The 57,671-nt window shown below is 61.7% G+C and carries 48 protein-coding genes and 1 pseudogene (1 of these 49 running past the window's edge); 25 read left to right on the top strand and 24 right to left on the bottom strand.

Annotated features, from left to right (window positions below; genetic code table 11):
- Positions 1-290: 290 nt before the first annotated feature.
- The 7 genes and pseudogenes from JYP46_RS18295 to JYP46_RS18325 all read right to left on the bottom strand — a co-directional run.
- Positions 291-1,109 (bottom strand): ABC transporter permease, encoded by an 819-nt coding sequence (locus JYP46_RS18295; RefSeq protein ID WP_206548994.1) that lies wholly within the window; start codon positions 1,107-1,109, stop codon positions 291-293.
- A gap of 92 nt (positions 1,110-1,201) precedes the next feature.
- The gene (locus JYP46_RS18300; RefSeq protein WP_206548917.1) at positions 1,202-2,137 is read right to left on the bottom strand and encodes an ABC transporter permease; all 936 of its coding nucleotides are present in this window, start codon (positions 2,135-2,137) and stop codon (positions 1,202-1,204) included.
- Positions 2,134-2,874, bottom strand: coding sequence for a glycerophosphodiester phosphodiesterase (locus JYP46_RS18305; protein WP_206548918.1), 741 nt, complete (start codon positions 2,872-2,874; stop codon positions 2,134-2,136). The genes JYP46_RS18300 and JYP46_RS18305 overlap by 4 nt, the downstream gene beginning before the upstream one ends.
- Before the next feature lie 2 nt (positions 2,875-2,876).
- A complete protein-coding gene (locus tag JYP46_RS18310) occupies positions 2,877-3,776 on the bottom strand; it encodes an ATP-binding cassette domain-containing protein (protein ID WP_206548919.1) in 900 nt (299 codons plus the stop codon).
- Positions 3,773-4,810, bottom strand: coding sequence for an ABC transporter ATP-binding protein (locus JYP46_RS18315; RefSeq protein ID WP_222474289.1), 1,038 nt, complete (start codon positions 4,808-4,810; stop codon positions 3,773-3,775). Before JYP46_RS18315 ends, JYP46_RS18310 begins: the two co-directional genes overlap by 4 nt.
- 5 nt (positions 4,811-4,815) lie before the next feature.
- A complete protein-coding gene (locus JYP46_RS18320; RefSeq protein WP_222474290.1) occupies positions 4,816-6,372 on the bottom strand; it encodes an ABC transporter substrate-binding protein in 1,557 nt (518 codons plus the stop codon).
- 432 nt (positions 6,373-6,804) lie between these two features.
- Positions 6,805-7,428, bottom strand: a pseudogene (locus tag JYP46_RS18325) (IS6 family transposase); the annotation flags it as partial.
- A 190-nt stretch (positions 7,429-7,618) separates the two neighbouring features.
- On the opposite strand from JYP46_RS18325, the gene JYP46_RS18330 reads away from it, so the two are divergent.
- Both JYP46_RS18330 and JYP46_RS18335 read left to right on the top strand, forming a co-directional pair.
- Complete coding sequence (locus tag JYP46_RS18330; protein ID WP_206548921.1) at positions 7,619-8,797, top strand: tyrosine-type recombinase/integrase; 1,179 nt, start codon at positions 7,619-7,621, stop codon at positions 8,795-8,797.
- Between the two features lie 182 nt (positions 8,798-8,979).
- Positions 8,980-9,228 carry a WGR domain-containing protein gene (locus tag JYP46_RS18335; RefSeq protein WP_113156419.1) on the top strand — a complete coding sequence of 83 codons (249 nt, stop codon included), beginning with the start codon at positions 8,980-8,982 and terminating at the stop codon, positions 9,226-9,228.
- Between the two features lie 46 nt (positions 9,229-9,274).
- Here JYP46_RS18335 and JYP46_RS18340 read toward each other — a convergent pair whose 3' ends face one another.
- From JYP46_RS18340 to JYP46_RS18365, 6 genes are all read right to left on the bottom strand, one after another.
- Positions 9,275-9,787, bottom strand: coding sequence for an RES family NAD+ phosphorylase (locus tag JYP46_RS18340; RefSeq protein WP_206548922.1), 513 nt, complete (start codon positions 9,785-9,787; stop codon positions 9,275-9,277).
- Positions 9,780-10,151 (bottom strand): antitoxin Xre/MbcA/ParS toxin-binding domain-containing protein, encoded by a 372-nt coding sequence (locus JYP46_RS18345; RefSeq protein WP_113156417.1) that lies wholly within the window; start codon positions 10,149-10,151, stop codon positions 9,780-9,782. Before JYP46_RS18345 ends, JYP46_RS18340 begins: the two co-directional genes overlap by 8 nt.
- A gap of 81 nt (positions 10,152-10,232) precedes the next feature.
- Positions 10,233-11,621 carry a plasmid replication protein RepC gene (repC, locus tag JYP46_RS18350; RefSeq protein ID WP_206548923.1) on the bottom strand — a complete coding sequence of 463 codons (1,389 nt, stop codon included), beginning with the start codon at positions 11,619-11,621 and terminating at the stop codon, positions 10,233-10,235.
- 229 nt (positions 11,622-11,850) lie between these two features.
- Positions 11,851-12,993, bottom strand: a complete 1,143-nt coding sequence (gene repB, locus JYP46_RS18355; RefSeq protein WP_206548924.1) for a plasmid partitioning protein RepB — start codon at positions 12,991-12,993, stop codon at positions 11,851-11,853.
- A complete protein-coding gene (repA, locus tag JYP46_RS18360; protein WP_206546510.1) occupies positions 12,990-14,240 on the bottom strand; it encodes a plasmid partitioning protein RepA in 1,251 nt (416 codons plus the stop codon). The genes repB and repA overlap by 4 nt, the downstream gene beginning before the upstream one ends.
- Before the next feature lie 652 nt (positions 14,241-14,892).
- A complete protein-coding gene (locus JYP46_RS18365; RefSeq protein WP_113157089.1) occupies positions 14,893-15,702 on the bottom strand; it encodes an IclR family transcriptional regulator in 810 nt (269 codons plus the stop codon).
- Between the two features lie 211 nt (positions 15,703-15,913).
- Between JYP46_RS18365 and JYP46_RS18370 the strand changes: the two genes are divergently transcribed.
- The 7 genes from JYP46_RS18370 (at position 15,914) to JYP46_RS18400 (ending at position 25,254) form a co-directional block, all read left to right on the top strand.
- Positions 15,914-17,446, top strand: a complete 1,533-nt coding sequence (locus JYP46_RS18370; RefSeq protein WP_206548925.1) for a M81 family metallopeptidase — start codon at positions 15,914-15,916, stop codon at positions 17,444-17,446.
- 83 nt (positions 17,447-17,529) lie between these two features.
- Positions 17,530-19,155, top strand: a complete 1,626-nt coding sequence (locus tag JYP46_RS18375) for an ABC transporter substrate-binding protein (RefSeq protein WP_206548926.1) — start codon at positions 17,530-17,532, stop codon at positions 19,153-19,155.
- A gap of 167 nt (positions 19,156-19,322) precedes the next feature.
- The gene (locus JYP46_RS18380) at positions 19,323-20,264 is read left to right on the top strand and encodes an ABC transporter permease (RefSeq protein ID WP_206546493.1); all 942 of its coding nucleotides are present in this window, start codon (positions 19,323-19,325) and stop codon (positions 20,262-20,264) included.
- Positions 20,264-21,148: an ABC transporter permease gene (locus tag JYP46_RS18385; RefSeq protein ID WP_113156411.1), complete on the top strand. Its 885-nt coding sequence runs from the start codon at positions 20,264-20,266 to the stop codon at positions 21,146-21,148. Before JYP46_RS18380 ends, JYP46_RS18385 begins: the two co-directional genes overlap by 1 nt.
- A 2-nt stretch (positions 21,149-21,150) precedes the next feature.
- Positions 21,151-22,812 (top strand): ABC transporter ATP-binding protein, encoded by a 1,662-nt coding sequence (locus JYP46_RS18390; protein WP_206548927.1) that lies wholly within the window; start codon positions 21,151-21,153, stop codon positions 22,810-22,812.
- Between the two features lie 27 nt (positions 22,813-22,839).
- The gene (locus JYP46_RS18395; protein WP_206548928.1) at positions 22,840-24,003 is read left to right on the top strand and encodes a M20 aminoacylase family protein; all 1,164 of its coding nucleotides are present in this window, start codon (positions 22,840-22,842) and stop codon (positions 24,001-24,003) included.
- A 120-nt stretch (positions 24,004-24,123) separates the two neighbouring features.
- The gene (locus JYP46_RS18400) at positions 24,124-25,254 is read left to right on the top strand and encodes a M20/M25/M40 family metallo-hydrolase (protein ID WP_206548929.1); all 1,131 of its coding nucleotides are present in this window, start codon (positions 24,124-24,126) and stop codon (positions 25,252-25,254) included.
- A gap of 17 nt (positions 25,255-25,271) precedes the next feature.
- Here JYP46_RS18400 and JYP46_RS18405 read toward each other — a convergent pair whose 3' ends face one another.
- Positions 25,272-25,751, bottom strand: coding sequence for an Lrp/AsnC family transcriptional regulator (locus tag JYP46_RS18405; protein WP_206546489.1), 480 nt, complete (start codon positions 25,749-25,751; stop codon positions 25,272-25,274).
- A 145-nt stretch (positions 25,752-25,896) separates the two neighbouring features.
- On the opposite strand from JYP46_RS18405, the gene JYP46_RS18410 reads away from it, so the two are divergent.
- Entirely contained in the window at positions 25,897-26,910 is a 1,014-nt protein-coding gene (locus JYP46_RS18410; protein WP_206548930.1) for a 1-aminocyclopropane-1-carboxylate deaminase, read from the top strand.
- A gap of 5 nt (positions 26,911-26,915) precedes the next feature.
- On the opposite strand, the gene JYP46_RS18415 is transcribed toward JYP46_RS18410, so the two are convergent.
- The 4 genes from JYP46_RS18415 to JYP46_RS18430 form a co-directional block, all read right to left on the bottom strand.
- Entirely contained in the window at positions 26,916-28,031 is a 1,116-nt protein-coding gene (locus JYP46_RS18415; RefSeq protein WP_206546487.1) for an ABC transporter ATP-binding protein, read from the bottom strand.
- Between the two features lie 3 nt (positions 28,032-28,034).
- A complete protein-coding gene (locus JYP46_RS18420) occupies positions 28,035-28,913 on the bottom strand; it encodes a carbohydrate ABC transporter permease (protein ID WP_206548931.1) in 879 nt (292 codons plus the stop codon).
- Positions 28,910-29,788 carry a carbohydrate ABC transporter permease gene (locus JYP46_RS18425; RefSeq protein ID WP_113156403.1) on the bottom strand — a complete coding sequence of 293 codons (879 nt, stop codon included), beginning with the start codon at positions 29,786-29,788 and terminating at the stop codon, positions 28,910-28,912. Before JYP46_RS18425 ends, JYP46_RS18420 begins: the two co-directional genes overlap by 4 nt.
- A gap of 91 nt (positions 29,789-29,879) precedes the next feature.
- Positions 29,880-31,127 carry an ABC transporter substrate-binding protein gene (locus JYP46_RS18430; protein ID WP_371685998.1) on the bottom strand — a complete coding sequence of 416 codons (1,248 nt, stop codon included), beginning with the start codon at positions 31,125-31,127 and terminating at the stop codon, positions 29,880-29,882.
- 256 nt (positions 31,128-31,383) lie between these two features.
- Here JYP46_RS18430 and JYP46_RS18435 point away from each other — a divergent pair, with 256 nt between their 5' ends.
- Entirely contained in the window at positions 31,384-32,436 is a 1,053-nt protein-coding gene (locus JYP46_RS18435) for a LacI family transcriptional regulator (protein ID WP_113156401.1), read from the top strand.
- 16 nt (positions 32,437-32,452) lie between these two features.
- Here the strand turns inward: JYP46_RS18435 and JYP46_RS18440 are convergent, their stop codons facing one another.
- Positions 32,453-33,013, bottom strand: coding sequence for a TetR/AcrR family transcriptional regulator (locus JYP46_RS18440; RefSeq protein ID WP_113156400.1), 561 nt, complete (start codon positions 33,011-33,013; stop codon positions 32,453-32,455).
- Positions 33,014-33,187: 174 nt separating this feature from the next.
- On the opposite strand from JYP46_RS18440, the gene JYP46_RS18445 reads away from it, so the two are divergent.
- The 3 genes from JYP46_RS18445 to JYP46_RS18455 all read left to right on the top strand — a co-directional run bounded on the left by JYP46_RS18445 (position 33,188) and on the right by JYP46_RS18455 (position 38,091).
- Positions 33,188-34,372 (top strand): efflux RND transporter periplasmic adaptor subunit, encoded by a 1,185-nt coding sequence (locus JYP46_RS18445; protein WP_206548932.1) that lies wholly within the window; start codon positions 33,188-33,190, stop codon positions 34,370-34,372.
- On the top strand, positions 34,369-37,455 hold the full coding sequence (locus tag JYP46_RS18450) for an efflux RND transporter permease subunit (protein WP_113157088.1): 3,087 nt from the start codon (positions 34,369-34,371) through the stop codon (positions 37,453-37,455). The genes JYP46_RS18445 and JYP46_RS18450 overlap by 4 nt, the downstream gene beginning before the upstream one ends.
- A 225-nt stretch (positions 37,456-37,680) precedes the next feature.
- Positions 37,681-38,091 (top strand): DUF4168 domain-containing protein, encoded by a 411-nt coding sequence (locus JYP46_RS18455; RefSeq protein WP_113157087.1) that lies wholly within the window; start codon positions 37,681-37,683, stop codon positions 38,089-38,091.
- Positions 38,092-38,119: 28 nt separating this feature from the next.
- Here JYP46_RS18455 and JYP46_RS18460 read toward each other — a convergent pair whose 3' ends face one another.
- Entirely contained in the window at positions 38,120-38,800 is a 681-nt protein-coding gene (locus tag JYP46_RS18460; RefSeq protein ID WP_113157086.1) for a GntR family transcriptional regulator, read from the bottom strand.
- A gap of 225 nt (positions 38,801-39,025) precedes the next feature.
- Between JYP46_RS18460 and JYP46_RS18465 the strand changes: the two genes are divergently transcribed.
- From JYP46_RS18465 to JYP46_RS18500, 8 genes are all read left to right on the top strand, one after another.
- Positions 39,026-39,805, top strand: a complete 780-nt coding sequence (locus tag JYP46_RS18465; protein WP_113157085.1) for a class II aldolase/adducin family protein — start codon at positions 39,026-39,028, stop codon at positions 39,803-39,805.
- 71 nt (positions 39,806-39,876) lie between these two features.
- A complete protein-coding gene (locus tag JYP46_RS18470; RefSeq protein ID WP_113157084.1) occupies positions 39,877-41,424 on the top strand; it encodes an ABC transporter substrate-binding protein in 1,548 nt (515 codons plus the stop codon).
- A gap of 76 nt (positions 41,425-41,500) precedes the next feature.
- A complete protein-coding gene (locus JYP46_RS18475) occupies positions 41,501-42,469 on the top strand; it encodes an ABC transporter permease (protein WP_113157083.1) in 969 nt (322 codons plus the stop codon).
- Positions 42,469-43,308 (top strand): ABC transporter permease, encoded by an 840-nt coding sequence (locus tag JYP46_RS18480; RefSeq protein WP_113157164.1) that lies wholly within the window; start codon positions 42,469-42,471, stop codon positions 43,306-43,308. Before JYP46_RS18475 ends, JYP46_RS18480 begins: the two co-directional genes overlap by 1 nt.
- Positions 43,309-43,317: 9 nt before the next feature.
- Positions 43,318-44,940, top strand: coding sequence for an ABC transporter ATP-binding protein (locus JYP46_RS18485; RefSeq protein WP_113157082.1), 1,623 nt, complete (start codon positions 43,318-43,320; stop codon positions 44,938-44,940).
- A gap of 353 nt (positions 44,941-45,293) precedes the next feature.
- A complete protein-coding gene (locus JYP46_RS18490; protein ID WP_206546484.1) occupies positions 45,294-46,595 on the top strand; it encodes an ArgE/DapE family deacylase in 1,302 nt (433 codons plus the stop codon).
- Positions 46,588-47,553, top strand: a complete 966-nt coding sequence (locus JYP46_RS18495) for an NAD(P)-dependent oxidoreductase (protein WP_206548933.1) — start codon at positions 46,588-46,590, stop codon at positions 47,551-47,553. The genes JYP46_RS18490 and JYP46_RS18495 overlap by 8 nt, the downstream gene beginning before the upstream one ends.
- A 9-nt stretch (positions 47,554-47,562) precedes the next feature.
- A complete protein-coding gene (locus JYP46_RS18500) occupies positions 47,563-48,600 on the top strand; it encodes a histone deacetylase family protein (protein WP_206548934.1) in 1,038 nt (345 codons plus the stop codon).
- Positions 48,601-48,698: 98 nt separating this feature from the next.
- Here JYP46_RS18500 and JYP46_RS18505 read toward each other — a convergent pair whose 3' ends face one another.
- The 4 genes from JYP46_RS18505 to JYP46_RS18520 are packed head-to-tail and all read right to left on the bottom strand — an operon-like array spanning position 48,699 to position 51,305.
- Entirely contained in the window at positions 48,699-49,337 is a 639-nt protein-coding gene (locus JYP46_RS18505) for a CDP-alcohol phosphatidyltransferase family protein (RefSeq protein WP_206548935.1), read from the bottom strand.
- The gene (locus JYP46_RS18510; protein WP_206546481.1) at positions 49,334-49,720 is read right to left on the bottom strand and encodes a hypothetical protein; all 387 of its coding nucleotides are present in this window, start codon (positions 49,718-49,720) and stop codon (positions 49,334-49,336) included. The genes JYP46_RS18505 and JYP46_RS18510 overlap by 4 nt, the downstream gene beginning before the upstream one ends.
- A complete protein-coding gene (locus JYP46_RS18515) occupies positions 49,717-50,667 on the bottom strand; it encodes a phosphatidate cytidylyltransferase (RefSeq protein WP_113157076.1) in 951 nt (316 codons plus the stop codon). Before JYP46_RS18515 ends, JYP46_RS18510 begins: the two co-directional genes overlap by 4 nt.
- Positions 50,667-51,305 (bottom strand): lysophospholipid acyltransferase family protein, encoded by a 639-nt coding sequence (locus tag JYP46_RS18520; protein WP_113157075.1) that lies wholly within the window; start codon positions 51,303-51,305, stop codon positions 50,667-50,669. Before JYP46_RS18520 ends, JYP46_RS18515 begins: the two co-directional genes overlap by 1 nt.
- A gap of 746 nt (positions 51,306-52,051) precedes the next feature.
- Here JYP46_RS18520 and JYP46_RS18525 point away from each other — a divergent pair.
- The 3 genes in view from JYP46_RS18525 to JYP46_RS18535 are tightly spaced (at most 2 nt apart) and all read left to right on the top strand, a layout consistent with a single transcriptional unit that may run on beyond the window.
- Positions 52,052-53,971 (top strand): two-partner secretion domain-containing protein, encoded by a 1,920-nt coding sequence (locus JYP46_RS18525; protein ID WP_206548936.1) that lies wholly within the window; start codon positions 52,052-52,054, stop codon positions 53,969-53,971.
- Positions 53,934-57,608: an MBG domain-containing protein gene (locus JYP46_RS22280; protein ID WP_206548937.1), complete on the top strand. Its 3,675-nt coding sequence runs from the start codon at positions 53,934-53,936 to the stop codon at positions 57,606-57,608. The genes JYP46_RS18525 and JYP46_RS22280 overlap by 38 nt, the downstream gene beginning before the upstream one ends.
- Positions 57,609-57,610: 2 nt before the next feature.
- On the top strand, positions 57,611-57,671 hold the start of the coding sequence (locus JYP46_RS18535; protein WP_244974884.1) for a ShlB/FhaC/HecB family hemolysin secretion/activation protein. It continues 1,730 nt past the right edge of the window; the window shows 61 of its 1,791 coding nt (coding positions 1-61); its start codon is at positions 57,611-57,613; its stop codon lies off the right edge, out of view.

Consider the following 57,671-nt stretch of genomic DNA (forward strand, 5'->3'; position numbering starts at 1 on the left):
GCATAACGGCCCCGTGGCGCAGGCCGCGATCAGAGGCCTGACACACGACCGATAGAAGCAACACGCTGCAAAAGAAGTCGGAAGAAAAACCTTGCAATGTAGGGGGCATCCACACACGCTCCGGGTTTGCCGGAGGCTGATTTCGGTTGGTTACGCGTCAGTTTTGATTAGATGGAGTGGTTGCCGACGGTTCTGGCGGCGGCCTTTCCTGCCAAATCACCCGCAGCAGTGAAACAGACAAGGCCGTCCGCGTGAAACCTTAAATCGACTCTGCGTTCATCGAAGATGCTCTAGTTGTGAGCGTTATTGAGTGTCGGATCCAGTCGATCCCGCAGCCAGTCGCCTGCAAGGCTGATCGACAGCGTTGTCAGGAAAATCACCACGCCCGCAGGCACACCTACCCACCAGGCCGAAGCCAGGTAGGTGCGTCCGTCCCCTAGCGCCAGCCCGAGGCTCGTCTGCGGCGGCTGGATCCCAAGCCCCAGGAAACTCAGCGATGTCTCCAGAAGGATCAAATCGGGAAAATTGAGGGTCACCTGAACGATCAGGATGGACAGGATGTTCGGCAGGATATGGCGTAAATAAATCTGCACCGGCGGGATTCCGAGGGTGCGGATGGCGAACGCATAACTTTGGCTGTTTGCCTGCAGAACCAGCCCGCGGGTGACACGCGCATATGTTTCCCAGCCATGCAGCCCCACAATGAGGATGAACAGTTCGATCGAGTTTCCGAAGAAAGCCAGAATGGCCAGGACGATTATCAGGAAAGGCATGGCCGCCTGCAGGTCGACCAGGGTCATGATCGCTTCTTCAACCCAGCCACGGAAATGTGCAGCGACAATGCCAATTACCGTGCCAACCGTTGCGCCGATCAGGGAGCCCGCGAGCGCGATGATCACGCTCATCCGTGTGCCGTAAAGCAGTCGGCTGAGGACATCGCGGCCGAGGTTGTCGGTACCCAGTAGATGAGCGGCATCGCCACCTGCGAAGACGGGGGGCTTGAGGCGGGAAAGCAGGCTCTGCTCGGTGTAGGAATACGGCGCGAGGAGGTCAGCAAAAATGGCTACGAACACCACCAGCGCCAGCCAGATGAAAGAGAGCTGAACCATGGGACCGGGAGCAGTTGCGGAACGTTTCGCACGGGCCCTTCGCCGCCAGAAGACGTCGGGACGTTCTGGCGTGAGGGAGAGATCTGGAGTGCTCATCCTGCGTCCTTTCCTGCGGTCGCGATGCGTGGATCGAGCCACCGATAGGCCAGATCCACCAGATAGTTGGCCGTGACCATCGTGAAGGCGATCAGGATGACGATGGTCTGGACCACAGCCAGATCGCGCTGCCCGACCGCAGTCACAAGCAGTTGCCCGATGCCCGGCCATGCAAAGACGGTCTCGACAACCACCGTGCCGGAGATGAGCCCCCCCATACGCAGGCCCAGAACTGTGATGACTGGGATCGCTGCATTCGGCACCGCATCGCGCAGAACCCGTGTCCGCACCGGTACGCCCTTGGCGCGGGCGGTTCTAATGTAAGGCTGGCTGAGCACTTCCAGCATGGATGATCGCGTGAAGCGCGCGATCGCTCCTGCCCCTCCAACGGCCAGCGTCAACGCCGGCATGACCAGGTGGGCCGGCGTTCCCATGCCGGCGCTGGGCAGGATCCGCCAAGTCATGGCGAATAGCAGGATCATCAGGATGCCCAGAAAGAAGCTCGGCATTGAATGGCCGAAGATGGAAAAGCTGATGACGGCATGATCCACTGTACTGCCGCGTTTGAGCGCAGCAATAACGCCGGCCACCATGCCGAAGATGGTGGACAGGGCGAAGCTGACCAGCCCCAGCAGCAGTGTTGCAGGAACACGGCTCATGACTGTGTCCAGTGCTGGCTGCTGATCCCGGAATGAGTAGCCGAATTCACCCTGTGTCAGTCCCTGCAGATAGCGCAGATATTGCACTGGCAGTGGCAGGTCCAGCCCGTAGACGTGCCGGTAGTGTTCCAGCACATCCGGCGGTGTGTCATCGGGCAGCATTAGGCGCATCGGGTCGCCCGCGAACCGCAGGATTAGGAAGACGAAGGTGACGGCCAGAAAAAGCGTCAAAATCCCGCGCAGTAATTTCAGAGTGACGAAGCCGAAGGTCATTCGCTGGCGCCCTTCGTTTGATTTAGCAAATTGCGGCACGCAGCCGGGTCGTTGACGAGGAAGCCGGATGCACCCATTTCGGCCAGCCCGAGAAGGTTTGATGCATCGTGATCTCCGACCTGGCGTCCGTCAGTTCTACCTGTGGTGATCCAGACTGCGTGCTCCGCCTGTACATGTTGGCGCAGTCTTTCGGGAGCTGACAGGGCGTAGTCTTCCCACATTCTGAGGACGGTTCCGCTTTCGGCGAAAAAAGCTTCCTGTTCCTCCATGTCCACCAGCAGACCGAGCACGTCTCCGCGCCAGCCGAGTGCTCGGAGACGAACCAGGCTGTCCACATGGTGCACACCAAATATCAGCGCTTTGCGGCCACTGGCGAGTGACGCCTCGACCAGCAGCGCCAGTGCCTCGGGGCGTTCATCCTTTATGTCGTAGAGCAACGCCTGATCGGTCGGTACAGTGGCAAAGAGCTCGGCAAGTGCGGGTGCTGCCGGTTCACCCTCGGCAAGCAGTTCCTGAAGCTCGGAGAAAGTTGTCTGTGCGACAATCGCAGGCTGTCCGGCCACACGGGTCAGATCTGCATCATGGCTGATGACGATGCGATGATCTTTGGTAATGCGGGTATCGGCTTCGATAATGTCGGCGCCCGCGGTCACGGCTCCACGCCATGAAGAAGGAGAGTTTTCACGGTAATGGCTCGAGGCCCCACGGTGAGCAATCAGAAGGGGTCGGTCGATCATTGTTACAGTCTTTCCATGGCGCGGGGTTTTGCGACCGGGGTCTGTTCATTGCCTTGAGCGCGGGCAATGTGGCGGGGTGCACGCTGAGTTTCATCACGTGCGCGCCTTGCGGCAGGGGTCGCAGCTGGCACGGCCGCCAGCAAGGCCCGGGTGTAGTCGTGTTGAGGTGTGGTGAAGACTTGATTGGCTGAGCCGCTTTCAACGACCTTGCCCCTGCGCATGACCGCGATTCGGTCGGAGATGTGCCGCACCACGCCGAGATCGTGAGAAATGAACAGGTAGCTTATTCCGAACCGCTGTCGCAGATCTCCAAGTAAATTGATGATCTGTGCCTGCACCGAGACGTCGAGTGCGCTGACCGCTTCATCGCAGACCACCAGCCTTGGTTCGAGAGACAATGCGCGCGCGATTACGGCGCGCTGCTGCTGACCGCCGGAGAGCTGGTGCACGAACCGCTCTCCCAGCCCGTCGAGTCCTGTCAGATGCAGATACTCCTCCACCCTGTCGCGCCGCAGTCTCCGATTGCCTGACACGGGCAGCCCATGAGCTGCCATGGCTTCGTCGATCTGCGCTGCGATTGACATGCGCGGGTCCAGCGCGCGCGAGGGATTTTGCCAGATCATCTGGATACACGCCCGCTCCCGGCGCCATGCAGCTGTGCCAATGCGCGGCCCCCGGGCTCCATCGATCAGGACCTCTCCGCTGGTGGGTGGTTCAATACGGGCGGCGATCCGGCCGAGGGTCGATTTGCCGGACCCACTTTCGCCAACGATGCCCAGTACTTCACCGGGTGCGAGGTTCAGGCTGACATCATCAACCGCGCGCACTGCAGGACGGCGGCTGAGGAAGCCCCCGCCGTAGACACGGCTAATCCCTGTCAGCGTCAGGATATCTCCGCTCATCGGTCATCCCCGGGGTAGTGGCATGCGACACTGTGGCCCTCTTCTCGGGCCGTCAGAGCGGGCATCTCAACACAGGTCGTTGTGACCTGTGGACAACGCGGCCCGAAGGCGCAGCCTTGTGGACGCGCGGTCGGGTTGGGCACAACGCCTTCGATGGCGGCCAGACGTCCGGTGTTGTGGGTGCCCGCGTGCAGGCGACAGGCCATCAAGCCTCGGGTGTAGGGATGCGAGGGAGCGTCGAAGAGGGTGTCAGCGGTCGCCAGTTCGACGATCCGACCAGAATACATGACCGCGACACGGTCGGCGATTTCTGCCACCACCCCCAGATCATGCGTGACGAAGATCATGGCAGCACCGGTTTCCGCCTGCAGCCTGCGCAGCAGTTTCAGGATCTGCGCCTGGGTTGTTACGTCGAGCGCCGTAGTGGCTTCGTCGGCGATTATCAGCTGGGGTTTGCAGGCCAGCGCCATGGCAATCATGATCCGCTGGTTCATACCGCCGGACAGCTCATGCGGGTATGCACGCAGACGCGCGCGTGGGTCTGGAATGCCGACCATCTCGAAAAGCTCTGTCGTTCGGTCGCGAGCCGCGCGGGACGTAAGCCCTTCGTGAAGGGACAACACCTCGGCAACCTGATCGCCGACCCTGCGAACCGGGTTCAAGGCAGCGGTGGCATCCTGAAAGATCATCGAAACCTCGCGCCCCCTGAGGCGCAGAAGAGCTGTTTCAGACAGACCGGAAAGCTCCTCACCAGCAAACATCACTCGTCCGGCCTTGCGCTTCACCGGCGCGGACAGCAAACCCATTGTCGCCAGGCAGGTAAGGGACTTTCCGCAGCCGCTTTCGCCGACAAGGCAAAGGGTTTCTCCCGGAGCCAGGTCGAAGGAGACATCCAGCACCAGATCAGAGTGTTCCGTGCCGACGCAAAGCCCATCGACCCGGAGCAACGGCTCAGATCGCGAAGCCATTGCTCCGGCAGGAGCGCAGGCCATCGATACGCGCCGGCTATTTCCGGCGCGCATCATGTTTGCCATCAGGGTCACTGAGTAGCGGCCTGATCTTCGAAATTGTAATTTCGCAGGTCAAGATAGAAGTGCGAATAGGGGCGCCACTCGAGCGATGAACGCACGCCATACGTTTCCAGCGGCTGGTAAAGGATAGTCCCCGGAGCTTCGTCTTCCCAGATGTCGAGCATTTTCTGGAAAACCACTTTGCGTTCCGCCAGATCAGATGTCACGTCCAGCTCTGCACCGAGCACATTGAAGTTCTCTGGCGTCCACTCATTCTTCCGCTGAACACCCTGATGGGGGCCCCAGAGGTTCCACAGGCCACCGGCGGGATCGGGGAAGCGGGTGGTATTGGACCAGGTCCGTACCATGCGCTCGTTCTCAGGCACGCCCATGACGTCCTCGACGAGGTTCAGCTTGCCGTTGATGCCGACGGCCTTCCACATCTCCATGATCGCTTCTGCGGCGGGCACGGTATTGACGTAGTAGTTGGGGTTGGTGCTGTAGTAGATGGTCTCGCCGTTATAACCGGCTTCGGCCAGCAGTTCCTTCGCGCGTTCGGGATCATAGGTGAGACCTTCGCGGTTCGGCTCGAACAGTGCGCCATACTCCTTGTACTGGTGCGACAGCGGCACGACGGTCTTGCCTGCCCAAAGGGCCTGCACCAGAAGGTCACGGTCAATGGCCAGATTCATTGCCTGGCGGATACGCTTGTCGGCGATCACCGGGTTCTTGGTGTTGTAGACGAGGACGTGGGAGTTCGACAGCACCACCGAGCGCGCTTCGACATTGTCGTAGCTGTCGATCTGGGCGATCTGATCCGGGCCGATGGTCGTGACGATGTCGAAGTCACCGGCGACGAGACCGGCGATGCGCGCAGCTTCTTCGGGCACCTTCACGAAAGTAAGAGACGCCGCCTTGGGCTTGCCACCGAAATAATCGTCGAAGGCCACGAGGCGGATCGACTGGTCTGGCTTGTATTCGTCCAGCATGAAAGGACCGGTGCCGACAGGAAACTGAGGATAGCTGTCGCCGGCATTTTTCAGCCAGTCGCTCTTGTTGACGACCCATGCAGTCCAGGAGGCCAGGCGCTGTTCAAAGATCGCGTCAGGCACTTTCAGGGTGAAGGTCACTTCGAGCGGGCCGGTTGCCTCGACGCTCTCGATGTTGCCGAAATAGCCGCGGCCATTGGCCATTATCGCCTCCGGGCCGGACAGGCGTTCGGCGGAGAAGGTGAAGGCGACGTCTTCGGCGGTCATTGTCTCGCCGTTGTGGAACTTGACGCCTTCGCGCAGCTTCAAGGCGAGCGTGCGGTCATCGGTCCATTCCCAGCTTTCAGCGAGCGCGGGAACCAGTTGCGAGCCCGAGCCATCTTCTGCTGACAGGAAATCACGGCGGATCACGGTGTCGAAGATGTCATAGGTTATGCGGGTGCCGATATTGGAGAGTTCCTTGGCGGGCTCAAGGGTCGGCGGGAGATCCGGAACAGCGACGACGATGTCGGGGCGATCGCTGGCGGTTGCAGCGGACGCGCCGAGCACTGCAGTCAGGCCGAAGGCGACGCCTGCAATGGCGGACAGAATTTTCAATGGATTTCTCCGGGTGAGATGTTCACATGGCTTGCGCTGGGCAAGCAGAACCTCCCCCTAGAAACGTGACATGACACCTGCGTGACGACTGCCTTACAACCCCGTGACAATTTTGTCGGCTTCGTATTCCCAAAAGCGTTTCATGTTGAATGAATGCAATCTCATACAATCGATGCATTGCAGCTTGGTCGGGTGTGCAACGGCGATGTCACGTTAACGAGATCGGGACGCGATTGGATGTGTGGCGCTGTTTTCAGCGGCCGATGGTTACAGCGTTCCATTCTGCCATGGCGCGCAGGCGATGACTGCGAATGCCGAGAGCTGTGAGCGGGGCGGGGGATTGTCAAGTTGTTGCCTGGGGTCGAAGAAAGCTGGGCCTCCGCCTGTCACGCGGCCATGCCGTCCGTGCAATCGTTCCAGCGCTTGAATGCGGCGGCGAGGACGGAACAGGTCGGCGGTTTCATCATGGACGGAGAGGAACCTTTGCGCCTGCCTTGCCGATTTGAACCGGCCCTGGATCTTCTCGCGTTTCCGGGTGGGCCGGTGCGATTCCTCAATACCTTTGTTCAGTTCCTTGTGTGCCCGGTGGTCCACGTTCAGCCCAAGCTTCCGCAGGGCCGCGCCGTTGCTGCGCAGTTTGTCCGTCACGATGACACGGGGCTCGCCCCAGTGGGTGATCAGCCGTGAAATAAAGCGCTTCGCGGCCCGTGCATTGCGCCGCGACTGCACGAAGATGTCGAGAACTTCACCGTTGCTGTCCACGGCGCGCCACAGCCAGTGCCGCACGCCATTGATCATGATCACCTTTTCGTCCAGGTGCCATTTGTCGGTGGGCCGCCAGCGCGCAGCCCGGACCCGTTTCGCAATCTGCGGTGCGAATTTTCCCACCCACGCCCGGATCGTCTCATAGCTCAACACGATGCCCCGCTAGGCCAGCAGGTCCTCGACGTCACGCAAGCTGAGCGAGAAGCGGTGATACGCCCAGACCGTGTACGAAATGATGGAGCGCGGAAAGCGGTGACCTTTCAGGCGCGGTGCGGACACCTGACTGATCATCGCCCGGAGCTACCCGGCTGCCCTCCAAAGGTCAACAACTTGACGATCCCCTGTTCAGGGAATGGCAGGAACGGCGCATCGACGTCCGGCGCTTTTGACGGCCAATCAAACATTAAAGCGCCGCCCCTGTCGCTTCTTCACGACGTCCGATAATCTTGCATTATCGGACGTCCGCGTGCTAGATGGCGAAATGGCCTCTGAGATCGAGCAGAATACCAAAAACCGGCACTTAGCCCCGTCTGCGACGCGAGAGAGCACGTCGCAAAACGACGAATCTAGCACTCAGAATGCCATAACAACGTTAAAATGCGACCAACCGGCGCCAGAAAATCCTGACCTGCCGGACATTGTCGACATCGTTCTGGCCATGGATGAGCGGCAGGCCCCCTCCCCTCTCCTGCCCGCCGAAACGGGTCCACTCGTCGAAACGGCGCGCAATTACTACGCGCGCGCGGCCCGCTCGGAAGCCACACAGCGCGCCTACGCTGCCGATTGGCGTCATTTCGCCTCCTGGTGCCGGCGCGCGGGCTTCTCGCCCTTACCGGCCAATCCAGAGACCGTGGGGCTATACCTGTCCGCCTGCGCTTCATCTTCACCGCGGCCAACCGTTTCGACGTTGGAGCGGCGGCTTTCCGGGCTCTCTCAGGCGTTCTCGCAACGTGGGGACCGTCTCGACCGCAAGAATCCGCACATTGCAGAAGTCTTTGCCGGCATTCGCCGCAAACACGGCCGCCCGCCGGTTCAGAAGGAAGCGCTTTTGGCCGACGACATTCTGGCCATGCTCGAAACCCTGCCCCACGATCTGCGAGGACTGCGCGACAGAGCGGTGCTTCTGGTCGGCTTTGCCGGCGGATTGCGCCGCTCCGAGATCGTTGGCCTCGATGCAGGTGTCGACCAGACGGAAGATGGCTGTGGTTGGGTCGAGATGTTCGAAAACGGCGCGATTCTCACGCTGCGCGGCAAAACCGGATGGCGTGAAGTGGAGATCGGGCGCGGCTCGGCAGACCGTTCCTGCCCCGTGGAAGCGCTGAAAATCTGGATGCGGCTCGGGCGCGTGGCCCATGGCCCGCTGTTTCGCAGAATTCGCGGTGAGAAATCGGTTCAGGAAAGCCGTCTCAGCGACAAACATGTCGCCAGACTGGTCAAAAAGACCGCGCTCGACGCCGGTTTGCGTCCGGAATTGTCTGAAAAGGAGCGTGAAAAGCTGTTTTCGGGCCATTCCCTGCGCGCCGGGCTTGCCTCTTCAGCCGAGGTGGACGAACGCTTCGTTCAAAAGCAGCTGGGCCATGCAAGCGCTGAAATGACCCGCCACTATCAGCGTCGCCGCGATCGTTTCCGGGTCAATCTCACCAAGGCGAGTGGTCTCTAGAGCGGCTCCAGCATCGGTTTTGCGTCCCACACTCCATAGAAACAAAGGGATTGAGCGCTCTCGATACCGCGCATTCGCCCTCGATCTTCAGTCAATGAACGATAAGCGACGTGAATCGGTCACCGCTGATCGATTCAGCAAATGCGTTGGACGCAGCCGGCTTTTCCGGGCCTGCTATAGGCATGTCTACCAACCCACATCTCTGCTGTCTGAAACGCATCGATCCCGCACGCAACATGGCGCGCTATTACACGCTTTCCGTTGAGCCCACCCTGTTTGGCGACGCTGCTCTTGTGCGCCAGTGGGGCCGGATCGGCACGCGCGGGCAGTTCAAGATCAATCTCTTCGACACGACGGGGGCTGCGGAGACAGCCCTCCAGCGGCTGCGCAAAATCAAGGAAAAGCGCGGATATCATCCCGAAATGAGCTGAAACGAGCCATTTTCAGGTGAAAATACCGAGAAATCCCAAAAAAGATCTAAAGCCAGGAAGCCGCGTCATTTGGCAGTCTGTGCTCGGGATCCGTCACGGAAAGACCGGGCCCTTTCTCTCCATTCCAGCTCCACAGCGCGACGCAGCTTCCGCCGGGCGACATGAAGGATGGATAGATCACGCCGTGATAGCCTTGCAGAAGCAGTTTTTCGCGCAGGAGATGGGTTTCGGGCAGCTTTCCGGCATCCATATCCGCCCGCCACTCGCACTGATGCAAAGCTGGCGATTGCCCGACTGCCTCAAGCCCCTCTTCGCTCGTCAGATCCGCAAGGCGCGCTTTTGAAAGCGTCAGCTGGGCGATCAGTGCGGGGTGCTGCACAAATCCCTGATTATATTCAGCCCAGGCCGTGGAAAGCTCCCGCGCCGCGTAGATCGTGGCTGCTCCAACCGGGTTCCAGCGACCGCCAAAGCGTGCGGCCCCCTCCCCTGAAAGCGGCGCATGCGCCCAGCGCGGCACATAAGCCCGCCAGAGGGTCTCATTGCGCAATTCCTCAGGCATAGACGCCGGCACGCACCGCTTCGAGATAGGTCAAAACCTTGTCGGCCTTCCCCTCCCCTACCAGATCATAGGCGGTTTTTCCCGCCCAGCCGGGAATCGGCTGATGCTTGAACCAGATCACGGCCCGGTGCTCATCCCCGGCCATTTCCGTCGCCATTGCCAGAATGCGCACAACCGGGCTCAGCGCCTGATCAACCTTTCTCTGGCCGGATTTGGCCGTCAGCGTGTTGCGGGCAACGCCAATCAGCCGTGCGAGCTCCACCATTGTCACGCCCAGAAGTTCAGAAACCCGCCGGGCGGATAGAAACGGTGCGCGCTCGTCAGCGAAATGGGCCGCTGCGAAATCGAGTTCTGCCGCAGTCATGCTCTTTGACCTCCTGAATCAACGCGAAATGAGCACATAATGATCACTACCCGATTAAACTATGCCCAGAATATGTTCATTTCAAGCTTGCGCTCTCCTTGAGCCTATAAGGGCTCGCTGGCGGGCCGAAACGAGCGCATTGAGCATCGGCTTGACGGAGAACGAGCCGCCATGGGCCCTTTCGGTCAACCGCCGGAGATATGCGCCGGGCGACCGGATGGCCTCGGCCCGCTCCAGCATGGCTGCAATGGTGATTGCCGCGTTGATTTCGCCCATCTCTGTCCGCGCTTTCGCCCAGGCGTCCGGTGGAATTCCCAGCATGGAACGCACCGTTTCGGCGGCTTTCATGAGATCTCGCCAGTTTGTGAGGCCACCGGGCGCATAATCGCGCATTTGCGGACAGGCTGAGGTCACAATTTCCAGCCGCATCGTTGCGGTCCGGCAAGCATTTTCACTTGCAGAAGCCTGTTTTGTCGGTTGTGGGGCTCTTTCCAGCCTTCCGGATGGGTTTTTCCGGTGTGCTTTGGCAAGGGCTACGCTTTCATGAGCCTTTCGCGGCGTTTCCGCTTCGATGTCGTCTACCTCTATTTCAAAATTAGAGTCTGAGTCTGAATTATGAATATGGCGCTCATTTTGGGACTCATTGGCGCTCACTTTTGTGATTTCATTAACCATGCGCTCTGGATTTTGAGCCTCCAGCTCTTCGTCGCGAAGGTTATCGAGATATGCGTTTTCGATTGCGTCGCGCAGTTCCACGAGCGCGTCTCTGCGTGCTTTGAGCGTTTTCCAATCGGTGTTGCGGCCCAATCTTCCAGAAAGCGCCTCGAGACGCTCTGCAAAGGCTGCAAAACGCTCTCCCCTGCCCTCCTGGGCGGTTGCGTGAACAATGGCCGCAATATCCCTCAGATGGATCGTTACTTCGCTCCTGAGGGCTCTCAGGGCCTTAGCAAGCCGCCGTGTTTCTGCTGCGTAAGCCTCGATTTCGCCCGCACGCATGACCAGAGGCGCTAGATCGAAGCCGAAAGCTTCCTCGATCTGGCCTTCTTCACCACGGCGCGCAAAACGTTTTCCATTGGCGCTGTCGCGGCGCAGAATGAGCCCGGCCTTCACCAGCGCCGCCAGATGCCGACGCAGTGTTGCCGGCGCCATGCCACGGGCGCGAATGGAGAGTTCGGCATTGGACGGGAACACGACAAGTTCCCCGCCGGGATCCAGCATGCGTTCACTGTTGAAGCTCACAAGCGCCTCCAGAACCACAATCGTCCTGTCGGAGAGGCCAAGCGCCGGTCGTGCTTCGGTTACGGCCCGCAGCAAATGCCATTTATCCACGGTATTTTCAGAACAGGCACGTGCATCGCCCGAGCGCGTGTTCAGGGCCTTGCGGGCACGCCGAACCTGCTCACTGACTATGATTTGGGCACGCGCCATCCCTTTCCCGCCGAATGGCGAGATTGCAAATCTATCCGTCATTGTCTCACCTAGCATTAGGCAAGAAAAAGACGCTCACCGAGTGACCCGGTGCTTGACTTTGAACGCTGGAAGTGATTCTTTCAGATTGCTACATCGAAAGGGGCTTCCGGAATTTAAACGTTCTGGGGGCCTTTTTCTTGCGCGATTTTCCTCTCGCTCTACCTCTTCACTCTTCGTCTGACCGGCGTTTCCGCCGGATTTGTTTCACCGCATCTCGCGGCTGATGAACCTAGTTGCCGTCCGCCCGCTCTTTTTCAAAACGTTCGGACAGTTCGGGCAGAAGCCCGGCCACATAGTCTGCAAAGCCCGGCCGCGTCTTCTCGTCGAAATCGAGCCTGGGTTTGCTTCCCGGCGTCACCTTTGCAAGCAGACGGCCTTTCCTGTCTTCCACAGAGCGCGTTTTCTCAGCCTTCTTGGCTTTTGCCGACGCCCTCTTGGCGAGGCGTTCGTAGAGCCTGCGGAACCGCTCGTCTGAATCGGCGGCACGGAACGCGACGGACTGAATCTCGTCCTGTGCGAGGGCCACAGCTGCTTCACGCTTCAGATACTCTGCCAGCGCCATCCAGCGCGGGCGTCCGGCTTTCGGGGCAGGGCCAATCGCTGCTGCAATGTCTGCCGGAACGGCTTCAGCCACCTGCAGAAGCCGCGTCATCTCCGCCTTGTGCAGCGACAGTGCGCGCTGAACGACACTGCGGTCGAAACCATGGCGCATCAACGCATCGGCAAAGAAGGCGCGCTCGATGAAGGAGAGATTGCGACGCTCGGTGTTTTCCTTGCCCTGGGCAAGCACAAGATCGTCATCGCTCAGGGTCCGGACAATCGCCTGAACCGGCCTCTTGAGGCGGTTCGCGGCACGCACACGGCGATGACCATAGGCCACCTGAAAGCGGCCATTCTCCGTCGGATGGGGGCGCAGAAGAACAGGCACCTGCTGGCCATTCTCGCGTACGCTGTCCACCAGCGCAGAGAAATCTTCGTCGCCGTCATCTTCGAGGCTCAGGCGGTCGCGCACGATCGATGGGTCGATCAGGTGCGGCTCCACTTCGATCACGCGTTCGCCTTTGGCGAGGCTCTCGCGAATGGCCCGCGCATCTTCCACTTCACGTGTCATGGATGAGAGCGAGAGCCCCATCGCCTTGACCGCGCCGGAGGAACTGCGTGCAGGCGCATCTGTGCCAGACGGAGCAAGCTTTGCTGCAAGTCTGGCTTCCGGCGCGGACTGTGTGGGATTTGACTGCGCGGAATTCGACTGGGCGGAATTCGACTGGGCCGGTTTTGCCTGAGCAGGCTGCGGCTTATGGGAAGGCGAGGGGGCTTCGCCCTCACCTGCACCACCGAACAGCGCCTTCAGATGGTCCTTGCGCTTGCTCATGCCCCGTCTCCTGTCGCGTTACGACCCCAGGCGTTTTCGACCAGCGCTTCGACCTCGGCGTTGACAGATGTCAACGCTTCCATCGCGCGGTCGTAGGTCGAGCGTGTGAAGTTGTCCCGGCCCACTTCATAGAGTGTCTGCTTGGTCAGGCCCGCATCGGAAATCGCGGTCGACTTGACCATGGGCGCCGTCAGAACGCGTTCGCCAAACTGCGACCGCAGGAAGCCGACAATCTGCGTCTGGGGACCATCATTCGGCTCGTAGCGCGTTACGAGGTAGCGCAGGAAATCGAAGTTCAGCGAACCGCCTGCCTCGCGCACAACCGACAGAAGATCGGCCGTCATGTAGAGGAACTGGCTCATCGAGGCGACGTCCAGCATCTGCGGGTGCACGGTCACGATGACCGAGGTGGATGCGCACAGTGCGGAGAGCGTCAGGAAGCCGAGCTGTGGCGGACAGTCGATGATGACCACGTCGTAATCATCGGCAACCGTGGCAAGTGCGGCCTGAATGCGCGCGAAGAAGAATTCGTCCGCACCGTCACCCGCCTGGCGCTCGGCCAGCATGCGCGGTGTCGTGTGCTCGAACTCGTGCAGCTCGAGATTGCCCGGCACCAGATCGAGCCCGTCGAAATAGGTCTTGCGGATGATCTGCGAAAGCGGCCTGCGCTCTTCGTCATATCGGATCGCGCCATAGAGCGTGTCATTGCCCGAAAGATCGATTTCGGGCTGATAGCCGAAGAGGGCGGAGAGAGACGCCTGCGGATCGAGATCCACCGCCAGCACACGATAGCCCGACAGGGCCAGATGCTGCGCCATGTGCGCGCTGGTCGTCGTCTTGCCGGAACCACCCTTGAAGTTGGTCACCGAGATGACCTGCAGGTGCTCGTGCTCTGGGTCGCGCCACTTCACATAGGAACGGGCCTTGGCGAGGTTGCCCTTGGCCTTTGCCTGCGCCGCAAGATGCTGCCGGAGCGCGTTGATGTCTGAAAGGGAATAGTAACGGCGTCCGCCGGACCCGGTCTCCGGCTGCGGACCTTCGCCGGCAATGGAGAGCTGACGCAGATATCCATCTGAGACGCCGATCAGACGCGCCGCTTCACCGCTCGAGAATGTGCGGAGCGTCTTCTGGGCTGCCGGGGGATAAAGACGGTCGCGCATGACGCGCAGCTGTTCGGAAAGCCGTGCAGCGTCCGCCGCGATGGCCTGGTCAGCCGCCAGAACCGGCTGCGCGTCCGCGCCTTCCATCGCTACTTCAGCAACCTTGTCCAACTCCCGCTCTCCTTCATGGTCAATGGCCATGTCCATGCCGTGCCGCTCCTCGTCATCCAATCAAGTCGGCGCTGGTTGACAGGTGTCAACGCAACGCATCCCCTAGGCGGGCGCAGCGCGAATTGCCTTAACGTCACCACCCTCAAAAGGGCGCATGACGGAATAATATTGCGCAACGTAACCCGATTCGGAGCCATTCGGCGAGTGGCCTACGCTTGAGGGTATAGATACGCTTAAAATGCAAACGCGCTGAGGCAGGTTTGAAATCGGAAGTAACCGCTACTAACAGGTACGCATCGCGGTTACGCCAATCTCTCACATTCGCCGCCAGTTCCGTAACTAATGCCACGAGGCAGGCGGCCATCGTCAAGAAGTTTTTGGTTAACAAGACGTTAACGGAACATGTTCTGTGATGGAAGTGAGCCGAATAATCCAGCCGTTACCGTGACTTAAGTCACTCGGCGGATCAGATCGCATCGAAAACAAATCGACAGGGCCGGCTGGAAGTAGACCAAAACGCCGCCCGGGCCGCTGAAAAGGCACACATTTTCTTAACCGCGGCTCGCGCGCGGACAGAATCGGAGCGCTGCGCGCGCCGCTAAAAGATCTGGCAGGGGAGGGGAGGGCGTCAAAACCTGTTAATGACGCCTGCGGCCTCTCCGGCAAGCGGTGCGAAACGCCGACAGAAGCTCTCCGCATCCCATTCGCTGAGCGAGCCGGCAATGTGGATGGCCCCCAGCGGTCGTCCCTCCGGAGAGAGCAGCGCCGTGGCGATCGCGATCTCGCCCTGGAGCACTTCTTCGAGCGCCAGCGCATATCCATTCTCGCGCGCTTCCTGAACCTTGGCCCGGATGGCCTGAGGGTCGGTGATCGTCTTTGGCGTGATCTCGCGGCGCTCGGAGCGCTCGATGATTTCGTCCACTTCGTCGTCGCTCATATGCGCCATCATGGCGCGCCCGCCAGAGGTGCAGTAGATCGGCACGCTTTGCCCGACCAGCGTTGCGAAGAACGTTTCGCGCTTGCTTTGAAGGCGTGCAGCATAGATGAGCCGCAATCCGTCGCGCAGGCTGAGATCCACGCGCTCGCGCACACTGCGCCGCAGCTCCATCAGAACCGGGGAGGCCCGCGCCACCAGAGGGTTCAGCCGCAGATAGTCGCGTGTATGATCGAGAATGCGAATGCCCGGCACATAGCCGCGGTCGTCTGCGTCGCGCTGCACATAGCCAAGCTGGCGCAGCGTGTGCACCACGCGCTGCGCGGCGCTCTTGCCCATGCCGCCGGCAGCCGCAATCTCGTTCAGCGTCAGCGGTTTGCTCGCATCGTGAAAGGTCGAAAGCACCTGCATGGCGCGCGCAATCGCCTGCACGAAAAGGGGATCGTTCTCATCGATGCTTGTGCTCGGCGGGACACCGTATTCGCCCTTCTGAATGTAACGCACGCAGACTTCCAATCCCGCCAGAATTCGTTTGACACCCAATCCGCTGTATATCTATCGTTATATCGATACGAAAGTATCGTACAGCGATACTTGGTCCTTCACCCTATCACGCATTTTACGGGCGTCGACCCGAAAATGCGGTCTTGCAAAAGCGGGGCTTGTGAATGCGGCGTTGCATATTGATCGGCAGTCTCTTGCGGGGAGGCGTCTTATGAAAAGGCGCGTTGCACTCGCCGGTTTCCTTCACGAAACAAACACTTTCGCACCATCTCCCGCGACCTATGCGCATTTCGAGCAGGGTGGCGGCTATCTGCCCCTGTCGCGCGGAAACGAGATCATCGAGCGCTCGCCGGGCGTCAATCTGGGCATATCCGGCGCGGTTGCGCATGCGCAGAAAGCCGGCTGGGAAATCGTTCCGGTTCTGTGGACCGGCGCCATCCCGTCGGCTCATGTCATGCGGGACGCCTATGAGCGCATCGCCGGTGAAATCGTGGACGGGATCGCTGCCGCCGGTCCGCTGGACGGCGTCTGCCTCGACCTGCATGGCGCGATGGTCGCCGAACATCTCGATGACGGGGAAGGCGAACTGATCGCCCGTGTGCGCGCGGTCGTCGGTCCCGGCGTGCCGATTGCCGTGAGCCTTGATCTGCATGGCAACACGACGCAGCTCATGGTCGATGAAGCCGATCTGCTTCTCGCCTTCCGCACCTATCCGCATGTGGACATGGCCGAGACCGGCCGGCGCGCCGCCGAGGGCCTCGACAGGCTGATGGCGCGGGGTCGCTCCTTCGCCCATGCCTTCCGGCGGCTTCCCTATCTCACCTCCATTCCCTGGCAGTGCACTTTCATCGAACCGGCGAAAAGCCTCTATGAAGAGGTCGCCGCGCTGGAGGCCGGGCCGGTTGCAAGCGTGTCCTATTGGATGGGCTTTCCCGCAGCCGATATCGAGGCGTGCGGCCAGACCGTTCTCGCTTATGCAGAAACCCAGGACGCGGCCGACCGCGCGGCGGACCAGCTCTATGCGCGCATCATGGAAGCGGAGGAGGCTTTCGCCGGCCGCGCCTGGGGCCCTGATGAAGGCGTGCGCGAAGCCATGCGCATTGCCGAAGGGGCGAGCCGCCCGGTGGTCATTGCCGACACGCAGGACAATCCCGGCGCCGGCGGCGATTCCAACACGACCGGCATGCTCCGCGCGCTTTTGAGAAACGGCGCGCGCCGCGCCGCCATCGGCATGATCATCGATCCGCTTGCGGCCCTTGCCGCCCACGCGGCAGGGGAGGGGGCCGAAATCACCATTCCGCTGGGCGGCCAGTCCGGCGTTCCGGGTGACGCGCCCTTCACCGGCACGTTCCGCGTGGAAAAGCTCTCCAATGGCGATCTTCATGCGACCGGCCCCTATTACGGCGGCACGCATATGAATGTCGGCCCGTCCGCCTGCCTGTCGATCGACGGTGTGAAGATCGTCGTCGCCACGCACAAGGCGCAGATGGCCGATCTCGCCATGTATCGTTTCGTCGGCATCGAGCCGACGGAGATGGCCATTCTGGTCAACAAGAGTTCGGTGCATTTCCGCGCCGACTTCGATCCCGTCGCCGAGACCGTTCTGGTCTGCACGGCACCGGGGCCCATGCCGCTCGACCCGGCGGACCTGCCGTGGACGAAACTGGCGGATGGAATGCGCCTGTCGCCCCGGGGGCCGGTTTTCCGCCGCTCACAGAGCGAACCGCTCATGATGGAGGGCTGACAGGAGAAAAGCGCGGCAGGAGAACCGCGTTCGAGACGTCACGACGAACACAATTTCACTTTCCAAAGAAAAAGAGGGAACTCATGTCGCGTCTTCAGGATAGAATTCACCACTTAAAGAGCCATGTGCGCGGTGCGTCGCTTGGCCTTGCCGCCGGCGCAGCGCTGATCGCCGGCATCGGGGCGGCCACGCCGGCCCTTGCGCAGGACAACACGATCACGGCCGTCATGCATTCGGGCCTGCGCGTGCTCGACCCGATCATCACCACCGCCCACATCACCCGAAACCATGGCTACATGGTTTATGACGTGCTGGTGGCCGTTGACGAGAATTTCGCCCCGCAGCCGCAGATGGCCGACTGGACGATCTCCGACGACAATCTCACCTACACGTTCACGCTACGCGACGGTCTGAAGTTCCATGACGGCGCGCCGGTCACCGCAGCCGATGCCGTTGCCTCGCTCCAGCGCTGGGGCAAGCGCGATTCCGGCGGCCAGCTCATCTTCGATGTGACTGAAAGCCTTGAAGCCACAGACGACAAAACCATCGTCTGGAAACTGAAGAGCGCGTTCCCGGCGCTGCTCGACACGGTCGGCAAGCAGTCCGCCGTGCCGCCATTCATCATGCCCGAACGGGTTGCCAGCGGCTCCGCCGACGAGGCCATCACCGACTACACCGGCTCCGGGCCGTTTGTCTTCGTTGCCGACGAGTATCAGCCCGGCGTTTCCGTCACCTATCGCAAGTTCGAGGATTATGTCCCGCGCGATGGCGCAGCGAGCTGGATGGCCGGCGGCAAGAACGTGAAGGTCGATGAGGTGAAGTGGGTCACCATGCCCGATGCCCAGACCGCCATCAATGCGCTCATGTCGGGTGAAATCGACTATATCGAGCAGGTGCAGATCGACCTTCTGCCGCTGCTTGAGGCGAGCGAGGATATCACGGTCGAGACCCGCGACGATCTGGGTTACCAGACCATCGGCCGCATGAACTTCAAGCATCCGCCCTTCGACAATGTGAAGATCCGACAGGCCGCGCAGATGGCGCTCAGCCAGGAAGCGGTTCTCGCAACGCTGATCGGCAATCCAGACTACTACAAGGTCTGCGGCGCGATCTTCGGCTGCGGCACGCCGCTGGGTGATGAATCCGGCTCCGACACGCTCACCTCCGGCGGCGACATCGAAGGCGCGAAGAAACTCCTCGAAGAGGCCGGCTATGACGGCACGCCCATCGTGCTGATGCAGCCGACCGACGTGGTCAGCCTCACCGCCCAGCCGGTGGTGGCCGCACAGGCCATGCGCGAGGCCGGCTTCAATGTCGACATGCAGGCGATGGACTGGCAGACGCTCGTTACCCGCCGCGCCAGCCAGGCCAAGCCCGCCGAAGGCGGCTGGAATATCTTCTTCACCAACTGGATGGTGCCGGAGATCAACTCGCCGCTCATCAGCCCCATGCTGAACGGCCGCGGAGACGCCGCCTGGTTCGGCTGGCCCGAGGATGAGAAGATCGAGGAGCTGCGCGCAGCCTTCATCGCCGCCGATACGCCTGAAAAGCAGAAGGAAGTCGCCGTCGACATCCAGAAGCACACGCTGGACAATGTTCTGTATGTCCCGCTTGGCCAATATGTCATGCCGCAGGCGCGCACCAACAAGCTGACCGGCATGATCCCGTCTCCCGTTCCGGTGTTCTGGAACATCGAGAAAGCGGACTGACCGCGTGAACTCCTGCCCCGCCGGTTGTCTGGCGGGGTCATTCACGGGGCATTCGGGCCATGCGCCCGGCGCGATTCCCTTTCGCTCCCTGATCGGGATCGCGCGCCCCGCTTTTTTGCAAGGCGGCAGCCTTTCGCACGTCACAGGTCAAAGGACGTCACGTTCCGATGCTAGGCTATATTCTCCGGCGCGTTCTGGCCGTCATTCCGGTCATGGTCATCGTCGCCATATTCGTTTTTCTGCTGCTCCGGCTGACGCCGGGCGATCCGGCCGCCATCATCGCCGGCGACATGGCGACGCCCGAACAGCTTGAGCGCATCCGCACCTCGCTTGGCCTGTCCGATCCGCTGCACGAACAGTTCATCACCTGGGTCGGCCTTCTCATGCAGGGCGAGCTCGGCACATCGCTGATTTCCAGCACACCGGTCACCCAGATGATCGGCCAGCGCATCTGGCCAACGGTGAACATCGCCGTCCTGACCATTCTGCTTTCCGTTCTGATCGCCGTTCCCATGGGCGTGCTCGCCGCCTGGCGTCATCGCACCTGGGTCGACTACGCGGTCATGACCTTTTCGGTTCTGGGCTTTTCGATCCCGGTTTTCGTCATCGGCTACATCTTCATCAAGATCTTCTCGATCGAGCTGCGCTGGTTCCCCGTTCAGGGCTATGTCGCGCCAACGGAGGATTTCGGAAAGTTCCTGTCCCGCGCCATTCTGCCCTGTCTCACGCTCGCCACCATCTATGTGGCGCTTATCGCGCGCATGACCCGCGCCTCCATGCTTGAGGTTCTGGGTGAAGACTATATCCGCACCGCGCGCGCCAAGGGCGTGAAGGAAACCGTAGTCCTGTTCCGCCACGCGCTGTCCAATGCCGCCGTGCCGATCATGACGATCATCGGCACCGGCTTTGCGCTTCTGATTGGCGGCGTGGTGGTCACCGAAAGCGTGTTCAACATTCCCGGCATCGGGCGCCTCACGGTCGACGCCATTCTGGCGCGCGACTATCCGGTCATTCAGGGCATGATCCTACTGACGAGCGGTCTCTACGTTCTGATCAACCTGCTCATCGATCTCTCCTACACCTTCTTCGATCCGAGGATCCGCTACTGATGGTCGCTTCCCCGCAACCCGCATCCCGCATGCAATGGCTGTTCGGCGCGATGGCGCTGCCGCGCGGCTGGCGTCTCGGCGCCGGGCCGGTCATCGCCGCCATCGTGCTCTTCATCATCGTCATGCTGGCGCTTTTGGCCCCGCTCATCGTGCCGCACGATCCCATGGCCATCGATGCGCTCCAGCGGCTCAAAGGGCCGAGCGAGACCTATCCGCTTGGTACCGATGCCTATGGGCGCGACGTGCTTTCGCGCGTCATCACCGGAGGCCGCGTGTCGCTCTTCATCGGCATATCGGCTGCGGTCGTCAGTGTGCTCATCGGTCTTTTGATCGGTCTTGTCTCGGGCTTCTTCCGCACGGCGGACGCCATCATCATGCGCATCATGGACAGCCTGATGGCCATTCCCTCCATTCTGCTCGCCATTGCGCTGGTCGCGCTCAACGGGCCAAGCATCTGGTCGGTGATGGGAGCCATCACCATTCCCGAGATACCGCGTGTCGTGCGGCTGGTGCGCTCGGTGGTTCTGTCGGCGCGCGAAGAACCCTATGTGGAAGCCGCCATCGCACTCGGCTCCTCCATGCCGAAAATCCTCTGGCAGCATCTCATGCCCAACACGCTCGCGCCGCTCATCGTGCAGGGCACCTATATCTGCGCATCGGCGATCCTCACCGAAGCGATCCTGTCCTTCCTGGGTGCCGGTGTTTCGACCGAAATTCCCACCTGGGGCAACATCATGGCCGAGGGCCGTGTCTACTTCCAGCTCAAGCCGTCGCTCATCTTCTGGCCGGGCCTGATGCTCTCGCTGTGCATTCTGTCGATCAACCTTCTGGGCGACACCGCACGCGACATGCTGGATCCGCGTCTCAAGAAGCGGGAGGGGTGACCATGAAATTCAAGACCCGCAATTTCGATGACGCGCCGAATGTTCTGGAGATCGAGGAACTGACGGTCCGCCTTGCCGGAAACGAAACGGCGGCGCCCGTTCTCGACCATGTGTCGCTGAAAATCCGGCAGGGCGAGACGGTCTGTCTTGTCGGGGAGTCCGGTTCGGGAAAATCGGTCACATCGCTCTCCGTCATGGGGCTTTTGCCCAAGGGCGCGCTTGTAGCCACCGGCGGGCGGATCGGGCTTGAAGGCAAGAACCTGCTCGATCTTGGCCCGCAGGCGATGCGCGACATGCGCGCGCAGAAGATCTCGATGATCTTTCAGGAGCCCATGACTGCGCTTAACCCGGTTATCCGGGTTGGCGACCAGATCGAGGAAGTGCTCAACACGCACACCAGGCTCTCCGCGAAGGAGAAGAAGGCGCGTGTGCTCGACATCATGAACCAGGTGCATCTGCCCGATGTCGAACGCATCTACCGGTCCTATCCGCACCAGCTTTCCGGCGGCCAGCGCCAGCGCATCATGATCGCCATGGCGCTGATCCTCGAGCCGCAGCTTCTGATCGCCGACGAGCCGACCACCGCGCTCGACGTGACGACGCAGCAGCAGATCCTGACCCTCATCGCCGAGCTCCAGGAAAAGCACGGCACCGCCGTTCTCTTCATCACGCATGATATGGGCGTGGTGGCCGAGATTGCCGACACCGTTCACGTGATGAAGCTTGGCAAGATCGTCGAACAGGCCCCGGTCGAGCAATTGCTGCGCCACCCGCAGGAGGAATACACGCGCGAGCTTCTTCAGGCCGTGCCGAGCCTCACCCCGCGCGCCGCGCGCGATGCGCCCGGCGGGGAAGCGGTTCTCTCAGTAAGCGGGCTGCAGAAGGTTTATGGCGCGCATGGCGTGTTCAAACGCAGCGAACCCACAAAGGCGGCCACCGATGTGAACTTCGCCATTCCGCGCGGGCGCACGCTCGGTATTGTCGGCGAAAGCGGCTCGGGAAAATCCACCGTCGCGCGCTGCATCATGCGGCTGATCGATCCGACGGAGGGCGAGATCCGCGTTGCCGACCATGAGATCGCCACGCTTTCACGCCGTGCGCTTCAGCCGCTGCGCCGTCACATCCAGATCGTCTTTCAGGATCCCTTCCGCTCGCTGAACCCGCGATGGACCATCGGGCGCAGCCTCGTCGAGGGACCGCTCAATATGGGAACGGAGCGCAAGGCAGCACTTTCGCGGGCGCGTGAACTCCTGAAACTCGTTGGTCTGCCCGATGACGCCATCGACCGCTATCCGCACCAGTTTTCCGGCGGGCAGCGCCAGCGCGTCGCCATCGCGCGCGCCATTGCCATGGAGCCGGATGTGCTGGTGGCCGATGAGGCGGTTTCCGCGCTCGATGTTTCCGTTCAGGCGCAGGTGCTCGACCTTCTGGACGAGCTTCAGCAGAAACTCGGCATCGCCATTCTTTTCATCACCCACGATCTGCGCGTTGCCGCCCAGATCTGCGACGAGGTGGTTGTGATGCAGCATGGGCGCGTGGTCGAACATGACAGCGCCGCCAATGTGCTTTCCGCCCCCAGACACGCCTACACCCGCGCGCTGATCGAGGCAGCACCCGGGCGTCAGTGGGATTTCGCCAATTTCAGAGAATTGCAGACCGTTTGACGTGAAAAGCGTCAGTTTGGAGAAAAAATGCCCGTTTTGCCGAAAATCGCTGATTACTCAGATGAGCTGACGGAGATCCGCCGCGACTTCCACCAGCACCCCGAAATCGGCTTCGAGGAAGTCCGCACATCGGGCATCGTGGCGGAGCTTTTGAAGAAGTGGGGCGTGGACGAAGTTCACACCGGGCTCGGCAAGACCGGGGTTATCGGCGTCATCAAGGGCAAGAAGGAAGGCGACCGCACCATTGGCCTGCGTGCCGACATGGATGCGCTTCCCATGGATGAGCTGACCAATCTTCCCTACGCCTCGAAAAACCCCGGCGCGTTTCATGGCTGCGGGCATGACAGCCACACCACCATGCTTTTGGGCGCGGCGCGCTATCTGGCTGAAACGCGCGACTTTGCCGGCCGTGCGATCATGATCTTCCAGCCGGCGGAGGAGGGGCTTGGCGGCGCGCGCGCCATGTTGGCCGACGGGCTGTTCGACAAGTTTCCCTGCGACGAAGTCTATGGCATGCACAACAACCCGCTCGCGGAGCCGAACAAATTCGGCGTCAAGCCGGGACCGGCGATGGCCGGCGCGACCTTCTTCGACATCACCATCAACGGCGTCGGCAGCCATGGCGCGATGCCCCATCATGCACGCGATCCCATCGTCATTGCCACGGCGCTGGTGCAGAGCCTGCAATCCATCGTCAGCCGCAATGTGCAGCCGACGCAGCCCGCCGTGCTCTCGGTCACGCAGATCCATTCCGGCTCGGCCTATAATGTGGTGCCGGACAAGGCGGTGATCTCGGGCACCATCCGCTATTTCTCCGACGAGGTGCGCGACCTGATCCATGAGCGGGTGGAAAAGCTCTGCGCCGGTTTTGCCACGAGCTACGACGTGGAAATCGTTCCGGACCTGCGCCCCGTCTTCGATGTACTGATGAACGACGCCGACCTTTCCGAAGCCTATCGGGAAGCGGCGGCCGAGATTGTCGGCCAGGACAACGCGACCATCACCAGGGAGCTGGTCACGGGCAGCGAGGATTTCGCCGACATGCTGAAAGCGGTTCCCGGGGCCTATTGCACGCTTGGCCACAAGGGCTCGATCCCCGTTCACAATCCGGGTTTCATTCTCGATGACGGGATTCTGCCCGTGGGTGCGAGCATCATGGCCCGCATCGTCGAAAAGCGCCTTCCGCTCTGAGCCAGCCATATGAGCGTTTTCGCTGAAATGCGAAAACGCTCCAACCCATTGTTTTTGCGCAATTCCGAACGAAACCCGTTTCCACTTTTCCCGTAATTGCTCCAGTTCAGGATACAGACCATGAATTTCAAGAACCTGCCATTCGACACGGACACCATGCTGGCCGGGCTCAAACCCTGGATTCTCTGCGAGAGCCCGACATTCGACGCGGCTGCGGTGGACCGCATGATGGACCTCGCCGCCTATGAGCTTGCCGCTGTGGGCGCGGAGATCGAGCGCATTCCCGGCCGCATGGGTTTTGGCGGTTCGGTGCGCGCGCGCTTTCCGCACCGGGACTTCGGCAAGCCTGGCATTCTGATCTCCGGCCATCTCGACACGGTTCATCCCATCGGCACGCTGGAGAAGAACCCCTGGCGCATCGAGGATGGCCGCTGCTACGGCCCCGGCATTCAGGACATGAAGGGCGGCAACTATGTGAGCATCGAGGCGATCCGACAGCTCATTCTCGCCGGCATCGAAACCCCGTTGCCGATCACGGTGCTGTTCACGCCCGACGAAGAGGTGGGCACGCCTTCGACACGCGAGCTGATCGAGATGGAGGCGCGCAAGAACAGGATCGTTCTGGTGCCCGAACCCGCGCGCGAGGATGGCGGGGCCGTGACCGGCCGCTACGCCATCGCCCGCTACAATGTGAAAACGTCGGGCCGCCCGAGCCATGCCGGCTGGGCGCTCAAGGATGGCCGTTCGGCCATAACCGCCATGGCGCGCAAGATACTCGAAATCGAGAGCATGACCGGCGACGACTGCACCTTCTCGGTGGGCGTGGTTCATGCGGGCCAGTGGGTCAACTGCGTCTCGTCCTTCTGCGATGCGGAAGTGCTTTCCATGGCCAAGCGTCAGGCCGATCTCGACCGCGGCATCGAGCGGATGCTCGCGCTTTCGGGCGAGGAGAACGATGTGGTGATCGAGGTGACGCGCGGCGTGACCCGCCCCGTCTGGGAGCCGGACGCCGGAACCATGGCCGTCTACGACGTCGCGCGCGGCGTTGCCGATGAGATCGGCTTCGACCTGACCCATGCCAGCGCCGGCGGCGGCTCCGATGGCAATTTCACCGGCGCGCTCGGCATACCGACGCTCGATTCCATCGGCGTGCGCGGCGCGGGCCTGCACACGCTTGGCGAACACATCCAGATCGACAGCCTTGTCGAACGCGCACAGCTGATGGCGGGACTTCTGACGCGGCTGAAATGACGGGGACGGCGCGGCGCTCAGAAATCGAGCGCTGCGCCGTCCACCACCTCTTTCATCACGAAGAAGGTGCGGGTCTGGCGGACGCCGGGCAGCGCGATCAGCTGGCTGCCGTGCAGCCTGTTGAAATCAGCCATGTCGCGCACTCTTATCTTGAGGAAGTAGTCAAAATCCCCGGCGACCAGATGGCAGTCGAGGATGAAGGGCAGTTCGCGGATGGCGGCTTCAAACGCGGAGAAGCTCTCCGGCGTTGAACGGTCGAGCACCACACCGACCATGACCAGCGCGCCGCGCCCGACATGCTCAGGCGCGATTGAGGCGTGGACGCCGCGAACATAGCCATCCCTGAACAGCCGCTCGGTGCGGCGATGGCAGGTGGCCGCGCTGACGCCAACGCGCTTTGCCAGATCAGCATTGCTCAACCGCCCGTCTCGCTGAAGATGGCGCAGAATGCGCATGTCGGTGCGGTCCAACTCTGTGCCCATGGAAGGTTCTTGCATATCTCCTCCGCAACTTTTGCGGCTTGAAGCATAAGGCGGAACTTCTGCCGCTTTCCTGCTTCAAACCTCGTGAAACTATGGAAGCACCTTTCTTCCGTTTTTGGCTAGCCTTTCCGCCACGATCCAACTTCTGGAAAGGTCTGCCATGCTGGAAAAATTCGAGCGCTACCCGCTCACCTTCGGTCCCACCCATATCGAAAAGCTGGAGCGCCTGTCGGCGCATCTGGGCGGCGGGGTTGCGCTTTATGCAAAACGGGAGGACTGCAATTCGGGCCTCGCCTTCGGCGGCAACAAGCTGCGCAAGCTGGAGTACATCGTGCCCGACGCCATCGCCTCTGGCGCGGACACGCTGGTTTCCATCGGCGGTGTGCAGTCGAACCACACGCGCATGGTTGCCGCCACGGCTGCACGGATCGGCTTCAAGTGCCGGCTGGTGCAGGAAAGCTGGGTGCCGCACGAAGACGCCGTCTACGACCGCGTGGGCAACATTCTCTTAAGCCGCGTGATGGGCGCGGATGTGCAGATGGTGGATGAGGGGTTCGACATCGGCATCCGGCAAAGCTGGGAAGACGCCCTGAAGGACGTGGAGGCAAAGGGCGGCAGGCCCTATCCGATCCCCGCCGGCGCATCGGTGCACAAATATGGCGGGCTTGGCTATGTGAGCTTTGCCGAAGAGGTGCGCGCGCAGGAGGCCGAACTCGGCTTCACCTTCGACTATATTGTCGTGTGCACGGTGACGGGCTCCACCCATGCCGGCATGCTGGTCGGGTTTGCCGCCGATGGCCGCGCCCGCAATGTGATCGGCATCGACGCCTCGGGCACACCGGACCAGACGCGCGCCCAGGTGCTGGAGATTGCGCGCAACACGGCGAAGCTGGTGGAACTCGGCCGTGAGATCGAAGATGACGATCTGGTTCTGGTGGAGGACTATGCGTATCCCGCCTATGGCGTGCCTTCGGAAGAAACGAAGGAGGCGATCCGCCTCTGCGCGCGGCTGGAGGGCATGATCACCGATCCGGTCTATGAGGGCAAATCCATGCAGGGCATGATCGACCTCGTGAAGAAGGGCTACTTTCCCGAAGGCTCGAAAGTGCTTTACGCGCATCTGGGCGGCGTGCCGGCCATCAATGGCTACAGCTACGCCTTCCGCAACGGATAAGCATCTTAAACGATCCGCGCTTCGGTTTCCGGGTCGAACAGCAGCGCCTTGTCGAGATTGAAGGCGAGGCGGGCTGTCTGCCCGGCCGAAATGGGTGCGTCGGCGCGAAGCCGCGCGACGATCTCACGGCCACCGAGCCGCGTGACGGCGAATGTGTCGGAGCCGGCCGGCTCGATCACCTCGATGTCGCAGTCGAGTTCGCTCACATGGCGCGCATTGCGGTCGGCGCTGTCCGGATCGGTCAGCGCTTCGGGCCGGATGCCGAACACCACGTTCTGACCGTCGCGTCCGGCAAGCGCGCCATTGGCGCCGGCGAAGGGCAGGGCAAGTGGCTCGCCCTCGTCGCGCTCCATCATGATGGCCACATCTCCGCCGCTGGCCTTCACCTTTGCGGGGATGAGGTTCATGGAAGGCGAGCCCATGAAATCGGCGACGAAGAGGTTGTTGGGCGTGTTGTAGATTTCAGCCGGCGTGCCGAATTGCTGCAGAACGCCGTCCTTGAGCACGGCAATTTTGGTGGCCAGCGTCATCGCCTCGATCTGGTCATGCGTGACATAGACGATGGTGGTGCCCATGCGCTGATGCAGGCGCTTGATCTCGGTGCGCATGTCGACCCGGAGCTTGGCGTCGAGATTGGAAAGCGGCTCATCGAACAGGAACACCATCGGATCGCGCACCAGCGCGCGGCCCATGGCGACACGCTGGCGCTGGCCGCCGGAAAGCTGGCTCGGCTTGCGGTTGAGCAGCGCGCCGATCTGCAGCGTCTCGGCCACTTTGGCGATGGCCGCATCGCGCTCCGCCTTGGGGACGCCGCGGATTTCCATGCCAAAGCCGATGTTTTCGGCCACCGTCATGTTGGGGTAGAGCGCGTAGGACTGGAACACCATGGCGATGTCGCGCTGCGAGGGGTGCAGGTCGTTGACCACCTTGCCATTGATGCTGATCGAACCGCTGGTGATGGGCTCGAGCCCGGCAATGGTGTTGAGCAGGGTGGACTTGCCGCAGCCGGACGGGCCGACGAGAACCAGAAACCCGCCTTCCTCGATCTCCAGATCGATGCCCTTGAGCACATCGACCTTGCCGAAGGATTTCCTGAGATTGTCGATCTTGAGAAAGGCCATGGCTTATCCTTTGACGGCGCCGGCCATGAGGCCGCGCACGAAATAGCGTCCGGAGACAATGTAGACGACGAGCGTGGGGAGTGCGGCGAGGATCGCGCCGGCGAAATGGACGTTGTACTCCTTCACGCCGCCCGACGAGGACACCAGATTGTTGAGCGCCACCGTCATCGGCTGGGAGTCGAAATCGCCAAACGACACGCCAAACAGGAAGTCGTTCCAGATGTTCGTGAACTGCCAGATCACCGTGACGACGATGATCGGCGCGGAGGACGGCAGGAGAATGCGCCGGAAGATCTGGAAGAAGCCAGCGCCGTCGATCTGCGCCGCGCGTACCAGCTCGGTGGGGAAGGCGGCGTAGTAGTTGCGGAAGAAGAGCGTGGTGAAGCCCAGCCCGTAGACCACGTGGATGAGAACCAGCCCCTGCGTCGTGCCGGCAATGCCCAGCATGCCCAGAATGCGCGCTGCGGGAATGAGCGCGATCTGGAACGGGATGAAGCAGGACAGAAGGATGAGCCCGAAGACGATGTCGTCACCCCGGAAGCGCCATTTGGTGAGCACATAACCGTTGAGCGCGCCCAGAACGGTGGAGATGGCCACTGCCGGAACGACCATCAGGATGGAGTTGAAGAAATAGGGTTTCAGCCCGGTCGGCTGCACCCCAATCTGCGCGCTCGACCAGGCTCTGGCCCATGGCTCGAGCGTAAAGACGTCCGGCAGCGCAAGCATGTTGCCCTGACGGATCTCGTCCAGCGGCTTCACCGAATTGACCAGCATCACGTAGAGCGGCAGGAGATAATAGACCGCGAAGACGATCAGCACGGAGTAAAGCAGGGCGCGGGCAAGCCTGTTGCCGCTGACGCCAACGGTTTTCCCGGCGCTCATCTTTGCCTCCCCGGTTTCAGCTCGGAATAGAGATAGGGAATGATGATCGAGAAGATCATCACCAGCATGATGATGGCCGACGATGCGCCAATGCCCATCTGGTTGCGGGTGAAGGTGTAGGAATACATGAAGGTTGCCGGCAGTTCGGTCGCCTGACCGGGGCCGCCGCCTGTGAGCGCCACGACCAGATCGTAGGACTTGATCGCCAGATGCGCGAGCACCACGAAGGCGGAAAGAAAGACGGGGCGCATCATGGGGATGATGATGCGGCGATAGATGGTGACGTTCGACGCGCCGTCCATCTGAGCGGCCTTGATGATCTCGCTGTCGACACCGCGCAGGCCCGCAAGGAACATGGCCATGACAAAACCGGAGGATTGCCAGACAGCGGCGATCACCACCGTGTAGATGGCCAGTGTCCGGTCCTTGATCCAGGCGAACTCGAAACTCGCCCAGCCCCATTGATGCATGGTGTTCTCAAGACCGATGCCCGGATCGAGAAACCATTTCCAGGCCGTGCCGGTGACGATGAAGGAGAGCGCCATCGGATAGAGATATATGGGACGCAGGAAGCCTTCGCCGCGGATTTTCTGGTCGAGCAGGATCGCCAGGAACAGACCGAGCACCGAGCAGATCACTATATAAAGAGTGCCGAAGATCGCCAGATTGGTGAGCGCCCGCCACCAGTGGCGTAAGTTCCATAATTTCTCGTAGTTTTCGAAACCGACAAAGCCGTAGGACGGCAGCATGCGCGAGTCGGTCATCGACAGGTAGAAGGTGTAGAGAATGAAGGCGTAGACGAAGATCAGGATCAGCGCCATGCTCGGACTGAGCACCAGGCGCGGAATGATCTCCTGCAGGCGATTGCGGTTCATGCGGGGCTTCCCGTTGAACGGTGCGGCGCGGCAGCCGGATCAGCCAGGCGGAGCGAAGACCCCGCCTGACGATGCGTTGCACTGGCCTGTTTTACTGTGCGGCAGCGACGGCGTTCTGAAGCTCTTCGACTGCTTCTTCCGATGTGAGGTCACCGTTGAAGTGCTGCGTGACCACATCGTTTACCGCGTTCTTCACCGCAGCCGGCGCGCCATGACCATGGGCCATGGAGCCGAACAGCGAACCGCTGGCATTGGCTTCCGCAAGATCGGCCATGCCCTTCTTGCCGCAATCGTCAAAGGCCTCGTTGGGCACGTCGGTGCGTGCGGGAACCGAGCCCTTCACCACATTGAAGGCGGACTGGAATTCCGGGTTCATGACGGAAGACGCCATCATCTTCTGGGCCTTCTGCTTGTCTTCACCCACCTGGAACATGACGAACTGGTCGGAGTTGAAGGTCACGGAACCCTGCGTGCCGGGGAAGCGGATGCAGACGAAGTCCTCGCCCGGCTTCTTGCCGGCCTTGAGGAATTCGCCCTTGGCCCAGTCGCCCATCATCTGCATGCCGCCGGTGCCCTCGATCACCATGGCGGAGGCCAGGTTCCAGTCGCGACCGGAGAAATTGTCGTCCACATAGGTGCGCAGCGTGGCCATGCGGTCGAAGGCTTCCTTCATCTTGTCGGAGCCAAGCGCCTCGGGATCAAGATCGTTGAGGGCAGACTTGTAGAAGTCGTTGCCCAGAGAAAGCACCACCGCCTCGAACACCGTGGCGTCCTGCCAGGGCTGACCGCCATGGGCGAGCGGGGTGATGCCGTTCTCCTTCATCTTGTCGAGCACGGCCACGAGCTCTTCCCAGGTTTCCGGGGCCTTGCCGCCGGCAGCATCGAGCGCGGCCTTGTTGATCCAAACCCAGTTGGTTGAATGGACGTTGACCGGCGAGGCAATCCAGTTGCCATCATATTTGGAGAAATTCTGAAGGGCGGCGGGAACCACTTCGGCCCAGCCCTCTTCTTCGGCGACGTCGTTGAGATTGCCGACCACGCCCTGTTCGGCCCAGTCGAGAATGTCGAACCCGAGCATCTGCACGGCAGTCGGCGCGTTGCCGGCGGTCACGCGGGCGCGCAGGGCGGTCATCGCGGCTTCACCGCCGCCGCCGGCCACCGGCATGTCCTGCCAGGTCACGCCCTTGGATTCCAGATCTTCCTTGAGCACGTTCAACGCGGCTGCCTCGCCACCCGAAGTCCACCAGTGCAGAACCTCGACATTGTCTTCGGCCATGGCACTGCCAGCGGTGAGGGAAAGAACGGCTGCTCCCGCCGCAAGCGCGGCGAATTTGCGAATGATCATGATACTCCTCCCAATGGGATCGCTTGCTCCTCTGCGATCTATATATTTATAACGTTATAAATCCGGGGAAGGTCAATCAGTTTCTTGTCTGATTGGCGGAAGGAGGTAGAACGTTGAAACTCAAAACGAAATCACAACAGGCAGGTCGCGCCTCGAGCGCAAATGATCCGATTTATATCGATTGAAATGAACAAAATCAGAAATTCAGACGCGTCCGGGGGCTGGATGACGTCTGCCGGCGGAGCCTGACATGGCGCGCCGATCCGACCGACCGACGCTGCGCACCATCGCAGAGATTACCGGGCTTGCCGTCACCACGGTTTCGCGGGCGCTGCTCGACGCGCCGCAGATCGCGCTTGAGACGCGCCAGCGCGTTCAGCGCGTGGCGCGCGAGATCGGCTATCAGCCAGACCGTGCGGCACGCCATCTGCGCACGGGCCGCACCAATGTCATCAGCTTCGTGCTCGACCCTCATGACGAGCTGCTTGGCTTCTCCACTTCCATGATCAGCGGTCTCACACGTGCCCTGCGCGATACGCAGTATCATCTGGTGATCACGCCGCATTTCGCCGAAGCGCCCACGCTCGATCCGATCGAATACATCCTGCGCAACCGCACGGCGGATGGCGTCGTCTTCTCGCGTACCGAACCGGATGACCCGCGCGTAAAGCTGCTGGTCGAAAACGATTTTCCGTTCGTCTCCCATGGGCGCACCGATCTTGGGATCGAGCACGCCTTCGTCGATTACGACAATGCGGGCTTTGCCCGCATGGCGGTGGAGCGTCTTGTCGCGAAGGGCAGGCGACGCCTCGCGCTGATCCTGCCGCCGCAGCGCTTCACCTTTCACCGATATCTGCGCGACGGCTTTCTTGCCGCCGCTGCCGAAAACGGTGTCGAATGGGAGCTGCCCGCCGAGATCAATCTCGACAGCAGTGCGGCCGATCTCTACGCGTGGCTGGGCTGGCGGCTTGAACAGCCCGCTCCGCCTGACGGTGTGGTGTGCGCGGGCGAGGTCTCGGCGCTCTCCATCATGGCGGCGTTGAGCGACCGGGGGCTGAAGGTGGGCGAGGACTTCGACCTCGTCGTCAAGCAGACCTCGCAGCTCTATGACGAGGTGCGTCCACGCGTGGATGCCGTCTATGAGGACATTGCAGAGGCGGGCGAATTGCTGGGGCGGCTTCTTGTCCGGCGCATCGCCGGCGAACCGGTCAGCGCTTTACAGCATTTGCAGGAGCCGATCCCACGGTTTGCAGACCGCAGCCATGGCACGCGCGCGGCAGTGGGAGCGCGGCAAAGCGCCTGACGAAACTGAAAACGACTCAGGCTGGCTGTGGCGTCTGGCCGTCGAGCATGCCGCGCAGGGCGGCGACCGTTTCGGAAATTTCCTGATTGTTCACCACGTTGATGGAAAGCAGCTCCATCGCCCGCACGCCATGCACGACGAGAAGGGTGATGACGGCCAGCGCGGGGTCGCTTGCCGTGGCTCGCATCTGGTCCAGAATCTCACGCTCATAGGCCTGAACCGGTTTTAGAAAATCCGGGTTCTCGGCAAGGGCGGCCAGCAGGCCGGAGGGCGGCGGCTGGCACTTCTTGCGGTCATCGACAAAGAGATCGAGATAGGCATGGACGCCGCCATTGGCGCCGCCTTCGTGATGCTTCTGGCGCTCCTGAAAGCGCTCATATTCTTCGGAAACGAACTCTTCCACCATGGCTTCGAACAGCTTCGCCTTGCTGGAAAAATGATAGAGCAGGCCGCCCTTGGAAACGCCTGCCCGCGCTGCGACCGCGTCGAGCGACATGTTCCCGGCGCCGGCCTCACGGACAATCTCCGCCGCCGCCGCCAGGATCTTCTCCCGCGCCCCTGAGCCTGTTCTGGCCACAACAATTATCCTGTGTCTTGACAATACCGTCCAGACGGTACAGTAAATGCGCCGCAGTTTGCAAGCCAGGATCGTGACCATCCCCACTTGTGGGTGAACAGCAACGTCGCTATCTCCGCCATTCTTATGTAAGCGAACCATTATTTTTCAGATACGCCTTCGGGGGCCGACGACATGATCAAGCGTCTTCTTATTGCCATTGTCCTGCTTGCGGTTCTCGCAGGCGGAATAGTCGGCTTCAACATGTTCCGAGATCAGGCGATCGAGCAGTTCTTCGCGAACATGCCCGTTCCCACCGTGACGGTTTCCACCGTCGAAGCGGAAGAGGCGAGATGGACGCCCAGCATTGAAGCCATTGGCACGGTTAATGCCAATCAGGGTGTAGACCTGACCGTGGAGACCACGGGCATCGTCACCGACATTCTCTTCGAGGCAAACCAGCAGGTGGAGAAGGACCAGATCCTTCTGCAGCTCGAGGACAATGTGCAGCAGGCCGACTTAAGCGCCTCGCGCACGCAGGCCGCCCTCGACAAGCAGGCGCTCGACCGCGCCCGCGAACTGCGCAGCCGTGGTGTCAGCTCCGGCGCTTCGCTGGACAATGCCGAAGCCGCCGCCCAGGCATCCGCCGCACAGGTGGAGAAGGCAGAAGCCGTGGTGCAGCAGCGCCAGCTTCGCGCGCCTTTCAGCGGCACGATCGGCATCCCGCGCGTTGATCGCGGTCAGTATCTTTCGCCGGGCACGATTGTCGCCACGCTGCAGGACACCGAGACCATGCGCGCCGACTTCACCGTTCCAGAGCAGCGCCTTGGCCTTCTGAAGATCGGTCAGCCGGTTCGCCTGTGGCTGAACTCCGGCAATGACGTGTTTGAAGGCACGATCACCGGTATCGATCCCAAGGTTGACCCGTCGAGCCGCCTCGTTTCGGTGCGCGCCCGCATCGACAACACCGCTGGCAAGCTCACCCCCGGCCAGTTCGTTCAGGTTGGCGTGATCCTGCCGGAAGAAGACGGCGTCATTTCGCTGCCGCAGACGGCCGTCGTCACCAGCCTCTACGGCGATTACGTGTACGCGGTTCGCAAGCCGAAGGACGCCGGGGAAGGCGATGAAGAGAAACTGGAGACCCGCCAGGTCTTCGTCAAGGTTGGCCGTCGCTCCGGCGACCGTATCGAGATCAGCTCCGGCGTCGAGCCGGGCGACATCATCGTGACCGCAGGCCAGAACCGTCTCTCCAACGGAACGCCGGTAAAGATCGACAACCAGATCAACCCTGGCGCCCCTGGCACCCCGGGCGCTCAGAACGCCGCGACCGAAGACACCAACGCCGAAGACAGCAAGGCTGAAGAGGCAGCGGACAAATGAGTTTTTCTGACATCTTCATACGCCGACCGGTCCTTTCGACCGTTCTCGGCCTCATGATCCTGTTGCTTGGCTTCCAGGGCCTGTTCAATCTCCAGGTGCGTCAGTACCCGGAGGTTGAGGAGACGGTTATCACCGTCACCACGATTTATCCCGGCGCGAGCGCCGATCTGATTCAGGGCTTCATCACGGCCCCGATCGCGCGTGCGGTCGCGACGACCGAGAATGTTGACTATGTCACCTCTCAGAGCCGTCCGTCCGCCAGCACGATCAGCGTGAAGATGCGCCTCGGATCGGATCCCGACGTCGCGCTGACCGAGGTCATGTCCAAGGTGCAGGAGGTGCGCAGCGATCTGCCGCCGGACGCCAAGGACCCGACCATCGTCAAGGGAACGGGCATGCAGTTCGCCACCATGTATCTGGCGATGCAGAACCCGAACATGACGAGCGAGCAGCTCACCGAATATATTGAACGCGTCATCCGTCCGCGCATGTCCACGATCCCCGGCGTCGCCGAGGTTCAGGTCATGGGTGCGGCGGAATACTCGATGCGCGTGTGGATCGATCCCGTGCGCCTTGCGGCGCGCAAGCTGACGGCGGCTGAAGTGCTGGCCGGCATTCGCGCGTCGAACTTCCTTGCCGCTCCCGGCAAGACGGAGAATGACTACGTCTCCTACGCCATCCAGATGGAATCCACGCTTCAGACGCCGGAAGCCTTTGGCGCGATGCCGCTCAAGGCCGTCGGTGACGAGGTCGTTCGCCTGCGTGATGTCGCGGATGTGGAGCTGGCAGCCGAAAGCACCGACACGCGCGTGAACTTCAACGGGCAGCCGGGCACCTTTATCGGCGTCTTCCCGTCGCCGAGCGCAAACCCGCTCGACGTGTCGGCAGCGGTGCTCACCGAACTGCCGTCCATTCAGGACAGCCTGCCCGAGGGCATGACCATTGAAGTCCTCTATGATGCGACCGATTCCATCAGCGCGTCCATCGAGGAAGTGTTCAAGACGATCATGGAAGCGGTGCTGATCGTTATCGTCATCGTTCTTCTGTTCCTCGGCTCGTTCCGCTCCGTTCTCATGCCGATCATCACGATCCCGCTTTCGCTGATCGGCGTGTGTTTCGTGCTGTTCGCGCTCGGTTACTCGATCAACCTTCTGTCGCTGCTGGCCATGGTTCTGGCCATCGGTCTGGTGGTGGATGACGCCATCGTCGTGGTGGAGAACATCCACCGTCACATCGAGGAGGGGCTTTCGCCCCGCCGCGCCGCCTTTGTCGGCATGAAGGAGATCACCGGCCCGGTCATCGCCATGACCATCACGCTGGCAGCCGTGTTCGCACCGCTCACCTTCATCGGCGGTCTGACCGGCTCGCTGTTCCGCGAATTCGCCATGACGCTGGCGGGTGCGGTGGTGATCTCGGGCATCGTCGCGCTGACGATCACGCCGATGATGTCGGCGCGCATTCTGAAGCGCGGCAACCACAGCCGCTTCCAGAAGATCGTCGACAGCACGTTTGACCGGCTGGCGAACTTCTATGAGAGGATCGTCAAGGGGTCGCTCAACTATCGCCCGATCACCGTTCTGGTGGTGCTGGTTCTCGTCGGGCTCAGCGGGTTCATGTTCATGAACACGTCCAGCGAACTTGCGCCGGAAGAAGATGAAGGCGCTCTGTTCTCGCTGGTCACTGCGCCTCCTTACGCGACGAGCGATTACACCACGCTCTACACCGACCAGATGCGTGAGCTGACCAAGGATCTGCCCGAACTCAAGGCCAACTTCTCGATTGTCGGCATTGGCGGACAGACCAATTCGGGCATCGCGCTCTGGGCGTTCAAGGACTGGGCCGACCGTGAACGGTCGCAGAAGGAAATCCAGCAGGATATCCAGCAGCGGCTTTCCGGCATCGCCGGCGTTCAGGCTCTGGTCTTCGCACCGCCTTCGCTTCCCGGCGCGGGTGGTGGCCTGCCGATCTCGCTCGTCATCCAGTCGACCGACGACTCGTCCCGCGTCTACGAAGTTGCCGAGAAGATCAAGGCGGAAGCCGAGGCTTCGGGCCGCTTCATCGTCGTGCAGAACTCGCTCGCCTACGATGCGCAGCAGGTTGTCGTGACGGTGGACCGTGATCGCGCGGCCGCGCTCAACCTTCCGGTGAGCGACATCGGCAGCACGCTCAGCCTGCTTGTCGGCAGCGGATCGGTCGCGCAGTTCGACCGCGATTCCAACAGCTACGACATCATCATGCAGGTGCCGCAGGAATACCGGAACAACCCGGAGCGTCTGGGCGACTTCTTCGTGCGCAGCGCAACGGGCGAAATGGTTCCGCTCTCGGCGGTGATCACCGTGTCGACCGATGTGGCGGCTGCGGCCATCGAGCAGTTCAACCAGCTCAACTCCGCGACGATTTCGGCGCTTCCGGTGCCGGGCGTTTCGACAGGTGACGGACTGGCCGTGATCGAAGACATTGCCCGGAGCACCATTCCGGACGGCTTCTTCATCGAATATTCCGGCCAGTCGCGGCTGGAGGTGGAGCAGGGCAACACGATCGTGATCGCCTTCTCGCTCGCCATCGTGGTGATCTATCTGGTGCTTGCGGCGCAGTTTGAGAGCTTCCGCGATCCGCTCATCATCCTGATGACCGTACCGCTGTCGATCTTCGGCGCGCTCCTGCCGCTCAACCTCGGCCTTTCGACGTTGAACATCTACACGCAGGTGGGCCTCATCACGCTGATCGGCCTCATCACCAAGCACGGCATTCTGATGGTGGAGTTCGCCAACCAGCAGCGTGAAGAGCATGGAATGTCGCGCCATGAGGCGATCATCGCCTCGGCCAAGGTGCGTCTGCGCCCGATCCTGATGACCACCGCCGCCATGGCGCTGGGCGTCGTGCCGCTCATCCTCGCGGATGGTGCGGGTGCCGCGGCGCGTTACTCGATGGGTCTGGTCATCTTCACCGGCCTGATCATCGGCACCATGTTCACGCTGTTCGTGGTTCCGATGTTCTACACCTACATTTCGAAGGCGCAGCTGGTTCAGGAAGAAGACGATCATCCAGACCAGCAAATACAGCCCGCTCCGGCGGGTCACTAGAACGCCATTCCAAACAAAAAGATTTGCCCCGCTTCGGCGGGGCTTTTCTTTGGTTGCATCAGAAGACTCATTTTTTGTTTTTCCCGGCAATCCGAATTGATTGGCGGGTGCGGCGTCTTCTTTCTTCTCGCCACATTCTTCATGAGGGTGGCAGCCGGGATGAACCCGGGGTCGGGCCATGCATGGTCCCTCGTGGAGGGACACCCGAAAGGAAGGAGTTCCAGTATGATTCTTCGCACCAGGCTGCGCACTGCCGCCACCGCAATTGCCTTTACCGCCAGTGCGGCCGTGTTCTCACCGGCCATGGCGCAGGATGCGGTTCCGTCACCTTCGCCGGCTCCGCAGGCGCAGACGCAGTCGTTCGACGATCAGAAGCTGCAGGCCTTCACGGTCGCGTTTCTCGCCGTCAGCGACGTGAAGGAGCAATACACCAAGCGCTTCCAGGGCGCGTCTTCAGACAATGACAAGCAGCAGGTTCAGGCGGAAGCCACACAGCAGATGGAGCAGGCCGTGGAGAAGACCGACGGCATCTCGGTCGATGAGTACAACCAGATCATCCAGTCCGCACAGACGGATGAGGCGCTGGCCCAGAAGCTGAACGGAATGATCGGCGAGACGGCCAAGGCCCGCAACTGATCGCATTCCATAAAAGGAGAGGGCGCTTTCAGGCGCCCTTTTCTATTTCATGGAACAAGGCGACGACTTCGTCGCGGGCGACCGCGATGTGATACCGAAGGGCCTCGCGCAGCTCTTCTCCGTCGCGCTTCTTGAGCGCTTCCATGATTGGCTCATGCGTTTCAGCCATGCGCTGCGGATCGTCATAGAGCTTGCCGATCAGCGTGATGCCGGCGCGCATTTCCATCGCCAGTTCGTCATAGACTTTCAAAAGGCGCGCATTGCCGCCGGCCTTGCAGAGCATGCGGTGAAAGGTGAAATCCTCGAACATCTGCGTTTCGAGGGAGGCCTGGCTCCCCTTCTGGTTCTGGTAGAGCAGGCTGAGCTGCGCTTCCAGACCGGCGATATCGGCTTCGGTGGCGCGTTCCACGGCGAGACAGCCCGCATGAAGCTCCAGACCGATTCTCAACTCATAGATGTCGCGCATCTCGGTGGCGTTGAAGGTGCGGACGAAGAAGCCGCGCCTCGGAGAGAAGGTGACGAGCCCCTGGCTTTCCAGTAGCCGGGCGGCTTCACGCACCGGCGCGCGGCTGGTGCCAAACTCCCGCGATAACTGCAATTCGGTCAGGCGTTCGCCCGGCTTCAACTGGCCGGCGACAATCGCCGCAGTGATCTGCCGGGCGATCTGTGTCACCAGATCTGTCGTTGAAACTTCCGAGAACAAGCTCACGCATACCGTCCGTGCATCTGGTTAGGCCACCCTGCCAATTGCCACCAGGGCGGGTAGCCGCGGCTGGGAGTATGGCACCATCAATGACGATTGTCGACAATTGACACTTACCCCCGCCTGTGTTTGCCTAGACGCTTCTTGCACGGCTCTGAGGGGAGTCCGTTGGCAAGACAAGGCGCCGGCAGGGCCAAAGCCCGCAGGCGCACAGAAAGCAGGGAGAACTGGATGAGCGCACAGCCGCAGCTTGTCGCCGATACCGACATTCAACAGCCGCAAGAGCGAATCGAGCTGGCCGCCGCCTATCGGCTGGTCGCGCACTACAATCTTGACGACAGCATTTTCACGCACATTTCGGCGCGCGCGCCGGAAAATGAAGGCGAGCACGCCTTTCTGATCAATCCGTTTGGCCTGCGCTTTGACGAGGTGACGGCTTCCAATCTCGTTACCGTCGACATCAATGGCGACATTCTGCGCGACAGCTATGGCGCGGGCATCAACAAGGCCGGCTTCACCATTCACAGCGCCGTTCATGCCGCGCGCCCTGACGTGCACTGCGTTCTGCACACGCATACGGTCGCGGGCGTTGCGATCTCCTCCATGGAAGAGGGCATCCTGCCGCTGAACCAGTGGTCGCTGCAGTTCCACAACCGCATCGCCTTCCACGACTATGAGGGCATTGCGCTGGATCTGGACGAGCGCGAGCGGCTCGTTGCCGATCTCGGCGACCGCAATGCGATGATCCTGCGCAATCACGGTCTGCTCACATGCGGCCGCACGGTGGGCGAGGCGTTTGCGCTGATGTTCAACATGGAGCGCGCCTGCCGCGCCCAGCTTGCGATCATGTCTTCCGGCGGCAAGCCGGTGCGGGTGAATGAGGAACTCGCCGAAAAGACCGCCCGTCAATACGAAGGGTGGGACAAGCACCACGCCGGCAACAAGCCGGACCCGCAATGGGAGGCGTTCCAGCGCCTTGCCATCAAGCACTATCCCGACCTCGTTACCTGAGGCCAATCCATTTTCCGGTGCGGGCAAAGGAGAACGCCCGGCGCCAGTCAGCAAGAAGGGGAACAATAGCCATGCTGAAACGACTGACCCTACTCGCCGCCGCCTTCATGGTTACAACCGCGCTGCACGCCGAGCCCGTTACGGGTGGGCGCGCCAATGTGGTGATCCAGCCCGAACCGCCGAGCCTGATGCTGGGCCTCGTGCAGAACGGCCCGACCCAGATGGTCGCCGGCCAGATCTATGAAGGCCTTCTGCGCTATGACGAAAAGCTGCAGCCCATGCCGCAGCTCGCCAAGTCCTGGGAAGTCTCCGAGGACGGCCTGACCTACACGTTCAACCTGCATGACAACGTCAAATGGCATGACGGTGAACCTTTCACCTCTGCTGACGTCGTGTTCTCCGCCGATGTGTTCCTCCGTGAAACCCATGCGCGCCTGCGCACGTCGCTCGAGCATGTGGAATCCATCACCGCGCCCGACGACACCACTGTCGTCTTCAAGCTGAAGCAGCCTTTCGGTCCGTTCCTCGGCATTTTCGAGGCCGGCACCATGCCGATGGTTCCCAAGCACATCTATGAAGGCACGGAGTACAAGAGCAATCCGGCCAACAACACGCCGATCGGCACCGGTCCGTTCAAGTTCGCGGAATGGGAGAAGGGTTCGCACATCCTGCTCACCAAGTTCGAGGACTATTATGAGGACGGCAAGCCGTATCTCGACGAGATCTACTGGCATGTGATCCCGGATGCAGCCTCGCGCGCCGTTGCCTACGAAACCGGCGTGGTCGACATCCTGCCCGGCGGCTCGGTCGAGAATTTCGACGTGCAGCGCATCGCCGACATGGAGAACACCTGCATCACCGACAAGGGCTGGGAGTATTTCGGTCCGCTGTCGTGGATGTGGCTGAACAACCGCGAAGGCCCGACCGCCGACAAGCGCTTCCGCCAGGCCGTCATGTACGCCATGGACCGCAACTTTGCGCGTGATGCGCTCTGGAACGGTCTCGGCAAGGTTTCGACCGGTCCGGTCTCCTCGTCCACGCGCTTCTACACCGATGACGTGAACCAGTACGACTACGATCCGGAGAAGGCCAAGGCCCTGCTCGAAGAGATGGGTTATGACGGCGAGACCGTGCGTCTTCTGCCGCTGCCTTATGGCGAGACCTGGCAGCGCTGGGCCGAAGCCGTGAAGCAGAACCTCGGCGAGGTCGGCATCGATGTCGAGATCGTCTCCACCGATGTGGCCGGCTGGAACCAGAAGCTGGCCGAGTGGGACTATGACATGGCCTTCACCTATCTCTACCAGTACGGTGATCCGGCACTTGGCGTCGCCCGCAGCTACATTTCCACGAACATCGCGAAGGGTTCGCAGTGGAACAATGTCGAGGGCTACGAAAACACGGAGGTCGATGATCTCTTCGCCAAGGCTGCGGTGGCCGTGACAGCCGAAGAGCGCCAGAAGCTCTACGACGAGGTTCAGCAGAAGCTGGTGGACGACGTGCCGGTGGCCTGGCTCCTCGAGCTCGGTTTCCCGACCATCTACCGCTGTAACGTGAAGGATCTCGTCACCACCGCCATCGGCGTGAATGACGGCTTCAAGGACACCTATATCGAAAAATAGGCCGTCACCCTGATCCGGATGCGCGGGCCAGACCGTCCGCGCATCCCTGCCTTGATTCTGATCCTGCAGGGGCTCGATGCTACGTTTCATACTCATGCGCCTGGGCAAGGCGGCGATCATCCTGATCGCCATCCTGACGCTCAATTTCTTCCTGATCCACGCCGCCCCCGGCGATCCGGCCGCCGTCATGGCGGGCGAAGCGGGTGCTGCCGACGCCAAGTTCATCGCCCAGCTGCGTGAACAGTTCGGCCTCGACAAGCCACTGCTTACCCAGCTCGGGATTTACCTGAAGGGCGTGCTGCAGTTCGATCTCGGCTATTCCTACCGGCAGCAGATGCCCGTCGCGGACCTGATCCTCGACCGTCTGCCTGCCACACTGCTTCTGACGATGACGGCCTTCGTCATCTCGCTGGTGCTCGGCACCGCAGCCGGCGTTCTCGCCTCGGCGCGTGTCGGCAAATGGTCGGACACGGCCATCTCCACGCTGGCGCTGCTCTTCTACGCGACCCCGCTCTACTGGGCCGCGCTGATGGCGGTGCTTCTGTTCTCCGTCTATTTCAACTGGCTTCCGGGCTTCGGCTACGAAACGGTCGGCGCGAACTACACCGGCTTCCGCCGTGCGCTCGACATCGGCCAGCACCTGATCCTGCCTGCCACCACGCTCGGCCTGTTCTTCATGGCGGTCTATATGCGCATGACGCGCGCCTCCATGCTGGAGGTCAGCCAGCTCGACTTCGTGAAGACGGCGCGCGCCAAGGGCCTGAAATCCGGCATCATCCAGCGCCGCCACATCTTCCGCAACGCCATGCTGCCGGTGGTGACGCTTGCGGGCCTCCAGGCCGGCCAGCTCGTCGGCGGCGCGGTTTTGACCGAAACCGTTTTCGCGTGGCCGGGCATCGGACGCCTGATGTTTGAGGCGCTCGCCCAGCGCGACTACAATCTGCTTCTTGGCGTGTTCTTCGTGTCCGCCGCCATGGTGCTCGTGTTCAACCTCATCACCGACATTCTCTATCGGTTCGTTGACCCAAGAATCCGGGTGGCATGATGGCTGATTTCTGGAAACGTTTCTCACGCAATCGCGGCGCCGTGATCGGCCTTGCGATCCTCGCCATCGTCGTTCTCGTGGCGATCCTTGCGCCGCTTCTGTTCCCGCAGTCGCCCTGGCGCATGGTGCAGCGGCCCTTCCTGCCGCCTTTCGCCATGGACCAGTATCCGCTGGGCACCGATGCGCTCGGCCGCAATGTCATTTCGGGCCTTGCCTATGGTGCACAGGTTTCACTTCTGGTCGGCCTCGTCTCGACAGTGGCTGCCCTTCTGATCGGCATTCCGATCGGGGCGCTCGCCGGCTATTTCGGCGGCTGGGCGGATGATGCGCTGATGCGCTTCACCGAGTTCTTCCAGACCGTGCCGAGCTTCGCTCTGGCCATCGTTCTGGTCGCCATTTTCGAACCGTCGATCCAGTCGATCATCGCCGCCATCGCCATTGTGAGCTGGCCGCCGGTCGCCCGTCTTGTGCGCGGCGAGGTGCTGTCGCTGCGCTCACGCGAATATGTGGAAGCGGCGATCCTTTCAGGCCAGACGAGCCTGACGATCATTCTCAGGCAGGTTCTGCCCAACACGATCTCGCCCATCATCGTGCTTGCATCGCTGATGGTGGCAACCGCGATCCTGCTGGAATCCTCGCTGTCCTTCCTCGGGCTCGGTGATCCGAACCTGATGTCCTGGGGCTACATGATCGGCGCTGCGCGCACGGTCATCCGCCAGGCCTGGTGGCTCTCCTTCTTCCCCGGCGTTGCCATCCTGCTCACCGTTCTGGCGCTCAACCTGATCGGTGAGGGCCTGAATGACGCGCTCAATCCCCGCCTTGCGCGGCGTGGCAAATAGGAGGGCGCGATGAAAGACCCAGTGCTCAGCATCAAGAACCTCAAGATCGCGCTGCCGGAAGGCGCCGACCGCGACTTCGCCGTCGATGATGTGACCTATGATCTGTTTCCCGGCGAAATCCTCTGCATTGTCGGTGAATCGGGTTCCGGAAAATCCATGTCGGCCAATGCCGCGATGGGCCTGCTGCCCGATCTGGTGCGGCCGGTCGGCGGCGAGATCATCTTCGACGGCACGGATGTTCTGAAACTGTCCGAAGCCGAGATGATGGATTTGCGCGGCAAGAAGATCGCCATGATCTTTCAGGAACCCATGTCGGCCCTCAACCCGCTGATGCGGGTGGAAGATCAGATCGCGGAAGTGTTCGAGGCGCATGGTCTGCTTACGCCGAAGGAACGCGCTGCCCGCGCCATCGAACTTCTGACGGAAGTGGGCATTCCCGATCCGCAGAAGGCCGCGCGCGCCTATCCGTTCCAGCTTTCGGGCGGCCAGCGCCAGCGCGTCATGATCGCCATGGCGCTTGCGCTCGAACCGCGCATCCTGATCGCCGACGAGCCGACCACTGCCCTCGACGTGACGACGCAGGCGCAGATTCTGGAGCTGATCCGCAATCTGCAGGAAAAGCACGGCATGGCGGTGATGTTCATCACCCATGATTTTGGCGTGGTGGCCGAAATCGCCGACCGCGTGGCCGTGATGCAGTATGGCAAGATCGTCGAGGCGGGAACCGCTGACGAGGTGCTGGACAATCCGCAGCACGAATATACGCAGAAGCTGATCGCTGCGATCCCGAAACTTGCGGCCGAAGAGACCGAAGCACCCGTGGGCAAGACGCCGATCCTTGAGGTGGAGGGGCTCAACAAGACCTATGTGACCGGTGGCGGCCTGTTCTTCTCCAAGCCGCGCGTCGTGCATGCGGTCAACGACGTGAACCTCACGCTCTGCGAAGGTGAAACGCTCGGCATCGTGGGTGAATCCGGTTCTGGAAAGTCCAGTGTCGGGCGCTGTCTGGTGCGACTGATGCAGCCGGATTCCGGCACGGTGAAGCTTGCCGGTCATGATATGGCGCAGCTTTCCGGCGATGCGCTGCGCGAGGCGCGCAAGTCGATCCAGATGATTTTCCAGGATCCCTACGCCTCGCTGAACCCGCGTTCCAAGGTGGGGCGCATCATCGCCGAGGGGCCGATGGCGCACGGGGTTTCCAAACAGGAAGCCTATGCCCGCGCGGTCAAGCTTCTGGAACTGGTGGATCTCGATGCGCTTGCCATCGACCGCTATCCGCACGAGTTTTCAGGTGGCCAGCGCCAGCGCATCGGCATCGCCCGCGCGCTGGCACTGGAGCCGCGCGTCATCATCGCCGACGAAGCGGTTTCCGCGCTCGACGTGTCGATCCAGGCGCAGGTGCTCGATCTTCTGGCCGATCTGAAGGAGCGGCTGAACCTGGCCCTGATCTTCATCACCCACGATCTGCGGGTCGCCGCACAGATCTGCGACCGCATCGCGGTGATGCAAAAGGGCAAGGTGGTGGAGATGGGACCGGCGCACGCCATCTTCAACAATCCGCAGAGCGACTACACCCGGACCCTGATCGAGGCCATTCCCGGCCGCGAGAAGGAGCTGGCGGCAGCGGGGTAGGCCCGGTGACGACAGGAGCTCACTTCAGCGTGGTGCGTGCCCATTCCCTCGCCCTTCGACAAGCTCAGGATGAGGGAAGGGGCATGGATAGGCTGGTGTCTATGACAGGGGATTGCACAACGCTTGCGTTTCCAACACCAGCCCTGAGCCGGTTCTCACCAACACCAACACCAACACCAACGCTCAGCCAGCTATCACCGCCACCAGCCCTCATCCTGAGCCTGTCGAAGGGCGAGGGCGGGATGGCGCGCGCAGGCATTCGACGTTCTGCTGATGCACGACCTGTAACGGTGGGAGAAGCAGCGCACACCATCTCCCACCATCCTCAATACTAATCTGCAGGAACCACCAACGTGGACGAACAACTGGCACAGAAGATCCTCGCCGCAGTCGAGGAAGGTTTTGAAGAGCAGATCGGCTTTACGGAAGACCTGATCCGTTTCCCCTCGCTGCGCGGCAAGGAAAAGCCCGCTCAGGAATTCGTGCACAAGGCGCTCGAAGCGCGCGGCTACGCGGTTGAGACCTTTCACATCGATGAAGACAAGATCAGGGATCATCCCGGTTTCTCGCCCGTGGCCGTCGATTATTCCGATGCGGTCAATGTGATCGCCACGCATGCGCCGCGCGTCGAGAAGGGCCGTTCGCTGATCCTCAATGGCCATATGGATGTGGTGCCGGAAGGCCCGCATGATATGTGGGAGGTTTCGCCGCCCTATGAGCCGAAACGCGTGGGCGACTGGCTCTATGGGCGCGGCGGCGGCGACATGAAGGCCGGCATCGCGGCGAATATTTTTGCGCTCGACGCACTGCGTCGCATCGGCCTGCAGCCGGCGGCAAAAGTGCATGTGCAGAGCGTCGTGGAGGAGGAGTGCACCGGCAATGGTGCGCTCGCCTGTCTGGTGGAAGGCTATACGGCGGACGCCGCCATCATTCCCGAGCCGGAAGACGAAATGCTGGTGCGGGCCAACACCGGCGTTTTGTGGTTCGAGGTGAATGTGTCGGGCCATCCGGTGCATGTGCGCGAGGCCGGCACGGGCGCGAACGCCATCGAAGCGAGCTACCGCGTCATCGAGAGCCTGAAACGCCTGACCGAGGAATGGAACGCCGAAAAGGTGAACTATCCCTATTTCGAGGAACTCGATCACCCGATCAACTTCAATGTCGGCAAGATCGAGGGCGGCGACTGGGCGTCCACCGTTGCCGCATGGTGCAGGATTTCCTGCCGCATTGCCATCTATCCCGGCGACGACCCGAAGGACCGGGCAGCGCAGATCGAGGCGCATCTGGCGCGTGAGCTGGCCGATGATCCGTTTCTGGGCAACCGCCCGCCGGAGGTGATCTGGAACGGGTTCTTCGCGCGCGGCTACGTTCTGGAAGAAGGAACCGAGGCCGAGCAGGCGCTGGCCGAAGCCCATCGCAAGGCCACATCGAGCGAGCTGAAAAGCTTCGTCACGCCGGGCTATCTCGATGCGCGGGTCTTCGTGATCTATGCTGGTATGCCGTGCCTCGTCTATGGCCCGATCACGGAGAACATTCACGGTTTCGATGAGCGCGTCAGCCTGTCCTCCATCAAGCGCGTGACGGGCGCGATTGCGCTTTTCATCGCCGACTGGTGCGGTGTCGAACCGATCGAGGGAGAGGCCGGCAATGGCTGAGCAGGACGTGATCGAGGGCGTCTTTCTCAGTGCCGCATACGATCTTCGGGAGATTTTCGCCGAGGCGCTGGCACCCCATGCAGACACGATCCGGCTGCGCCATCCCCATGAGATCGACGATCCCGAAACGATCCGGTTCGCGCTGTGCTGGCGTCCTGCGGACGACGCCTTCCTGCCTTATCCAAATCTGCGGCTGGCAAGTTCCATCGCCGCCGGTGTCGACAGCATCATCAGCTGCCCGAGCCTGCCAGCCGATGCGCTGGTGACGCGTGTGCGCGACGAGGATCAGGGCGATGTCATGGCCGGTTTCGCGGCGTGGCACGTGGTCTGGCATCACCGCAACATGCGCCATCACATTGTGCATGAGGCGAAGCATGAATGGGCGCGGCTGATCTCGGCAAGGATGAAGCCGCCACGGGAAACGCCCGTCGGCATTCTGGGTTTCGGCCTGATGGGCCGCGCCATTGCGCGCGCGGTGACAGCGATGGGGTTTCCCGTTGTTGCGGCCGTGCGCAACGCACCACGCGACGCCATGCCGGGTGTGCGTTTCGAAAGCGGGGAGGGGGCTGCCGAGCGGGTTGCCGAGCAGGCCGCCATCCTCATCAACGTACTGCCTTTGACCGCGCAGACGCGCGGCCTTCTCGATCTCGATTTCTTCAATCGCATGCCCGTGGCCGCGGCGCTGATCCAGCTTGGGCGCGGGGAACATCTGATCGAGGCCGACCTTCTGAAGGCGCTCGACAGCGGACGCCTTTCCTCCGCCTCGCTCGACGTCTTCGACATCGAGCCGCTGCCGGCGGAGCATCCCTTCTGGGCGGATGAGCGCATTCTCGTCACGCCCCATCAGGCAAGCGACTGCTCACCCCGGCGCATGGCGGAACAACTCGCCCGCGCAGCCAGGGACGTGGTGGCAGGACGGATACCGGAAACGGTGGTCGACAGAGCCAACGGATATTGAAGGATGACAATGAAAGCCATTTTCGACGAACGTCAGCTGTTACATACGCCCGCCCGCTATTTCCGGCGCGGGGCCTACATGCCGCATCCCGAGCAGGCCGAACGCGCCATCCTCATCCGCGACATGCTCAGGCGCAACGCCTTCCCCATCGAGACCCCGCGCGATTTCGGCGAGGACCCGATCAAGGCCGTGCACGATCCCGATTACGTGGATTTCTGGAAGGACGCCTATGAGCGCTGGCGCGCCGAAGCGCCGGATCAGGAGCCGATCCCGAACTGTCATCCCGGCCCGCGCCGGGGGCGTCCGTCATCCTCCGTTTTCGGTCAGCTCGGCTGGTGGGCGACCGACACGTCGGTGCCATTGACGGAAGGCACGTGGAACGCGGTCTACTGGTCGGCGCAGACGGCGCTTGAAACCGCCGAACGGGTGAAGGAAGGCGCGCGCATGGTCTATGGCCTGTGCCGCCCGCCGGGACACCACGCGCTTTCCAACGCCTCGAACGGCTTTTGCCTGTTCAACAATGCGGCCATTGCCGCGCAGAGCCTGCGCTCGCATTTCGGCAAGGTGGCGGTGCTCGACATCGATACCCACACCGGCAATGGCACGCTCGACATCTTCTATGATCGCGGTGACGTTTTCGTCTGTTCGCTGCACACGGACCCGGATCTCTATCCGACCTATTATCTGGGTTATGAGGATGAGCGTGGCGAGGGCGAAGGCGAGGGCGCGACGCTCAATCTTTGCCTGAAGCCCGGTTCCGACACCGAGACGATCCTGATGCGCTTCCGCGAAGGGCTCGCGGCGCTCAGGGATTTCGGCACGGAAGCGCTGGTGGTTTCGCTCGGCCTCGACATGGCGGAAGACGATCCGCTGTCGGAGGTGAAGCTGACAGGCGAAGGGTTCGCGACCATGGCGCGCGAGATCGTCGGGCTCGGCCTGCCGACTGCGCTGATCCAGGAGGGCGGTTATCTCGGCCCGTCACTGTCGAAAAACGCGGAAATCTTCCTCACCGCCAGCCGCGATGCGCTGGCGAGCGCGGCGGACTGACAACGGACATGCCGTCACCCCTGGTTTCAACCGGGGTGACGGCGCGCTGCTCGATCTGCTCTCGTATTTGTGCGGATTTCAGCTGAAAGCGAAACGCGCTATCCGCGAAGCGCCTTCACCAGACGCGCCGAACGGCGCAGCGCAGTGAAGGCCGCGCCGATGGCCACGATCCAGAGCGCCACGGTCAACACTTCACCGCGCCCGTCCCAGAGCGGCTCGAAGAGCGACAGCACGGCCGCCGCCGTGATGGTCGCCATGCGGTGTGGCTTGGCCATCGGGCCGGAAAAGTCTGCCTGCTGGCCGCAGGCGCGACCGAGCTCGCGCACATAAGCCGTCAGGACGGCAAAACCCGCCGCCGCCCAGCCAAGCGCGGGCAGGCCAAGGCCATAACCGGCGCCGACGAGGATCGCGATATCGGCGACCCGATCGGGAAACTCGTTCCAGAAAGCGCCGTCCGGCGCGCTTTTGCCCGCCTCGACCGCAACCATGCCATCGAACAGATTGCACAGGAGGCGGAACTGCACGAACAGCCCGCCCAGAATGAGAAGCACTGCCCGCATCACGCCATCGGCAGACCCCGCCTGCCACAGGGCGAGACCGGCGAGGGCCGCAAAGCCCATGCTCGCCATGGAAATCTGGTTCGGAGTGATGGATGTGGCGGCCAGCCAGCGCGTGATGCTGTGCGCCCAGCCGGTGTCGCGGCTGGCCAGCGGACGTCGGTTCTCAGTATCGCTCACGGTCGGGCGCTCCATAGGGTGTAGGTGTAAAGGGCGGCATAGGATGTGGCGACCGTCAGCGGCAGGGCGACCGTCGCAAGGATTTCGGGTGTGCCCGCCGCCGCGTGGATCGCGGACAGAAGCGTTGCGGAAACGAGGCAGGCGATGAGCGGCGGCAGAACCAGCGCGCCAAGGCCGGAAAAGCGACTGGTCAGCCACTCCACGATGCGCTTCAGGAACAGTGTGATGCAGGCGGACAAAAGCCCCTGCACCATGCCCGCCACCAGCGGACGCGGCATTGCGTGCCCCCGGTTGGCGAACACGGCCCAGCTTCCCATGGCGAGAAACGCGAACGCCATGTGAACGGCGCTCGATCTCGCCAGTCGGGCAAGCGCAGGGCTCATGTGAGCGACCACCAGTAGCGCACCAGGTGGAAGAAGATCGGGGCCGAGAAGATGACCGAATCCAGCCGGTCGATGAAACCGCCATGCCCGGCGATCAGATGCCCCCAGTCCTTCACGCCGCGATCACGCTTGATGGCCGACATGACGAGCCCGCCGAAAAAGCCCAGAAGCACGATGACGAAGGACAGAAGCCCGGCCTGAACCGGGGTGAAGGGCGTCATCCAGAACAGCCCCGCGCCCACCAGCGTTGCACTGAGCGCGCCACCGATCAAACCTTCCAGTGTCTTGGAGGGCGAGAGGTTGGGCGCGATCTTCGTGCGCCCGAGCAGCTTGCCCCAGACATATTGCAGGACGTCGCTCGACTGCACGACCACCACGAGGAAGGCGATCAGAAGCAAATTGCGTCCCTCATAGCCGGGGATATCCAGCGTGAGGAGCGCGGGCACGTGGGACACACAGAAGACGCAGATCATCAGCGCCCATTGCACCTCCGCCACCCGGACGAGGAAATGATCCGTATCGCCGCGCACCGCCGAGACAATGGGCAGAAGAAGGAACGCATAGACCGGCACCAGGATCGAATAGAGGCCGTACCAGTCGATATAGATGAGATAATATTGCAGCGGCAGGAAGATGAAGAAGGCCGAGGCGAGCGCCCAGTGGTCGCCGCGCCGCGTGTTGGTCAGCGTTACGAATTCGCGCAGTGCGGCGAATGATGCAAAAGCGAACAGCAGGATCGCGCCAACCCGGCCGAACATGAGCGCGCCGCCCATGAGGATGATCATCACCCACCAGGCGTTCACCCGGTCGTTGAGGTTTTCGATGGCCGTGTTGGAGCCATCGGGCGAGAATTTGCGCTGAAGCACATAGCCCACCAGCGATGCCGCAATCAGCACGCCGGCCAATCCGCCGAGCAGTTTCAAAAGGTCGATCTGATGTTCACTCATCACGCGTCACCTTCCGAAGTTGCCGAGAGGGAAAGAAGCGCATCGCGCGCCCGGGTGAGGAAAGCCTCTTTCGTTTCGTCATCGCCGACCCGCATGGCTTCACCGAACGTGACCGTGCAGATGAGCGGTACGGGCACGAATTCGCCCTTGGGCATGACGCGGTTCAGATTGTCGATCCACACCGGAACGAAATCCACGTCTGGCCGCGCCTTGGCCAGATGGTAGATGCCGCTCTTGAAAGAGAGCAGCGGCGCGTCGGTCTCGTTGCGCGTGCCTTCGGGAAAGATGATGAGGGAGGCCCCGCCATCCAGCGCATCGGCCATTTGCCCGATGGGGTCGCTTGCGCGCGTGTCCCGGTTTCTGTCGATCAGCACCGCATTGAACACGTCACGGCCGATGAAGCGCCTGACGGGTGATTTCAGCCAGTAATCGGCGCCCGCCACGGGCCGTGTCTGCCGGCGCATGCGCGGCGGCAACACCGTCCATAGCAGGATGAAATCGCCATGGCTCACATGATTGGCGAAATAGACGCGCTGACGGGGAACCGGCTCGATGCCCTGCCAGTCGGCGCGTACAGCGGTGATGAAACGTGCAAACAGCGTGATCGCGCCTGCCGCCACCCGCGACAAAAATGCCATTGTGTCCCCTGGAGCTTTGCGTGGAAACCAGATTCAGACGCTGTATAGAACGGTTGCAGCGTGCGGCCAAATAATAACGGCGATTGAAAACAGCATGAATTCTCCATGCCCGAAAAGGCATGGATGTAATGGAGCCTGACACGTTAACAGCGCCACGGGTCGTGCTCGACTGTCCCGTGGCGGTGCAGAGCGGGCATTTTCATTTCCTGTACTGTCATCGCCTCCGCTCAGGTTGAAGGGCGGGCCATGCGGGGCTTATTGGCACATAAGCTAGTTTTCCTATTTTGAAATCGTCGTTGCACCCGGCCTTGCTAACCACGACGTCTTCGCTTGCAGATTGAGAAGGTGTTTACACGGCGTGTCGCCGTTTACATGCGCAAGTATGTGGATCGTTACAGCTCGCTGTGATGGCACTGGAGGAGGCCAGCAGGTTTTCGAGACCGTGCGCGAGCCGGGAAAGAGGCAGCGTTACAACGCCCGCACAATAACCCCTGTGGTTTCACGATGACGGATGGCTGTCCGTCAGCCCGGTCGTCAGATTCAGTCAGTATTGGTCAGAATTGGTAGGTGGAATCTGACCTGAAACACTCTGTATTGAAAGTGATATCGGCTGGAACACGTGTCTTCCGGGAGGATATTGAGGCATGACGGATCGGATGGTTGGTTTCTGTGCGACGGAAACCGGGAGGGGTAGCAGGACCTTATCCAAGGGTGTCCGGCTCTCCCGCGCGCTGTACGCGTCGCTCATGCTGACCACGGCGCTCGTTCCCGCCACCGCCATGGCCGATGACGTTCTGCCCACCGGGGGACAGTTTACGACCGGCAACGGGACAATATCGGCAAACGGCCCGCGGTTGGATATCCGCCAGACGACCGAAACCGGCGTCGTGAACTGGAGCGGCTTTTCTGTAGGGTCGGGCAATCAGGTTCATTTCGACAACGGCAACGGCGCGACGCTCAATCGCGTCACCGGCAATGTTTCAAGCCAGATCGACGGCAGCCTCACCGCGACCGGCAGCGTGTTCCTCATCAATCCAGCCGGTGTGGTGGTCGGCAGTGGCGGTCTGGTCGCTACGGGAGGTTCGTTTGTCGCCTCCACCCATGACGTGACCGACAGTGATTTCCTCAATGGCGGCGGGATGACCTTCTCCGGCAACGGCACCGCCGAGGTGACGAATGCCGGCACGATCCGCTCTGCACAGGGCGACATCGCCCTGATTGCCCGGCGGGTGGAGAATACCGGCACACTGGAAGCCCCCAACGGCACCGCCGCGCTTGGCGCAGGCTACAAGGTGCTGATGAAAGATGCCGCCGATACGGACGGGCTCCTCTCCGTGGAACTTGGTGGCCCGGACACAGAAGCGGTGAATTCCGGCACGATTGCTGCCGCGAATGCCGAGATCCGCGCCAATGGCGGCAATGTCTATGCACTGGCCGGCAACACGGACGATGTCATCAAGGCGACGGGCGTCACCAGTTCCGGCGGCCGCATTTTTCTGACCGCCGGGGCCACGGGCAAGGTCAGGGCCAGCGGTCGCCTCAAGGCCCGCAGGATGGCGGCGAACGTGCCCATTCCGACACCGCGTCCTGCGCGCGAGGGCGGAACGATCACCGTCACCGGCGGGGACATCACGGTCACCGGAACCTTTGACGCCTCCGCTGAAAGCGATGGCGACAGGGGCGGCGAGATCATGATCTTCGCCGAAAAGGACACAACCGTCTCCGGCGCGCTCAGCGCGCGGGGCGGGACCGGCGGCACGGGTGGCTTTATCGAGACTTCGGGCAGGAAGACCGTCGACTTCAACGGCGTCTCGATCGACACATCCGCTGCGGGCGGTACGACGGGCAACTGGCTGATCGACCCGGAAGACATCATCATCACTTACGGGCCGGCGCAGACGATTCAGAACGCCCTCGCAAACTCGAACGTCACGCTGCAAACGACGGCGACGACCGCAAACGGCCCCGTGGCCGGCACCCCTGGCGCCGGCGACATTATCGTGAACAATGGCCTGGCCTGGAGCAGCACAAACACGCTGACGCTGGACGCCTACAACGATATCGAGATGAACGCTGGCGTGTTGGCGCCGAATGGCGGCCTGACGCTGATCGCAAAAGGTCAGGGCGGACCCGATAGCGTCGGCACGATCCACACCCATTCCAACTATGCCCTTGTCGATGTCGGGACCTTCACCCTTCAGCGCGGCTATTGGGGGCAGGTCGGGGCTGCCCTGCCATCATTCAAGGCGGGCGACTTCCGGGTTGATGAGTATGCTGGGCAGTTTGTGCGGGCGCGCGGCGGGGACGGGACCGCAGCAAACCCGTATCAGCTCTCCGATATCTACGGGCTTCAGGGAATCACAGACAGGGATCGTCGAGCAGGGGTGTTTGCTCAACTCAGTTATCAGCTCGTCAGTGACATCGATGCGTCGCCAGTGTCGGGGTGGAACAGCGGCGCAGGGTTCAGGCCCGTCAGACTGGCAGGCAATCTGGACGGCCAGGGCCATACGATCGACGGGCTGTTTATAAACCGGCCCTCAGGTCACAATGTTGCACTCATTTCTTATTGGGGGGGGGGCCGTTCCGTCGGAGCCGGAAATCAAGGACCTCAACGTCACCAATGCCAGCGTGACCGGAGGTTCCCAGACAGCGATCCTGGTCGGTGAGAACAGCGGCGGGGCCATCGGTCATCACATGTCGAATGTCACTGTCAGCGGTACGGTTGAGACAGAAACGTGGGGCGCAGGCGTCGTAGGCCGGTTTCATGGAAACCTCGACAGATCGACGATGACCAATGTGCATGCGGATGTTTCTGTCACGGAAAACGGCACGGGCAGCGCCGTCGGTGGCCTGGTGAGCATTGTGACTGAGGGGCTGACCATATCGAATTCCAGCTCGACTGGAACAATAACCGGATCGCGTTCTGGCGGACTCGTTGGAACCGCCAATGACAACAGCAACAGGGTCGAAAATTCCTACTCGACCGCGACGGTTGTTGCGTCAGGCAACTTCCGTGTGGCTGGAGGTCTTGTCGGGGGCTCCGAGGACCTCACGATTGAGAACAGCTATTTTGCCGGACAGGTGCTCGGCATCAATGGTGCTTCTGCGGGTGGTCTCATTGGCGAGGCCGACCGGTACACGACCATTATGAACTCCTTTGTCACGGGGCGCGTGGCGACCGATGGCTATGCGGGCGCACTTATTGGTACGCTCCGGAATAACAATGTATCCATGACCAACGCGGCCTGGGACATTGGCACGACCGGACAGAGCGACGCGATCGGATATACGGCGTTCTATACTCCGACAGTTACCAACACCGGCAGCCGGACCACCGCGCAGATGCAGGGCTCGCTCGACTTCGGGCTTGGCTTCAGCCTGAACAACACCATCTGGGCCACTGGCAACGACCTCTACCCCTATTTCGGCTGGCAATATGCTTCGACGCCGGTTGCCGTTTCGGGCACGGCCTATGCTGACAGCGGCAGCACACCGCTTTCCGGGGCTGATGTCAGCGGCATTTCCGGCGGCAGCCTGTTTGGCTCTGCTGTTACCGGCGCCAATGGCTACTACTATATCCTGACCGATGCGGGATCGCTCGACGCTGCCGGCGTTCTCACCTATCTCGATGGCGAGAGCACGCAAAGCGCAACCTATTCCGACCGCATGACTGCCAGCGGGGTCTCCGGCGCGGACATCTGGGGCAACACGTTCCGGCTCGAGACGGACGCCGCGGCTCTTACGGATGTTTCCACGAACCTGCAGGCCACGCTGGGTTCGTTCAGCGACAGCGATCTGGATTTCATAACCAATCTTCCGGGCAGCGTTCTGAGATCGGACAACAATGGCAAGAGCCTTGATATTGTTCTGGACGCCGGATCTGACTTTTCACTCAACATGAGTATGCACGCAGGGGGCGGGCTGACCGCTTCAACCGGCGGCACATTCTCTGTCGACAAGAGTTCCGTGTTTGTCGGGGCCGTCAATGGCGACCTGACGGTAAACGGGGACCTTGCCTGGGCGAGTTCCAATGAACTCACTCTCTACAGTCATGCCAGCAACACTTCGATCACGGTCAACGGATCGGTGACGGCCGCCAGTGGCAGGCTGCGCGTTGACCGGACAGGCACCGCAACCAACGTCGCCGCCATGGTGACCGGCGACATCTATGTCGACCGGTTCCAGTCTGACGCCAGTTGGACGCAGGTCGGCAGCACACTTCCGGGTTTCCACGCCAATGATTTCAACATAGCGGGCGGCGAGTTCCTTCGTGCGCTCGGGGGCGATGGCTCATCTGCAACGCCCTATCAGATCGCGGATGTCTATGGATTGCAGGGCGTGGGATCGAGCGGTCTTCTCGGCAGCGCCTTTGTCCTTGCCAACGATATCGATGCATCGGGTACGGCAGGCTGGAATGGCGGTGCAGGCTTCGACCCGATCGGCGTCTACGGCGCCGAATTCAGCGGCAGTCTCGACGGACAGGGGCATGCGATCAGCGGTCTGACCATCGACCGCGCAGCCGACGACTATGTCGGCCTGTTCGGCTATGCCGCTGCCGGTTCGTCCCTGTCGGATCTCATCCTGTCCGGCGGCAGCGTCTCCGGCAATGGTCATGTTGGCGCACTGGCTGGATACGCCGGATCCACCATCGGTGATGTGCAGACCTCGACAGACGTTTCCGGCACAGCCCACAGCATCGGCGGTCTGGTCGGCACGCTGGATGGGACGGTCGCCCGATCCTCCGCCACCGGTGCGGTGACCGGCATTGGCGGCGTCAGCGATATCGGGGGGCTGGTCGGTGTCACCGATAGCGGATCGACGATCCATCAGTCCTACGCCACCGGCAATGTGACCGTCGGCGGCGCGATCAACCTGAACTTCAACTTTGGCGGTCTGGTCGGGTACAATACGGGCTCCATCACGCAATCCTTCGCCACTGGCAATGTGACGGCAGGCGGCAACGGGGCCGGTGGCCTGGCCGGCGTGAATGACGGGTCGATCACGGATTCCTATGCGACGGGCGCCGTGTCGGCTGCCGCGTTCGCGGGCGGCCTTCTGGGGCAACTGGCTCCATCCGGATCGGTTGCAAGAGCCTATGCCACAGGCTCCGCCTCTGCCGGCGACGGCAATGAGGGCGGCATTGCAGGGCTCGTTGATACCGGCGCTTCCTTCAGTGCGACTTTATGGGACACCGATGCGTCTGGCCTGACGGATCCTGTCGGCTTCTCGTATGATCCCACGGTTCCCGGCGTGACCGGCCTTACAGGCGCGCAGATGACGCAGCTCTCGACCTTCACCGCTTATGGCTTCAACATTGATGATGAGGGCGGGACAGGCGCGGTCTGGCGCATCTACGACGGTTACACGACCCCGCTCCTGCGCGGTTTCATGACCGGTCTCAGCGTGACGGGCGGCAGCGTCAGCAAGGTTTATGACGGCAGCGCAGCAAGTTCCGATGTGGGAACGCTCGTTTATGGCGGCCCCTATGACGGCTCCCGGATTTTCGGCACGGCAGGCTATCTTGCAGCCAACGCAGATGCGGGAACCTACACGGGCGGCAATCTGACCCTGGCGGGGCTTTATTCCGGCCAGTTTGGCTACGATCTGACGCTTGAATCGGGTTCTCTCGCCATCACGCCCGCCACCCTGTGGGTGACGGCAAATGCGGCGAGCATGACCTATGGCGACGGTGCGCCGACCCTTGGATATTCCCACAGCGGACTGGTCGGCGGCGATGATGCATCGGTGTTCACGGGAGCGCTGTCCAGTGGCGCGACCTCCACCAGCGATGTGGGCGCCTATGGGATCACGCAGGGGTCGTTATCGGTTGGCGGCAACTATCAGATCGCCTTTACCGGCGCTGACGTGACCGTCAACAGGCGCGCAGTCACGGTGCGGGCGGACGATCTGCAGCGCGACATTGGCGAAGCCAATCCCGCGCTGACCTACGCCATCGTTTCCGGATCGCTGGTCAATGGCGACCAGATGAGCGGCAGCCTGTCCACGACGGCGAACCTGAACTCACCGGTCGGCGCATACGCCATTGGTCAGGGCTCACTGGCGCTCTCGCCCAATTACGAACTGACCTATCTCGGCGGCATTCTCACCGTCCTCGACGGGTCGAATATCCCGACACCCGATATCCAGCCTCAGGCATATGAGTCTTCACCGCCTCTGCTGATCGAAGCAGGAGATGGAGAGACCGAGACCTGCGAACCGGTGGCTGTCAGCGAAAGCGGCCCGCTGGCCGTCTACCCCTGTAACCGATCTTACGGCGCATGGCTGAGCGCTGCGGTGGAATGATGATGACATCAGAGTTTTCGATCCGTCAGCATCTGCTGACGCTGCCCATCGCACTGAGCGCTG

It is taken from the genome of Nitratireductor aquimarinus, assembly GCF_017255295.1.
In the GTDB taxonomy this organism is placed as follows: Bacteria; Pseudomonadota; Alphaproteobacteria; order Rhizobiales; family Rhizobiaceae; genus Nitratireductor; species Nitratireductor aquimarinus.

Excerpts from the sequence above, each read along its gene's own strand:
- JYP46_RS18395 (WP_206548928.1), top strand. The coding sequence starts at position 22,840 with ATGCCCGTTTTGCCGAAAATCGCTGATTACTCAGATGAGCTGACGGAG.
- JYP46_RS18405 (WP_206546489.1), bottom strand. The coding sequence starts at position 25,751 with ATGCAAGAACCTTCCATGGGCACAGAGTTGGACCGCACCGACATGCGC.
- JYP46_RS18315 (WP_222474289.1), bottom strand. The coding sequence starts at position 4,810 with ATGGCAAACATGATGCGCGCCGGAAATAGCCGGCGCGTATCGATGGCC.
- JYP46_RS18455 (WP_113157087.1), top strand. The coding sequence starts at position 37,681 with ATGATTCTTCGCACCAGGCTGCGCACTGCCGCCACCGCAATTGCCTTT.
- JYP46_RS18445 (WP_206548932.1), top strand. The coding sequence starts at position 33,188 with ATGATCAAGCGTCTTCTTATTGCCATTGTCCTGCTTGCGGTTCTCGCA.
- repA (WP_206546510.1), bottom strand. The coding sequence starts at position 14,240 with ATGGAAGGCGCGGACGCGCAGCCGGTTCTGGCGGCTGACCAGGCCATC.
- repB (WP_206548924.1), bottom strand. The coding sequence starts at position 12,993 with ATGAGCAAGCGCAAGGACCATCTGAAGGCGCTGTTCGGTGGTGCAGGT.
- JYP46_RS18435 (WP_113156401.1), top strand. The coding sequence starts at position 31,384 with ATGGCGCGCCGATCCGACCGACCGACGCTGCGCACCATCGCAGAGATT.
- JYP46_RS18375 (WP_206548926.1), top strand. The coding sequence starts at position 17,530 with ATGTCGCGTCTTCAGGATAGAATTCACCACTTAAAGAGCCATGTGCGC.
- JYP46_RS18305 (WP_206548918.1), bottom strand. The coding sequence starts at position 2,874 with ATGATCGACCGACCCCTTCTGATTGCTCACCGTGGGGCCTCGAGCCAT.
- JYP46_RS18380 (WP_206546493.1), top strand. The coding sequence starts at position 19,323 with ATGCTAGGCTATATTCTCCGGCGCGTTCTGGCCGTCATTCCGGTCATG.
- JYP46_RS18300 (WP_206548917.1), bottom strand. The coding sequence starts at position 2,137 with ATGACCTTCGGCTTCGTCACTCTGAAATTACTGCGCGGGATTTTGACG.
- JYP46_RS18485 (WP_113157082.1), top strand. The coding sequence starts at position 43,318 with ATGAAAGACCCAGTGCTCAGCATCAAGAACCTCAAGATCGCGCTGCCG.
- JYP46_RS18335 (WP_113156419.1), top strand. The coding sequence starts at position 8,980 with ATGTCTACCAACCCACATCTCTGCTGTCTGAAACGCATCGATCCCGCA.
- repC (WP_206548923.1), bottom strand. The coding sequence starts at position 11,621 with ATGACGGATAGATTTGCAATCTCGCCATTCGGCGGGAAAGGGATGGCG.
- JYP46_RS18410 (WP_206548930.1), top strand. The coding sequence starts at position 25,897 with ATGCTGGAAAAATTCGAGCGCTACCCGCTCACCTTCGGTCCCACCCAT.
- JYP46_RS18515 (WP_113157076.1), bottom strand. The coding sequence starts at position 50,667 with ATGAGTGAACATCAGATCGACCTTTTGAAACTGCTCGGCGGATTGGCC.
- JYP46_RS18450 (WP_113157088.1), top strand. The coding sequence starts at position 34,369 with ATGAGTTTTTCTGACATCTTCATACGCCGACCGGTCCTTTCGACCGTT.
- JYP46_RS18525 (WP_206548936.1), top strand. The coding sequence starts at position 52,052 with ATGCTGACCACGGCGCTCGTTCCCGCCACCGCCATGGCCGATGACGTT.
- JYP46_RS18500 (WP_206548934.1), top strand. The coding sequence starts at position 47,563 with ATGAAAGCCATTTTCGACGAACGTCAGCTGTTACATACGCCCGCCCGC.
- JYP46_RS18330 (WP_206548921.1), top strand. The coding sequence starts at position 7,619 with ATGGCCTCTGAGATCGAGCAGAATACCAAAAACCGGCACTTAGCCCCG.
- JYP46_RS18310 (WP_206548919.1), bottom strand. The coding sequence starts at position 3,776 with ATGAGCGGAGATATCCTGACGCTGACAGGGATTAGCCGTGTCTACGGC.
- JYP46_RS18385 (WP_113156411.1), top strand. The coding sequence starts at position 20,264 with ATGGTCGCTTCCCCGCAACCCGCATCCCGCATGCAATGGCTGTTCGGC.
- JYP46_RS18510 (WP_206546481.1), bottom strand. The coding sequence starts at position 49,720 with ATGAGCCCTGCGCTTGCCCGACTGGCGAGATCGAGCGCCGTTCACATG.
- JYP46_RS18495 (WP_206548933.1), top strand. The coding sequence starts at position 46,588 with ATGGCTGAGCAGGACGTGATCGAGGGCGTCTTTCTCAGTGCCGCATAC.
- JYP46_RS18415 (WP_206546487.1), bottom strand. The coding sequence starts at position 28,031 with ATGGCCTTTCTCAAGATCGACAATCTCAGGAAATCCTTCGGCAAGGTC.
- JYP46_RS18425 (WP_113156403.1), bottom strand. The coding sequence starts at position 29,788 with ATGAACCGCAATCGCCTGCAGGAGATCATTCCGCGCCTGGTGCTCAGT.
- JYP46_RS18475 (WP_113157083.1), top strand. The coding sequence starts at position 41,501 with ATGCTACGTTTCATACTCATGCGCCTGGGCAAGGCGGCGATCATCCTG.
- JYP46_RS18345 (WP_113156417.1), bottom strand. The coding sequence starts at position 10,151 with ATGACTGCGGCAGAACTCGATTTCGCAGCGGCCCATTTCGCTGACGAG.
- JYP46_RS18420 (WP_206548931.1), bottom strand. The coding sequence starts at position 28,913 with ATGAGCGCCGGGAAAACCGTTGGCGTCAGCGGCAACAGGCTTGCCCGC.
- JYP46_RS18520 (WP_113157075.1), bottom strand. The coding sequence starts at position 51,305 with ATGGCATTTTTGTCGCGGGTGGCGGCAGGCGCGATCACGCTGTTTGCA.
- JYP46_RS18295 (WP_206548994.1), bottom strand. The coding sequence starts at position 1,109 with ATGGTTCAGCTCTCTTTCATCTGGCTGGCGCTGGTGGTGTTCGTAGCC.
- JYP46_RS18340 (WP_206548922.1), bottom strand. The coding sequence starts at position 9,787 with ATGCCTGAGGAATTGCGCAATGAGACCCTCTGGCGGGCTTATGTGCCG.
- JYP46_RS18370 (WP_206548925.1), top strand. The coding sequence starts at position 15,914 with ATGAAAAGGCGCGTTGCACTCGCCGGTTTCCTTCACGAAACAAACACT.
- JYP46_RS18470 (WP_113157084.1), top strand. The coding sequence starts at position 39,877 with ATGCTGAAACGACTGACCCTACTCGCCGCCGCCTTCATGGTTACAACC.
- JYP46_RS18400 (WP_206548929.1), top strand. The coding sequence starts at position 24,124 with ATGAATTTCAAGAACCTGCCATTCGACACGGACACCATGCTGGCCGGG.
- JYP46_RS18390 (WP_206548927.1), top strand. The coding sequence starts at position 21,151 with ATGAAATTCAAGACCCGCAATTTCGATGACGCGCCGAATGTTCTGGAG.
- JYP46_RS18465 (WP_113157085.1), top strand. The coding sequence starts at position 39,026 with ATGAGCGCACAGCCGCAGCTTGTCGCCGATACCGACATTCAACAGCCG.
- JYP46_RS18480 (WP_113157164.1), top strand. The coding sequence starts at position 42,469 with ATGGCTGATTTCTGGAAACGTTTCTCACGCAATCGCGGCGCCGTGATC.